Origin of the sequence: Streptomyces diacarni (assembly GCF_003323715.1) — a bacterium.
Taxonomy (GTDB): domain Bacteria; phylum Actinomycetota; class Actinomycetes; order Streptomycetales; family Streptomycetaceae; genus Streptomyces; species Streptomyces diacarni.
Map to the genome: position 1 here is coordinate 114945 of NZ_QOIN01000024.1, position 45504 is coordinate 160448.

Consider the following 45504-nt stretch of genomic DNA (forward strand, 5'->3'; position numbering starts at 1 on the left):
GTGCCCGACTACCCCACCAACCGGAGCGATTTGGAGGTCATCACCCTCAAGGACGGGGACCGCATCGTCGGCGGCGCGGAACTGCACACCGGCGAGGAGGACCTGGTCTTCATCACCGACAACGCCCACCTGCTGCGTTACCAGGCGAGCCAGGTCCGCCCCCAGGGCCGCCCCGCGGGCGGCATGGCGGGCGTCAAGCTGGCCGACGGCGCACAGGTGCTGTTCTTCGGCGCCATCGACCCCGCCTCCGAGGGTGCCGTCTTCACGGCCGCGGGAGCGGAGGGCACCCTCGACGACTCGCTGAGCACGGCCAAGCTCACCCCGTTCGACCAGTACCCGCGCAAGGGGCGGGCCACAGGCGGCGTGCGCTGTCAGCGTTTCCTCAAGGGCGAGGACCGGCTACGACTGGCCTGGGCGGGCTCCACGCCGGCGAGGGCCGCGACGAAGACCGGTGCCCCGGTGGAGCTGCCCGAGCCCGACCCGCGCCGGGACGGCTCGGGACTCCCGCTGACGAAGCAGGTCGCGGCGGTGGCCGGGCCCGTGTAACGGTGCACGTGGGGTGAGGACGCGGCTCGCCGGGCGGGTGCAACGGTGCACGTGGGGTGGGGCCGCGGGTGACCGGGCCGGTGTGCGGTCCGGAATGGCAGTCCGGCTGCTGTTCCGGGCGCCCCGTGCGCGGCGTACGGGGCGTACCGAGTTACGGGGTGCGGATCCCGTACCCCTCCGGCTCCTCCGCGGTCTCGTCGAACTCAGCGGGCTCAGCCGCTTCGGGGGCGTGCACGTCCGCGTCGTCCTCCTCCGAGCGGGCGCGATCCACGTAGCGGAGCACGCCCCACAGGGCGCGCTCGTTGAGGGGTTCGCGTCCCGCGGCACAGTCGCGGAGCCCCGCGCGGAGCGCCTCCGCGTCCACGCCCGCTCCGATCATCACCAGTTCCGTGCGCCGTTCGGCGTCGCGCGGCAGCCGCCGGGGCGCGAAGCGGAGGAACCCGCCGACGGCGTGCAGCTCGTACAGGTTGTCCGGGTCGGCGGAGCCGAAGTCGACATATCCCTTGATCCGGTAGAGCTTCTCCGGCCTGCTGTCCAGGAATTCCAGGAAACGGCGCGGGTCCATGGGTTCCCCAGCCGTGAACTCCACGGCTTCGTAGGCCGCGTGCAGGTGCGCGCCGTGTGTCCCGTGCATCCCGTGCGCGCCTTGCGCGCCGCAGCTCTCCTCGCCCCCTCCCTCATCCTCGCCGTACAGCAGGGAGTCGAACGAGAGCTGCTCGACGGGTGGCCGGGGCCGGTGCACGCGGTCGAACAGCAGCTGCGGGTCGACACGCCCGAAGGAGGCGGGGACGACGGGCCTCCCCGGGGCGAGCCGTTCGAGTTCCGTGCGCAGCGCCTCGTACCGCTCCTCGGGCACACGGTCGGCCTTGTTCAGGACGAGCAGGTCGGCAGCGGCGACATGCCGCTCCAACTCGGGATGGCGGGCGCGTACCGCCTCGAACTCGGCGGCGTCCACCACCTCGACGAGCCCACCGTAGACGGTCTGCGGGCTTCCTCCGGCCAGCAGCATCCGGATCAGCGTCTCGGGCTCGGCCAGCCCGCTCGCCTCGATCACGACGACGTCCATACCGACCGCGGGGCGTGCGAGCCTCTCCAGCGCCTCGTCCATGTCGCTCGTGTCCACGGCGCAGCACAGACAGCCGTCGCCGAGGGAGACCATGGAATCGACCTGCCCCGAGACCGCCATCGCGTCGATCTCGATACTGCCGAAGTCGTTGACGAGCGCGCCGATGCGCGTGCCCCGGGCGCTGCGCAGCACATGGTTGAGCAGGGTCGTCTTCCCCGAGCCGAGGAATCCGGCCAGCACCACGACCGGAATCCGGCCGCCCACCGCGCCCCGGTCCGTGGACGTGCGGACGTCCCCCGCATCCCGCTCCTGGCTGTCCTCCGTGCTGCCCACTCCGCCTGCTCCCCTCCTGTCGTCGCAGCTGAAACGGGTGCCGATGGTAGCCGAGCGGCACGGCGGACCGACCCCCTACAGGCGGGCCGTAGGCGGGCGGGGCCGTGCCCCGCGGGTGGGCAGCCGTGCCGGGCGCGACGGCGGAGGGCAGGTTAGGGTCGCCTGTGTGAGCACGTGTGCGACGGCTTCCAGAACGCTGGCCGAACCCCTGGCGGGTACGGCGGCCACAGCCCGTACCTGGCTGCTGGTGGAACAGCCGGGGCCCTGGGGCAGGAAGGCACTGACGCAGAGCCGCCTCGATCCGGGCCTCGGCCAGGCGCTCGACACCGCCGCGAGCGCCCATGGCGCCCGTGTCGCCCTGATCCGGCGTCCGGAGCGGCACGCCGACCACTCCCCCGCCGCCGGTCATCGGGTCTACCTGGCCCGCACCGTGCCCGGCGACGCCTGGGTGCGCACGGCGCGACTGCCCGGCGACGGAGGCCTGGAAGCGCTGCGCGCGCTGGACTTCGCGGCCTTCGACGATCCGGCAGCCGCTGCGCGCGGCGCCGCGACGGCGCCGTGGTGGGAGCCGTGGTGGGAGCCGTACGAGGGCGACCCTCTCGCACTCGTGTGCACCAACGGCAAACGGGACCGCTGCTGCGCCCTGCTCGGCAGGCCCCTGGCAGCCGAGCTCGCCGCGTCCGGCGGTGCGAACGTCTGGGAGATCACCCACCTCGGCGGCCACCGGTTCGCGCCGACACTCCTGGTGCTCCCGCACGGTTACGCGTACGGGCGTCTTGACGCCGCCGGCGTCAAGAGCGTGCTCGACGCGGTGCGAGACGGCCGCATGTCGCTGGAGGGCTGCCGAGGCCGCTCGGCGTGGGACCGGCCGGGACAGGCTGCGGATCTCGCGGTGCGGGAGCGGATCGGCGAGCTGCGGGCGGAAGCGATGTCCGTCCTCGCCGTACGGACCGGCTCGGACGGCTCACACCGGATCGTGACGGTCGCCCACGTGGACGGCCGACGCTGGCGGGTCGTCCTCCGGGAACGCACCGGGGGCCCCGCCGTGCCGGCGAGCTGCGGGGCGGAGCCCGCCGGCACGGTACGCCTGGACGTCGAGGCGCTCGACGAGGTCGAAAGGGGCGCGGGGATCGAAGAGAGCGACGCACTGGAGGGGACCGACGGGACTGCGGCAGACTCCCGCTGAGCGCGCGAGTACCGCCCCACCGAAGCGTGTCGCGTACGGGCGCGCCGTCCCCGCCCGATCGCGTCCTCGTTGCCCACCTCCCCGCCCCCGTCGCCTGCACTCATCTTCCGCCCTTGGCGCCTGCACCCGTCTCGTGCGCGTGCACGGCTGCGGGGCCATACGTCCCCACTCACGCCGCGAGGTCGCCCGTGTCCCTTCCCGGCACGTCCTCCAGCCACTCTCCTGGCACGCCCTCCAGCCACCCTTCCGGGATGTTCTCCAGGCACTGTCCTGACACGTCTTCCAGCCGCCGTCCGTTCCTTCTCCGGTCTGCCGGCCGCCGCTCGGTGCGGCGCCCCTCCGCCGGGCGACGGCACTTCCGTGTCGGCCTGCCCGGGTGGCCGCGGCGCGTGTCCTCCCAGGTGCTGCTCATGCAACTGGCGGTCGTCACAGGGGTGACCGCCCTGGCGACGGGGCTGTTCCTCGCACCGTTCAGCGCACAACTCGACGACCAGGCGTCCCGGCGTGCGCTGGCCATCGCCCAGGCGACCGCCGCCGAACCGGATCTGCCCGCGTTGCTGACCGAGGGCGGCGGCCCCTCGCGCGACGGCCCCGTCCAGCGGCTGGCGGAGAGGGTGCGCCGCGCCACCGGCGCCAGCTACATCGTGGTGCTGGACACCCGGGGCATCCGCTGGTCGCACGCGGAGCCGGACCGGATCGGCGAGCACGTGTCCACCGATCCCGGACCCGCGCTCGCGGGCCGCGAGGTGCACCACATCGACGAGGGAACGCTGGGCAGGTCGGCCCGCGGAAAGGTGCCGCTGCGCGACGGTCGGGGACAGGTCGTCGGGGCGGTCTCGGTGGGGATCGCCTACGACAGCGTGCGGGACCGCTTTCTCCACGCCGTGCCCGGCCTGCTCGCCTACGCGGGCGGCGCGCTCGGCGTCGGCGCACTGGCCGCGCTCCTTCTCTTCCGCCGCCTGCAAAAGCGCACCCATGCTCTGGAGTTCTCGGACATCAGCGCGCTGCTGGCCGAGCGGGAAGCGATCCTGCACGGCATCCGGGAGGGTGTCGTGGCCCTGGACGGCGCGGGCAGGATCAGGCTCGTCAACGACGAGGCCCAGCGTCTGCTGGACCTGGCGCCCCACCACATCGGTCTGTCGCCGCACCAGGCGCTGGGTACAGGGCGTACGGCCAGGCTGCTGGCGGGCGAGGTGCCGGGCGCCGACCTGCTGACCGTCAGCGGCGGGAGGGTGCTGGTCGCCAACCGGATGCCCACGGACGACGGCGGCGCGGTGGCCACCCTGCGCGACCGGACCGAACTGGAACTGCTCGGCCGGGAACTCGACGGCTCCCACGGGCTGATCGACGCCCTGCGCGCCCAGGACCACGAACACGCCAACCGTCTGCACATCCTGCTCGGACTGCTCCAGTTGGACATGGTGGAGGACGCGGTCGCGTATCTGAGCGAAACCGTCGGAGTGCACCGGGCGACGGCCGAGGAGATAGCAGGGCACGTACGCGATCCGATGCTCGCCGCACTGCTGGTCGGCAAGGCCACGGTGGCGGCGGAGCGCGGGGCCGCCCTGCGCATCGCGGCGGGCACGCTGCTGCCCGACCGCCTGGTGGATCCGCCGGAGCTGGCGACGGTGCTGGGCAACCTGGTCGACAACGCCCTCGACGCGGTCTCCGGCACGGCAGGCGGAGAGGTGGAGGTGGCGCTCGCCACGACCGCGGAGCCGCACGGAACCGGAGTCACGCTGCGGGTGAGCGACAACGGTCCGGGCATCCCGGCACAGCACCGCGAGACCGTGTTCACGGAGGGCTGGTCCACCAAGGAGCCACCCGCGCACGGTCGGCGCGGGCTCGGCCTCGCCCTGGTGCGACGCCTGGCTGAGCGGCACGGCGGCACCGCCCGGGTCGGCGAGAGCGCGGACGGAGGCGCGGAGTTCACCGTGGCCCTCCCCGAAGCGCTGCATCCCGAAGACCCTCGCGGCGATTCCTCTCACCCTCGCAGCGGAACCCGTCGTCCTCGGCCCGGGCTTCCGCACGGGACCGGGGAGCCACCGGAGGGCAGCGAGGGTCTCAGACAGCGCCCGCGCCCGTGAGCGAGCGCACCTCCGTCTCGGCGTAGCGCCCCTCGTCGGGACGCTCGCGGGAGCGCACCGTGCCGAGCCAGCCGCACAGGAAGCCGACCGGAATCGAGACGACGCCCGGGTTCTCCAGCGGGAAGCAGGCGAAGTCCACGCCGGGAAAGAGGGCGCGTGGGGCGCCGGAGACGACAGGCGAGAGCGCCACGAGCACCATCGAGGACAGCAGGCCCCCGTACACCGCCCACACGAACCTCCGGTAGCGGCCGCGCACTTCATGGAACGCCGCGCTGCGCCCGACCGTCAGGTACGCCTCTCGCGTGCCCGTCCGCACCGGCCCGGTGCGGTCTCCCTGGGGCCGGGCCGGTCCCGGAGGAGGGGCACAACCGAGCCGGGAGCCGCCGGTGGAGAGGGAGTCGTACCAGGGATCGTCGATGCGCATGCCGTCAGAATGAGCGCACCACTGCGCTCCTGTTCGGCCGAGACCGGCTCGTTCACCTCTTCTGGTGAACGAGCCGCTGAGCCGACCCGGAAAGCGGGACGCGAGCGGCCGGGCCAGCGCCCACGCAGCGGGACGCGAGTCGCCGGACCGCCCCCGGCGGCCGAACGCGTCCCGTGTTCGGCTGGCCGAACACACTCCCGTTTACGGCCAGCCGGAAGCACCCCCGTTCACGGCACGTCACGGCAGGCCGGTTTCCGGCTCAGATGTCGATGCGGGAGCGGTCCAACGTGGCGGCGGAGGAGCTGATGAACTCCCGGCGCGGAGCCACCTCGCTGCCCATCAGCAGGGAGAACGCCTCCTCGGCCGCCTCCAGATCGCTGATGTTGATGCGGCGCAGCGTACGGTGCCGCGGGTCCATCGTCGTCTCCGCCAACTGGTCGGCGTCCATCTCGCCCAGCCCCTTGTAGCGCTGGATGGACTCCTTGTAACGCGTTCCCTTGCGCTCGAGTTCCAGCAGCGTCTGGCGCAACTCGTTGTCCGAGTAGGTGTACAGGAACTTCTCCTGGCCCTTCTTCGGATTGATCAGCTCGATCCGGTGCAAAGGCGGCACCGCGGAGAAGACCCGGCCCTCCTCCACCATCGGCCGCATGTAGCGCTGGAAGAGCGTGAGCAGCAGGCAGCGGATGTGGGCACCGTCCACATCGGCGTCGGCAAGGAAGATGACCTTGCCGTACCTGGCCTGGTCGATGTCGAAGGACCGTCCCGACCCGGCTCCTATGACCTGGATGATCGAGCCGCACTCGGCGTTCTTGAGCATGTCGGAGACGGACGACTTCTGCACGTTGAGGATCTTGCCGCGGATCGGCAGCAGCGCCTGGAACTCGGAGTTCCGCGCCACCTTCGCGGTGCCGAGCGCGGAGTCGCCCTCGACGATGAACAACTCGGTGCGGTCGATGTCATCGGCACGGCAGTCGGCCAGCTTGGCGGGCAGCGCCGAGGACTCCAGCGCGGTCTTGCGGCGCTGCGCCTCCTTGTGCTGCCGCGCGGCGATCCGCGTCCGGGCCGCGGCGACGACCTTCTCCAGCACGGAGCGGGCCTGCGCCTTGGCGTCCCGCTTCGAGGAGGTCAGGAAGGCCTTCAGCTCCTTGGCCACCACCTGCGCGACGATGCGCGAGGCCGCGGAGGTCCCCAGCACCTCCTTGGTCTGCCCTTCGAACTGCGGCTCGGCCAGCCGGACGGTCACCACGGCGGTGAGCCCTTCGGTGGCGTCGTCCTTGACGACGTCGTCGTCGGCGACCTTCAGCAGCCTGTTCGTGCGCAGTGCCTCGTTGACGGTCTTGGTCACAGCGCGCTCGAAGCCGGCGACGTGCGTGCCGCCCTTGGGCGTCGCGATGATGTTCACGAACGACTTGACCGTCGTGTCGTACCCGGTCCCCCAGCGCAGCGCGACATCCACGCCGAGCTCCCGCTGGACCTCCGAGGGTGTCATGTGCCCGCGGTCGTCGAGAACCGGCACGGTCTCCTTGAACGTCCCTTGGCCCTGCAACCTGAGCACGTCACAGACCGGCTTGTCGGGAGCGAGGTACTCGCAGAACTCGCTGATCCCGCCGTCGTAGTGGAACGTCTCCTGCGAGACGTCCTCACTCTCCAGACCCCGCTCGTCCCGCACAACCAGCGTCAGCCCGGGCACCAGGAACGCGGTCTGACGGGCACGTGCGTACAGCGTGTCCAAGGAGAGCTTGGCGTCCTTGAGGAAGATCTGCCGGTCGGACCAGTAGCGGATCCTGGTGCCCGTACGCGTCTTGGGAATCTTCTTGCCCTTGAGTACCCCGCTGGAGGGATCGAAGGGTGCCTCGGGTCCCGGCTCGGTGAAGATGCCGGGCACACCGCGACGGAAGCTGATGGTGTGGGTGCGACTGTGCAGGTCGACCTCGACGTCCAGGCGCGAGGAGAGCGCGTTCACCACGGAAGCGCCGACGCCGTGCAGGCCGCCGGAGGCCGCGTAGGAGCCACCACCGAACTTGCCGCCGGCGTGCAGCTTGGTCATCACCACCTCGACACCGGGGAGACCCGTCTTCGGTTCGATGTCGACGGGGATGCCCCGGCCGTTGTCGGTGACCTCGACCGAGCCGTCCTCGTGCAGGATGACCTCGATCCGGTCGCAGTAGCCCCCCAGGGCTTCGTCAACGGAGTTGTCGATGATCTCCCACAGGCAGTGCATCAGGCCGCGACTGTCTGTCGAGCCGATGTACATGCCGGGCCGCTTGCGGACGGCCTCCAAGCCCTCCAGGACGAGCAGATGCCGCGCGGTGTAATTGGAACCGCCCTCACGGTCTGCCCCGGTCAGCAGTGCGGTGGACGGCACGGACATGTCGGCGGTCACGCGGTTCGCTCCTCGCTGAATTCTGCTTGAGACGGCTGGGTTGCCGCGTCAGAGGGTACCGAGGCCCAGGACGGCGCGTGACGCACGACCCAGGCCAGGGATAAGGAGAACAGCCATGCTAGCCCATATTCGATATCCTGTTCGATAACCCGCCTGGGTGACTCACACATCACGTTCCCATCCAGGCATGAACCGTTTAGGCTCCGGGCACGTCCTCCACAACGGAGAAGGGAACAGCCCGGAGTCGGACGACAACCCAACGGCACGACGGAAGCCTGCCAGCGCCACTGGCAGGAGCCGGCCACCACTCACCGTCACAAACTCCACGACAGACCGAACACAACAGACGGAAACCCCAACCCCTGCAATACGGCCCATTCGCCGCCACCCGGCAACAATCCGGCCTCCCGGCCAAAAAAGTCCGGGAATGAAGGCCAGAGCGGGAACGTTTTCGGCCTGGTTGGATGTTGACCCTGGTACGACAGCTCGTCGAGCTAGAGAAGAGGCGACGTGACTACAGTTCTGACCCCCGCGACCCCGCTGACTGCAGCCGACCGCTGTGACCGCTGCAACGCCCAGGCCTATCTGCGCGTTGTCCTGGTGAGTGGCGGAGAGCTGCTGTTCTGCGCCCACCACGGCCGCAAGTACGAGCCGGAGCTCAAGAAGATCGCCGCGGAGATACAGGACGAGACGGAGAAGCTCACCGCGACTCCTGCCACTGCGGGCGAGGACGAACGGTGACCTGCTGAGCTGACGCCTTCGCGTCCGCATCCGACGAGCTACCCCGGCACAGGCCGGTATCGGCGGGCGGCCCTCCCACCAGCGGGAGGACCGTCCGCCCTCGTCGTTTCCCGGCCGGCCTCCGGCCGTCCACGCGGGTACGCGTTCGGCCGAGACCAGGGCACGAGATCATGGCCGATTCCTCCGCTTCGTGGTCGACCGGTGGCCGGTTGTACCCGCGGTCGGTCCGGCTCATCGGACGGCCACCGGGACACTTCGGACGCTGATTTCCTCCCTCAGGGGCAGCGAACCGGCCGGCCCCGGTTGAGTCAGGGACTGCCGGGCAACCCCTGCAAAGCCCTCTGTATGCGGCCTGAGTGCCGCTCAGGAGCCCGTGGATGCGGCCGAGTCCTCCTGGGCCCCGATGACGGACTGCACCGCTGAGATCCGCGTATACACGCCTGGGCGCCCCTGCTGCCCGCAGCCGATGCCCCAGGAAACCAGTCCCACGAGCTTGCCCTGGGCGACCAGCGGGCCGCCGCTGTCCCCCTGGCAGGCGTCCTTGCCTCCCTGCTTGAGACCGGCGCACAGCATGGTGCCGCGGTCGTACGTACCCTCGGCCGACCCCGGATACGCACGCTCACAGTCCGCGTCCGGCAGCACATTGACCCCCGCCGCGTGCAGGGTGTCCGCGTAGTCCCCGCGCCCTGTGGTGTCGCCCCAGCCGTAGACGGTGGCCGCCGTGCCCGCCTGGTACGCGGAATCACCCTTCCGCGCCATCGGGAGGACGGCGTTCCGCGGCAGCGCGGAAGCCAGCCGCAGGACCGCGATGTCCCCCTTGTTGGTCTTGGGGTCGTACTCCGGGTTGACCTTCCAGGACTCGACGGCGATCTCCTTGCCCGTCGTCTGCGTGAGATCCCCTCGCCCTGTGATGACCCGCAGGTCGTCGACCTGCGACGGATCGGCACCCAGCACCTCGCGGCTGACGCAGTGCGCCGCCGTGACAGCCGTACGGGGGCCTACCACCGCACTGCCGCAGAACTGCCCCGAACGCTCCGGCCCGAACCGCGAGCGACTGGAGAGCGCCGCCACCCACGGATGACTCTCGGCACTCACCGGTCTTCCGCCGATCACGGCACGGTCGCCCGGGTCCTGGCCGTGCGCCGCGGCGGGTGAGGCCGCAGGGGCGAGGAGCACCGCTATGAGCGCCACCCCCAGGACGAAAAGACGACTTCCCGGGCTCCCGGGAGTGCGGACAGCGCGTGTTCGCTTACAGCGCATCCCTCGCATGAACCGACCTCCTGCACCGTGCGGAACTACCTGACTACCCAGGGTGTTCCTGTCGCACGCCGCGCGCATCCCGAGACGACCATGACGAGCGCCTGACACTCGTATGCACGTACGGGCACCGGAAAACGGCGCGACCCCACGGCGGAGGCCAGGCCGGGCACACCGCGCCTCGGGGCCGATGGCCACACGGCTGAAAGGCCGGTCGACCACACGGCGGCCGACGCGCACGGCGAAAGGCCGGTCAACCACACGGCGAAGGCCTGATGACCACGCAGCGAAGGCCGGCGGTCACACGCCGAAGGCCGGTGGACGCCGCCGTCAGCGGGCCCACCGGCCTTCGTGTCACCTCTTGTGCCCTTCTCCCGCAGGCCCTCCCCCTCGGGCGACGAACCACCCGGGGAACCACTCGGAAGCACCCCCGGGAACCGCCCGGTTGGAGGCTCGGAAGCTCAGTCGAGGTAGTCGCGCAGCACCTGGGAACGCGAGGGGTGCCGCAGCTTGGACATCGTCTTCGACTCGATCTGCCGGATACGCTCACGCGTCACGCCGTAGACCTTGCCGATCTCGTCGAGCGTCTTGGGCTGGCCATCGGTCAGACCGAAGCGCATGGAGACGACACCCGCCTCACGCTCGCTGAGGGTATCGAGCACCGAGTGCAGCTGCTCCTGCAGAAGCGTGAAGCTGACCGCGTCAGCGGGAACGACCGCCTCGGAGTCCTCGATCAGGTCACCGAACTCGCTGTCGCCGTCCTCGCCCAGCGGGGTGTGCAGCGAGATCGGCTCCCGGCCGTACTTCTGGACCTCGACGACCTTCTCGGGCGTCATGTCCAGCTCCTTGGCCAGCTCCTCCGGCGTGGGCTCGCGACCCAGGTCCTGGAGCATCTGGCGCTGCACACGGGCCAGCTTGTTGATGACCTCGACCATGTGCACCGGGATACGGATGGTGCGGGCCTGGTCGGCCATGGCGCGGGTGATGGCCTGCCTGATCCACCACGTCGCGTAGGTCGAGAACTTGTAGCCCTTCGTGTAGTCGAACTTCTCGACCGCACGGATCAGACCAAGGTTGCCCTCCTGGATGAGATCCAGGAACAGCATGCCGCGGCCGGTGTAGCGCTTGGCCAGGGACACCACGAGGCGGAGGTTGGCCTCCAGCAGGTGGTTCTTGGCCCGGCGGCCGTCCTCGGCGATGATCTCCAGCTCCCGCTGGAGCTTGGGGGCCAGCTTCTCCTCGGTGGCCAGCTTGTCCTCGGCGAACAGGCCCGCCTCGATCCGCTTGGCCAGCTCGACCTCCTGCTCCGCGTTCAGGAGCGGGACCTTGCCGATCTGCTTGAGGTAGTCCTTCACCGGGTCGGCCGTCGCCCCCGCGGCGGCGACCTGCTGCGCCGGGGCGTCGTCCTCGTCCTCGTCGGACAGGACGAAGCCCTCGTTCTCGTTCTTGCCCTCGGCGGAAGGACCGTCCTCGGCGCCGGGCTTGCCCGTCGGCTTGGCCGGGAGGTCCTCGACCATCTCGTCGTCGCCTTCGAGGAGTTCGTCGACGACGGACTTCTTGGCGGCGGTCTTCTTCGGGGCGGCCACCTTCTTGGCGGTCGCCTTCTTCGCCGCCGCCTTCTTGGCGGCGGCCTTCTTCGCGGGCTTCTCCTCGGAGTCCACGGCAGGCTCCTGCCCGGCCACCGCTCCGGCCGCGACGCCCGGCGCGATGGGCGCGGGGGCGGCCGAGGCCGCCGCGGGAGCCGTCCGAGTGGGGGCGGCCTTCTTGGCCGACGTGGTTTTGGCAGCGACCGGCTTGGTAGCCGTGCGCTTGGTCTGGGTCTTCGCTGCGACGCTCTTGCGGGTGCGTTTCGGCGCCTCGGCTGCACTCACCATCAGCGTCACACCCTCCTCATCGAGGATCTGATTGAGGCTGCGCAGAACGTTCTTCCACTGGGTCGGCGGAATCTGGTCAGCCTCAAAGGCCCGGCGCACGTCGTCGCCGGCGATCTGCCCCTCAGCCTTCCCCCGCTCGATGAGCGCCATCACGGACTCGGACTCGGCGATCTCCGCAGGGAGAGTACGGGATGTGCTGGCCGACACGAACAACCTCTCGGAACGATGGAAACGGCGGACCGCCGGCGGGGATGAACCGACGGCGCGGGCGGAGCAGTGGAGAAACAACGGTGCAGACACAAGCTCCGAGTGGAGCGCCCGTATTCCCTCCTCGGCTGTCACCTCTTGAGTCATCGCGTGAGGACGGGAAGCGTTACGCCCAATTCACGTGGCCCGAGTCACATCTAGTACCCACTCACACAGGGACAGAATCGGGCAAATGCGCTGCCCGTGATGCGACCACGACGGCCCCAGAGCCAACCCTCTCGCCACACGGGACGATGCGGTACGGACTGCCACCACGGACGACACCCCCAGCGGAGGCCCGGTTCGCGCCCGGGCGCCCGGGCAGCCGGCCACCCGGCCGCCCGCCCACCGCGCGACGAGACCACGACGAGACCGGGGACCGTACGGCCCTCAGCATGAGCATGGAGACCTTACGGTCGGCAGCACGACACGTCGCGGCGCGTAGGGCGCATCACGCGAGGGCACGGCAACGCCGCTTGGCGGGGCCGTACGGCAGTGCCGTTGGGCGCGGACGGCTCCTCGCGACACGAGGAGGCGCCACACAGGTTTCCGCCACCTGGGGGGCGGTCACAACGCGACCGGACTACGGGGACGAGCGCCGCGTGGTCTCACCGCTCAGGTGAGGAGTGCGCCGCCCCTTCACTCCGACCAGCCTTCTGTCCGCAGCGGCGGAAGCTCAAGCGGGCCATGAGCCGGACCCGCTGTCGCCCCACCGAGCGGCGGCTGAGCGTCGGCTGAGCAGCGGCTGAGCGACACCAAGGGCTGAAACACAGCGGTTCGTCCAGCGCCCGTCGCCGCAACCGAGCCGAAGGCACCGACCCCCACCACCGCCGGAAGGCCCCTCCGGCACCGGAAGGACGCCCCGACGGCAACACGGAGACATGCCAGCCCCGCGACGCGCTAAGGCTCGGCCGGAGTTTCCCCGGACGCGACCGACGGGGGTCGAACGCGACGAACGGGGGCGCCGGCGGTCACGCGCAGCCGGACGACGGACAACCGTAAGGACACCGACGCTTTCCAAGAGGCCGCTCACCCCGGCAGCTGTCCGCCCCTGACACCGCACCGGGCCGACGAGCGCCGACCGGCGAGCGGGCCGGGCATGTGCGGGACCACGAAGTGGTGGATCCGCCGTCGAGGCGAGCCCGACACCACTGGAAGGTCCACGACGATGCCCGCGCCCACAGGCGTAGCCGGTCGGGGTCCCGACACCGTCGCGAAAGCCCCCGGAGGGGCGCCGACGGACGCCCCGGGAACGTCAGTGCTCGCGTGGTGCCGGCACCACGTGGTCTGCGCCGCCGGGTGCAGTCGCGCCGCCCGACTGTGCCGGCTGCCCCGCGCCCGTGGGCACGCTGTGCGTACCCGCCTGCGCGGTCTGACCCGCCTGGCCGGCCTGCGCGGGAGCGGCAGCCCCTTGTGCGCTCTGCCCGGCGGGGACCGACTCGCTGGGTGCGCCCAGCACCTGGCGCATGGCGGTCTCGGCCACCGCGGCCTCTCCCGCGGCGAGCGCCTCGACGACCCGGCGGTGGTGAGCGACCACGTTCTCGGTGGGGTGCTCGCAGCACGCCGAGGGGCCGCCGGAGACCTGCAGTGCCGAGGAGACGATGCCGGAGAGGTGCTCCAGCATCCGGTTGCCCGCCGCCTGCAGGATCAGGCCATGGAACTCGGCGTCCGCCCGGGAGAAGGTGAGACTGTCCCCCTGGGCGTGCGCGTGGTTCATGATCTCGACCATGTCGCCCAGGCGCTGCTGTACGTCGTCGTGGCTCTGTCCGGCGGCGAGACGAGCGGCGAGAGGCTCGATCGTCCAGCGCAGCTCGCACAGCTCGCGCCGCTGGCCTTCCCGCTGCGGCCCGAACGCGCGCCACTCGATGATGTCGGGGTCGAGCAGATTCCAGTCGCTGACCGGCCGGACCCGGGTGCCGACGTTCGGCCGGGCGCTCACGAGCCCCTTGGCCTCCAGAACGCGCAGCGACTCGCGTACGACCGTCCGCGAGACCTCGAATCGCTGGCCGATCTCCTCGGGGACGAGCGGGCGGTCAGCGCCCAGGTCACCCGAGACGATCATCTGCCCGAGCTGCTGCACCAGTTGCCCGTGCAGACCCCTGCCGCGGCTGCCGGATGTACGTCGGTTCACACGGTTCATGTCGGCCTCGGAACCCTCCCACGCCGAGGCGTTCGTTGTGGTACGCGCTGTCCCCGTGGACTCGGCGTATGCGTAGCGGTCCAGCTCGCCCGGGCCGACGAGGCCTGAGTCAACGGGGCGAGCCGCGGTCATCATGGAGTGCGCAAGGGTAGTCACGCATCTTGTGTCGGCCGTGCTCCGGCCGGTCTTGAGGGCTTTCTTGAGGGCTTTGGTGAAAAGCACACGAAAGGGTGATCGCTGACTTCCTTACAATTGACGCCTTATCGGAAAGAACCGACCACATCACCGGTGGTCAGAGCCATCTCTCCCCTCCATCTCACGGATTGGTGCCACCGCGGCGTGAACACCCCGCCGAGCCTGCGGTCATCGGGAAACAAGTAACCAACTGAGGCCGTCGCCACGGTGATCCGCGCGTCGAATCGGACCGTTCACTGCCGCCTCGGTCTCGCTCGCAACGACATGACGCCGTACGCCCCGAACAACACGGTCAGCGACAGGGCAAGCGCACGACCCACTGGTTGCGTCGCGATCTCCCCGGCCACCGAGCCCCACTGATCGACAGCCGACGGCCAAGGAAAGAGCAGCAGCGATCTCAGGCGTTCCGGCATTCCGTCCACCGGCTGGCCGTCGGCACCTACCGCGGCCCGAGCCACCAGGGGCGCCACCAGCGACGGGACGGCCACAACCGCGATCAGACCCGACAGCGTCGAACGGCAGACCCCCGCGGCCAGCAGCCCGGCCCATGCGCACCCCACACACAGCGCCAGAACCGCGAACACCTGCACCCCCAATGAGGGCACCATCTGGCCGACTCCTGCCCCACCGGGCACGGAAAGGTGGGTCAGGCCGGCCAGTTCGAGAGTCCGGTCGGGAAAGTCCAGTACGCCACTGTCGGGACCGAAGAAGAGGGTGAGCACGGCTGCGTTGCACAGAGCTGTCGCCGCGCACAGCCCCACGGTCGCGCCTGCGGTCACGACGAGCTTCGCCACCAGCAATCCGAGTCTCCGCGGTACGGGCACCTGCGCGGGAGCCAGCGCCGGGTACCGGAATTCCTGGCCGAAGGCAGTGGCCCCCAAGAAACCTGCCGCCACTGCGGCGGGCGGCACCATAAACGGTGACCCGGGCGGCCACCCCATCAGCAGTTTCAGCCCTGGAGCGATACCTGTCGCCGCGTCGGCCGTGCTCCCGGCGCCTGTACGGGCAACCGAGACCGCAATGACCAATCCCGCCAACAGTGCCAGCGCGATCACCACCCACGGAGTCCGCACACCGAACTGCCGCCGCAGTTCGTACTGCACCGGCGCTACCGGGCCGGACCGTCGCACCACCGGAGAGACCGGAAATGCCGCAGCCGTGGTCTCGCCACTTGCGGCCGTGAGCTCGCCACTTACGGTGCCGCTCCCGCCCCGCCCGATGGTTTTGGGCACACCGTCGCTCGCGTTGCCGTCCCCGTTTCGCCACATCCGCAGCCGGTCACGAGCAGAGGCCACGATTCTGGCCGCCCAAGGTGCGTCGGCAACCTGTCGGCCCGTTCTCGCCGAGCCGCCCCTCGCCGAGCCGACGGACGCCGAGCCGACGGACGCCGCGTCGATGGACGCCGCGCCGGCGGATGCGGCGCTGACCGTAGCGGAGCGCATGGCGTCGATTGAAGAGGAAGTGGCGTGCGGAGCTACGGCGCTGGTGCAGGTCTCGCTGCCGGCGTGCACCGCAGGCGCGCCATCACCCGGGACGTGTGCGGATACCGGTGTCGAGCGCGCGCCAGGTGGCCTCTCTTCCGTCCGTGTTCCCCTGTTGTCCGAGACCCGCTCGTTCGGTGTCACGCGCACCGGCAACGCCTCGTGCGGGCCGATGTTCCCCGCTCCCCCCGCCGCAGCCTGTTGGCCACCGGATACCCGCTCCCCCTCCGGGTTCACATTCGGCGGATCATTCTCCGCCAGCCGAGCATGGCTTCCCCGGGACGTCGAAGCCGACGCTCTGCCTACCGGGCGCCGCTGTTGCCCACGCCTCTCATCGGGTGCATCCGCCCCGCCGGTTTCGTCCGAGGCCGCCGGGACCAGCGCCTCTTCGTCGGACGCCCTGTCCGGGTCCGTCGGCTCCTGCGCCGCCTCGGCACGTACCTCGCGGGAAGCCGGCCCCTCATGCCCGCCCCGACGGGCAACCGGCTCCGACTCGCCCCCTGGCCCGGCGTCCATGCCGGCGAGGACTTCACCTGTTCCGTCGGCGCCCCTGCCGGAGCTGTCCCGTTCCGCCGGCTCCGCACTCGTGCTTGGTGTCGCCGCACCTGCACGCCCCGGCACGTACGCGTGAGGACCGGGAACGGCGGCGTGCCCGGGAGTTGCGGACTGGACTCCAGCCGCGCCCGCGCCCTCTCCCCACACGGTTTCGTGCGCTCCGTTCCGCCGACCGGGCTCGGCACTCTGCCCTTTTCGGCCATCATCCGCCCCCTCTTCCGCTTGTTTGCCCGCAGCGACCCCCGAGTCTCGGGCGGTTGGACGAAGAGCATCGGATGGTCGGCCATCCGCCCTTTCCAACGCGCTGGGCCGCGAGCCGTCCCCCGTGTCACCGATCTCATCCTTCAGTTGGTGCACGAGAATTCCGTGTCGGTACGCCCACTCCCCCACCGCCGCGCAGTCGCTCCCGTAGACCGACACTCGACTCCCCCCTTCACACACCACCTCAACAGCGCCCCGCCCCTTGCGGGTTCGCTCTCCGCTCCTGGCCTCCTGTGAGAGGACCGCCGCGAACCGTTCCGCGTGCGGCGTCCGCACCGCCACCCGAGGGCGGAGCCGGGTGCGGGCGAAGTCCGCGGCCTTCTGGTCGGCCACCAGCCTGCCTCGATTGATGGACACCACGCGGTCGGCGATCCGTGCGGCTTCTTTCGGGTCTCGCACGGTGACGAGCACCAAGCCTCCGTGCTCCGCGTAACTCCGCAGCAGACCCTGCAGCCAACTCGCCTCGCGGAGTGACAACCCCTGTGTCGGTTGGTCCAGAACCAGCGTGTGCGGGTCGCCCAGCAGCGCCGCCGCCATCCCGAGCCGCCGGTCCATCCCGAGCGAGAAATCCCCCAGCCGCTGGTCGGCAAGGCCGCTGAGACCGACCACTTCCAACACCTCGTCCGCCCGCTCGACCGGTACCCCGGCGACGGCCGCCAGCATCCGCAGGTGCCCTCGAGCGGTGCGTGCAGGATGCCCCGGGACGTCCCCGAGCAAGACGCCGATCTCTCGCGCCGGATGCGGGATCCGCTGCACCGGACGCCCCCGGAAGAGCGCGACCCCCCGCCCCGGGAGGAGTTGCAGCATCAGCCGCAGCGCCTCGCTCTTGCCCGAACCCGTCGGCCCCAGCAGCACAGTGACCTCGCCCGAGCGAGCCTCGAACGTGAGGTCGTCAATCTGCGGCTGGCGCTTGCGCCGGGCCGTGCTGGTGAGTCCGATGGCCTGGATCATCGCTTCTCCCACAGAACGCGTGGTGGACGCATCTCTGCACGATAACGCGACATTTCCGACTTTCCGGGTAACCCGCTCGATCGATCCCGGCCCGGTCAGGCAGTTCGCCGCCGGGAGCCGTCGTTACGCCTCTGGACGCAACATGGGCGGATTGAGAACAGTGGCCTCTCCGGTGCGGAAGAGCTGTGCGGGGCGCCCGCCCTGGCGGGTCGTCGTCCCGCCGGTCGGCATCAGGAAGCCAGGCGTGCCCGTCACTTTCCTGTGGAAGTTCCGCGGATCGAGCGCCACTCCCCACACCGCTTCGTACACCCGGCGCAACTCTCCCACGGTGAACTCGGGCGGACAGAAAGCGGTGGCGAGCGAGGAGTACTCGATCTTGGATCGCGCCCTCTCCACGCCGTCCTGCAGGATCTGTCCGTGATCGAAGGCCAGCGGTGCCTGCTGTTCGGCATCCCGCCCCAGCCCCTCCGACGCGTCGAGAAGAGCGTCCGACGGTGCCCATCGGGCACTGCGCGCATCGCCGCCGGCGACGGGCGAGGGAAGATCGGGCGCGAGCACGAGATACGCCACGCTGACGACCCGCATCCGGGGGTCCCGCTGCGGCGCACCGTACGTGGCGAGCTGCTCGAGGTGAGCTCCCCCTCGATGCCCCTCGGTCGCCTGGGAGTGGAGGAGCCCGGTTTCCTCGGCGAGCTCCCGCGAAGCCGCGACCTCCAAGCCCTCGTCATCCCGCACGAACCCGCCGGGCAACGCCCACCTGCCCTGATAGGGAGGCTCCCCCCGGCGCACGACCAGGGAACACAGCGCGTCCTTGCGCACAGTGAGCACCACGAGGTCGACGGTGACGGCAAAAGGCGGGAAGGTCGATGGATCATAGGGCATGGCGTGATCATAGTCGTCTCCCTGACGATAAACAGGCCGTTCAACAGCACCGACCCCACCTGCTCCCGCTGCTTCGAGGCCGATGAGAGCGACTGTCAGGAGGTGGCATCCGCAGGGCCATCCGGCTCCCCGCCTTCGCCGCCCGCCCGCAGGCCAGGGCGCTCCCCTCGCAGGCAACGGCGCACCTCACCGGGGTCTAGGCCTTCGTTGCACGCCTGATGCAAGAGCCGCGCGAACAGATAATCGGGATCCGTGCGAAGAGCGAGCCCCAGAGCGACACGGGCCGTCGGCACATCCCCGCCCGCCCATGCGACCCAGCCCGCGAGCGTGAGCAGCGGCGCCGAATAGATCCGGTATGGCCCTGTACAGCGGCGGGCCAAGGCACGCCACAGACGCACGGCGGGAGCGGAATCCATTCCCTCCATCCATTCGGCTGCCTGATCCCGCGTATCGCGATCCTGGAGGCCCAGAATCGCCGTCGCACATTCATCGTGTCCGAGCAAGCTGTCATCGTGCGCGTCCTCGCTCGTCCATGTCGCCACAGACGGTGTGCAGCGCTGGAAGCGCTGCATCAGATGCCCGAGCAGTGCCAAAGTCTCGGCGCGCACCCGCTCCCGGTCGTCGTCCTTGAGCATGCGAGGGGTGAGCCGCAGGCTCGCAGCGTCCAGCGTCCGCTTCTGCTCATCGGCGAACGGGGGCCCGAGAGGAATCAGCCGCTGCTCCATCTCGCGAAGGGATCCGTGCATCGGCATACCGGCATAAGCGGCGGCGACGGCCATGACGGAAGTACCCGTACGGGCCAGCGGAATGCCCTCCGGTGGGCAACAGCGCTGGTTGGGACAGCAGTAGGAGTACCACCTCCCTTCCGAGAGGCAGAGAGCCTCGTAGACGGGCATGTCACGCTCGCCACAGGCGAGACGCAGGTCCTGGACGAGCGGACGCAGCCGCTTCATGACATCCCTGCCGCTATGTCCCTCACCCGGCTCCTGGCACAGGAAGACCAAGGCACCGTCGGGCCGAGCTCCTCGCGCCTTCGAGCTGGCCTCAAGGCACTCCGCGACCTGTGGCGCGAGAGCCGCCCGACCGCCTTCCGTGTCCGGAATGCCGATCCGGAGCCGGCCTCCGAAGCGGCCCCGCTCGCCGTGCAAGGCGACGACCACAAGAGAGTCGTCAGGATAGAAACCGAGGAGGTACGGCAGAGCTTCGGCCAGCTCGGCCGGCTCGCGAAGAGAGACGCTGAGCTTGCCGGACGCGGAGGCCGTGGGCTCGTCGCCCTGCTCTGCGTGGTCGTGATGTGTCATGCGTCGACCGTGACGGAGAACCCGGATCCGTGGTCGAAAGTTATCCACAGGTATGGCGATTCATCATCTTTTCATACCAATAGCGAGTTATCCACAGGCCGGTTCTCCGGAGACCTTGCGCATCGGGTTGCATGGACGCATGAGCGATACACAGCTGCGACGAGACGCCGACGCGGTGCTGGCCGATCTCGTCGGCGACAAAGAAGGCACGGCCAAACTGCGCCCGGACCAGTGGCGGGCCATCGAGGCACTGGTGGCCGAGCGTAAGCGCGCACTGGTGGTACAGCGCACTGGCTGGGGCAAGTCAGCCGTGTACTTCGTGGCGACGGCTCTCCTGCGCAAGCAGGGATCGGGACCAACGGTGATCGTCTCTCCCCTGCTGGCCCTGATGCGCAACCAGGTGGAGGCAGCCGCACGAGCCGGTATCCGCGCCCGCACCATCAACTCGTCGAATCCCGAGGAGTGGCAGGCGATCGAGGCGGAAGTGGGTCTCGGAGAGGTCGACGTACTGCTGGTCAGCCCCGAGCGTCTCAACAACCCCGATTTCCGGGACAACGTGCTTCCGAGCCTGACCGCTTCCACCGGACTCCTGGTCGTGGACGAAGCCCACTGCATCTCCGACTGGGGCCACGACTTCCGTCCCGACTACCGCAGGCTGCGCACCATGCTCGCCGAGTTGCCATCCGGCGTTCCGGTGCTCGCGACGACCGCCACGGCCAACGCACGCGTCACAGCTGATGTGGCCGAGCAGCTCGGCACGGGCGGCGCGGGTGACGACGAAGGCATGTCCACCGGCTCCGCACCCGCACTGGTGCTTCGCGGACCGCTCGACCGGGAGAGCCTCAGCCTCAGCGTGCTGCGCTTGCCGGACGCTTCGCATCGGCTCGCCTGGCTGGGAGAGCACCTTGGCTCCTTGCCGGGTTCGGGCATCATCTACACCCTGACGGTGGCCGCCGCCGAGGAGGTCACGGCATTCCTGCGCCAGTGCGGACACGAGGTCGCCTCCTACACGGGCAGGACGGAGAACGCCGATCGCGAAGCCGCTGAGGCAGACCTCCTGGCCAACCGTGTGAAGGCCTTGGTCGCGACATCGGCCCTGGGCATGGGCTTCGACAAACCCGACCTCGGCTTTGTCGTCCATCTCGGTTCGCCTTCCTCCCCCATCGCCTACTACCAGCAGGTGGGCCGCGCCGGCCGCGGTGTGGAACACGCGGAGGTCCTCCTGCTGCCAGGGCAGGAGGACGAAGCGATCTGGCGGTACTTCGCCTCGCTCGCCTTTCCCGCCGAGGAACAGGTGCGGCGCACGCTCGACGTGCTCGCTGCATCGGGCGGCCCGATGTCCTTGCCCGCTCTGGAGCCCCGCGTCGAGCTCCGCAGGTCACGGCTGGAGATGATGCTGAAGGTTCTCGATGTCGACGGTGCCGTCCGGCGAGTCAAAGGTGGTTGGGTAGCCACTGGGGCACCGTGGCGGTACGAGACCGACCGGTACCAGTGGGTGGAGCGCCAGCGGCTGGCCGAGCAGCGCGCCATGCGCGGCTATGCCGAGACCACCGACTGCCGCATGGAGTTCTTGCGCAGGGAGCTGGACGACGACAAGGCAGCACCCTGCGGCAGATGCGACAACTGCGCCGGCGCCCGGTTCAGCGCGACGGTCGGTGAGGCCTCGGTCGTGGCCGCCAAGGGTGAGCTGCGGAGGCCGGGGGTACGAATCGAGCCACGTCGGATGTGGCCGACCGGCATGCCGTCGGTCGGCATGGATCTCAAGGGCCGCATCCCCGCACAGCAGCAAGCGGCACCCGGGCGGGCGCTCGGGCGGCTCTCGGACATCGGCTGGGGAAACAGACTGCGTCCGCTGCTGGCCGAGCAGGCAGGGGACGGCCCCGTACCCGACGACGTGTTGCAGGGCGCGGTGACGGTGCTTGCGGACTGGGCGAAGGCACCAGGTGGCTGGGCGACAGAGGGACCGGAAGCGTTGGCGCGTCCAGCGGGGGTCGTCGCCATCGAGTCCCGAACTCGACCGCGGCTTGTGCGGTCGTTCGCGGAACGGATCGCCGACATCGGCCGCATGCCACTTCTGGGAGCGGTGGCCTGCGCTGACGAGTTCGGCCTGCTCAACGGCCCCCGGAGCAACGGAGCCCAGCGCCTGCGTGCGGTGCATGACACGCTCACGATGCCGCCGGAGCTGGCCGCGTCCATGGCTGCCGTGGACGGCCCGGTGCTTCTGATCGACGACTACACCGACACCGGCTGGACTATCACCGTGGCAGCCCGAATGCTCCGGGAGGCCGGCGCGAAGGAGGTGCTGCCACTGGTTTTGGCGGCGCAGTGAAGAAGAGTGGCCCTCCCTCCTCTCGCGGAACCAACCCCCGACCCGCACCCAGGGGGGAGCCGAGTGACAGGCGGACGCGACCACCGGCTCGTCGAAGACAGCACCGTCCTCACTCGTTCGAGGAAGGGAGACACGGGAGGGGAGACAGGAGGCTCAGCGGGAATAAGGGGAGAGACAGCCGCAGGAGGCCCGGTGGTGCGCTCCGTGTTCGCCGCCGCCCCGCCCAGCGCTACAGAGGGGAACAGCACGAGCGGAGGAGAGAGGGTGACCTTCGGTTCTGTTTCAGAGCCCGTTGCGGGACCCGGTCGCGGCTTGGCACCACATGCCCGCCGTGTGGTGCGGCTCGCGGAGTGGGTGGCCGCCGCCACCCCGCTGCCGCAAGATCCGCAGGCTGTGGTGGACGGGTTGTGCACACTTCACCTGCCGCGCCCGCCGACCACCGTGCTGGGGGTGCTCGGGTATGACGAACGGCTCGTCGCCAGCGCGTCGTTCAGCCTGGAGCGCTCGCGGCCGGACGGATGGGAGTACCGCAACGCACTGCTGGATCCGCTCCGCCGGATCACCCCGCACGACCTCCGCCGACGGGTCCCCTCCCGCACGGCAGTGCTGCTGTGCGCTCGGTTCGGAGAGTCCGGGTGGACGACGGTGGACGGTGCCTGGATGTGGGGACTGCGTGACGCCTGCACGCTCCATGGCTTGCGCTGCGGCGCCTACATCACGCTGACGTCGTCCGGGTGGCGGATCCTCGGAGCGCACCGCAGCGGCCGATCGCCCAGCGCCACGACAGTGTCGGGACTTCTCGGCGACTGTTCCGGCGCAGCCTGAAGCCGGTCGGCGGAGCCCGCGGTCCGCAGCTCCGCTTCGCAGGTCCGGCATCCCCGTGGCCGTGAGCACCCAGCAGGTGAAGGCAGAAGGCCCGTGGCCGGGAGCAGCACGGCTCACGGGGTCAGAGCAAGGCGCGCAGACGCTCGGGATCACCGCAGACGATGAGCTTTTCCGTGGCCTTCTCCAGTGCGGCGGGCAGCGCGGCGGCAGCCTCCGGGTCGGTGCCTCCGTTGACGGCCAGCAGCACGACCGCGCGCTGGCTGGTGCGGGACAGGGAGGAGGTGTGCGCGCAGAAAACGTCTTCGCCAGCGGCGAGTTGGCGCCAGTACGCGTCCTCACCGAAGGAGAGCTCGTGCTCGGCCCACGGGTGCTGAGCACCGGTGGTCAGCAGCAAAATCTCTGCGGGCGCACGGCCCTCGTCGAGGAGCTTGTCGACGGTTTCGTCGGCGACCTCCACGGCGGTGGCATCGCTCGCGGCGACCAGTTGGATCTGCGCCGTGCCGGACGCTGACGGTGCGTTCGGAGCGGGCTTGGCGGGCGCGGAGCTCTGGCGGGGGACACCGGGGCGGCCGGGGGTACTGGGGCCCTTGCTGTCCGATCGCGGCGGCGCGGGGCGCGGAGTGGAACGCGGACCTGGAATGGGGTTCGCGGTGCGTGATGCCTGTGGTGTTCGGGACGCTCCCGCGGAAGTGCGGGTGTCCGGGACGCTCTCGTAAATCTGTGACTCCTCGGGAGTGAGAGGCATGGGATGTTGTCTATCAAATGCAAGAAACAGCAGTGTCAGCGGGTTCGGCATGCCGGGCTATTCCCGGATCGGGACCGGACTTCGCGACGGAGCCGCCCTGCGGCGGGGTTCAAAAGAGACCGATCTGTTCCACTGGCTCGATCCGGTTGCGCTTGAGGTGCTTCCAACGGGTCAGGGCGTCCATGTAGGCCCAGGACAGTCGATGGTGGGGAGTGGGCCCGCTCTCTTCCAGGGCCGCCTTGTGCACGGGCGAGGGATAGCCCGCGTTGTCCTGGAAGGCGAACTCCTCGTGTTCGGGCGCGAGTTCGGTCATGAGCGCGTCTCGGCGCACCTTGGCGATGACCGAGGCGGCGGCGACAGCGACACACGACTGATCGCCCTTGATGACGGTGCGGACCCGCCAGGGTGCCCCGAGGTAGTCGTGCTTGCCGTCGAGGATCACGGCGTGGGGCCGTTCGGGCAGGCCGTCCAGTGCGCGGATGGCGGCGAGCCGGAGAGCAGCGGTCATACCGTGGGCGTCGATCTCCTCCGGGGTGGAGTGACCGAGGGAGTAGGCGGTGACCCAGTTGGTCAGTTCCGCGGCCAGCTCGCTGCGGCGGGGCTCGGGGATGAGTTTGGAGTCGGTCAGGCCGGCTGGAGGGCGACGAAGGCCTGTGATCGCGGCACAGACCGTGACGGGTCCGGCCCACGCTCCGCGACCGACCTCGTCCACTCCAGCAACGATCTTGGCACCCGTGGTGGCGCGGATCGAGCGCTCGACGCGATGGGTTGGGGACTCGTACGGCATGGCAATACCAAGCGTATCCGCTGGGGGCGCGGCCAGTTCACGGGACTCCCGTTTTGATGCCGCGAGTAAGGCGGAAAGGAAGCCTCGCTCGCGGAAAGGGACGCATTGGTGACTCAGAGTCCACGAAATGGGGTGGTGGGGTCCGCCGGCGCGGGTTACCGGGAGTCTCACTCCAGGTTTTCCACGAGCCAGGGTGGAAAGCCCTCGGTTCGCGCGTCCCACTCCTCGGGAGGGGCGGCGGGGCCACCGGCCGCCACGACGCCGCCGACGATGGCGCAGGTGGTGTCCACGTCCCCTCCGGCTCCGGCGGTGGTCCACACGGCGGCGCGGAAGTCGCCCAGGTGCCGGGCAGCGGCCCACAGGGTGAAAGGCACGGTGTCCTGTGTGCTGGTGCGTCGGCCACAGCCGAGGACGGCTGCCACCGTGCCGACGTCGGAGTAGTCGAGCAGGTCGATGGCGCGGCGCAGCCCCGCGTGTACGGCGCTCCGGGGCACGTGCTTCAGGACTTCGAGCAGAAGAGTCTCGGCCATGAGAGGTGCCGTCGAGCCCGCGCCGGTTGCCCGTTGTCCACGGGTGGCGGGCGGGTCCTGGTGAGCCGTCGGCTCGTCGGACGCCCGTCCTTCGGCGGGGGTCCGACCCGCACCTTGGGCCTGTCCCTCAGCGGTAGGCCCGGGGCCCTCGCCCTGGACCGGTCGCGGAACGGAGGTGGACAGGCCCTCACCCTGGACCGGTCGCGAAGCGGAGGCGGGCGGTTCGTCGCCGTGGACCGGCCGCAAGGCGGAGGAGGCGGCAGGGGCGGCCGTGGCGGAACGGTCGTGGGCGTCGGCGGCGACGAGAGCCGCGGCAGCCGCGACGGCTCGGGTGCCGGCGACGGCCTCCGGGTGCCGGTGGGTGACCTCAGCGGAGCGTGCGGCTTCGTCGGCCGCCCGGTCCGGGTCGTCGGCGAACCAGGCGCCCAGCGGGGCCACCCGCATGGCACCGCCGTTGCCCCAGGAGCCCTGCCCGTCGAAGAGGGAGGAGGCCAGCTCACGCCAGTCTCCACCCTCCTGGCGGATGAGGCGCAGCATTCTGTTCACCGCGGGGCCGTAGCCGCGGTCGAAGTCGTGGTGTGTCGCGAAGGAGGCGGCCAGCGCGTCCTGGTCGGCACTTCCGTGCCTGGCGAGTACAGCCACCAGGGAGGCCGCCATCTCGGTGTCGTCGGTCCACTGCCACCGCCCTGGCGGCAGCTCGCGACGTCGGAGGAAGGGGAGGTTGTCCGGTATGAAGAACTGGGAGCCCAGGGCGTCGCCGACGGCCAGGCCACGCAGGCTGGCCAGGGCGCGGGAGATCCGCTCGGCAGCTACGGGATCGGGGATTCGATCACTCATGTCTTGCCGATGCTAGCCGGAACTTCCGTACGGGCGAGGCGTTTGCCAGCGTTCGAAGGGCCGGTCGAGGTGGTAGCGGCCTTCCGGACCGAGGAGGAGGGTGCGCATCTCACCGTTGCGGGGATTGGAGAGGCATTCGAACTCCTCGACGGTCCAGTGGAACCAGCGCATGCAGAACAGTCGCATGGTGAGCCCGTGGGTGACGAGGAGAACGTTGGGCGGATTGTCGTGGGCTTCGAAGCTGCGCCACAGGCTCTCGAGGAAGGCACCGACACGGTCGTAGACGTCGGCACCGGATTCGCCCTGGGCGAAGCGGTAGAAGAAGTGCCCGTAGGCATCGCGGTACTTCTTCTGCTGCCGCACGTCCTGCCGGTCCTGCCAGTTGCCCCAGTCCTGTTCGCGCAGCCGTGGCTCTTCGCGGACGCGCACCTGGGCCGGCCCCATGCCGAGTGCGGCGAGGGTTTCGCGAGTGCGACGGTAGGGCGACACGTAGGCGGAGACGCGTTCGCCGTCGAACAACTCGCGCAGTTGCTTGCCGGCCTCATCGGCCTGCCGCGCACCGCGCTCGGTCAGTGGCAGTGCGTGGTCGGGTACGCGCTCGTAGATGCTGTCGTCGGAGTTTCCCTCCGACTCTCCGTGGCGGAGGAGGACGATACGACGTGGACGCGCCATGGGCTCCACCCTAGGCCAGTCGGCTCCAGGTCAGACGGCCGGACGTCCGCACGCTCAAACGGTCCAGGAGGGCTCCAGGTCGATGACGTCACCGGCCACGTGGGTGACGTCGGCACCGGTCTGGGCCCGCAGCGCCAGGCGTTCCACCCGCTCGACCCGGTATTTTCCGTACTCGGCGGTGGAGTCCCACATGGAAAGCACCAGGAACTCGTCCTCTGTGTTCGCTTGCGCGAACACGCCGCGCAGCATGCCGGGAGAGCCCGCCATGGCCGGGTTCCACACCTTCTCCTGCATCAGCGTGTAGTGCTCGATCCTCTCGGGTCGCACCCGGCAGTGGGCCACGCGCAGCAGGTCGGCGTCGGTGAACACGGGACGGAAGCCGGTTTTGACGTCGAACCGGTACTCGAAGAGCCTGACCTGCATCTCCTTGTAGGTACCGACCTGCGAGGCGTGCAGGCGGTCGTGGGATCGCGCCATGAAGGAGTCGTAGAAGGCCCGGCTCTCCCAGAATCCGAAGAGGTGGACGACACCGTTCTTGGCCCGGCTCCACCCGCCGCCCTGCCCACGGAAGCCCGGCTCTCCGAGCAGTCCCGCCCATTTCCGCTGTGCCCGTGCGAAGCCCGGGCGGTCGACGACGGTGCAGCGCATCCACTTGACCAGCACCGCGCCATCGTACGGCCATCTCAGCGACCCCCGGCCCCGGCGGCAGCTCCCCGGCGGCGACCTCGCACTGGCGTACTACGGGCCGTGCCCGGTGGCACGGATCGGACCGCTGCCACGGCCCTCCCCGGCAGCGGCCTCGACACGCGCGGAGGCGGAGGACGGCGCTATCAACCGTCCCCCGCCTCACTCTCACGCGGGTGTTACCTCCCCGCTTCCACGCGGGTCACGCGGGTCTCCCTCGGGGCTCAGCTGCAGCCGCTGGTCGAGCCGCAGCCCTCGCACAGGTAGCAGCTGCCCGCCCGGCGCATCTTGGTGCCGCAGGAGAAGCACAGCGGAGCGTCCGCGTTCAGGCCGAGCTGCATCTCGAGCAGCTCCGTGGAGTTGTGGGCCTCCCTCGGTGCCGGGGCGGGTGCCTCCGGCTCGGCCACCGTGCGCTGCACGTCCTTGCTGTCGGGAGCCTCCTCGTGCGAGGCGGCCTGCGCCCCCTGCTCGGCCGTCGGGGCCGACTGGGCCAGGGCGTCCGCGTCGAACTGCTCTTCGTTCGCCTCGTAGGAACCCGTCTCCAGGTGCCGCTGGCGCTCGGCGGCCGAGTGGATGCCGAGTGCCGATCGGGTCTCGAAGGGCAGGAAGTCCAGGGCCAGGCGGCGGAAGATGTAGTCGACGATCGACTGTGCCATCCGCACATCGGAGTCGTCCGTCATGCCGGCCGGCTCGAAGCGCATGTTGGTGAACTTCGAGACGTAGGTCTCCAGCGGAACGCCGTACTGGAGGCCCACGGAGACGGCGATGGAGAAGGCGTCCATCATGCCCGCGAGGGTCGAGCCCTGCTTGGACATCTTGAGGAAGACCTCGCCCAGGCCGTCGTCCGGGTAGGAGTTGGCCGTCATGTAGCCCTCGGCGCCGCCCACCGTGAAGGAGGTGGTGATGCCGGGGCGGCCCTTGGGCAGCCGGCGGCGGATCGGGCGGTACTCGACGACCTTCTCCGGCTCGGGGGCCTCGGCCTTCTTCTCCTCCTTGGCCTTGGCCGACAGCGGCTGGCCGACCTTGCTGTTCTCGACGTAGACGGCCAGCGCCTTGGTGCCGAGCTTCCAGCCCTGGAGATAGATCTCCTCGACGTCCTCGACCGTGCTGCTCGCGGGCATGTTCACGGTCTTGGAGATGGCGCCCGAGAGGAACGGCTGGGCTGCGGCCATCATGCGGACGTGACCCATCGGCGAGATGGAGCGCTCGCCCATGGCGCAGTCGAAGACCTCGTAGTGCTCGGGGCGCAGGCTCGGTGCGTCCACGACGTTGCCGTGCTCGGCGATGTGCTCGACGATCGCCTCGATCTGCTCGGGCTGGTAGCCGAAGCGCTTGAGGGCCTTGGGGACCGTGTTGTTCACGATCTGCATCGAGCCGCCGCCGACGAGCTTCTTGAACTTGACCAGGGCCAGGTCGGGCTCGACGCCGGTGGTGTCGCAGTCCATCATCAGGCCGATGGTGCCGGTCGGGGCCAGTACGGAGGCCTGCGCGTTGCGGAAACCGTTCTTCTTACCGAGCCGCAGCACGTCCTGCCACGCCTCGGTGGCCGCCGCCCACACGGGAGTGTCGAGGTCGTCCACGCGTGTGGCGACGTCGTTGGCGTCGCTGTGCTGCTTCATCACGCGGTTGTGCGCATCGGCGTTGCGCGCGTAGCCGTCGTACGCGCCGACGACCGCCGCGATCTCGGCGGAGCGCTTGTAGGAAGTGCCGGTCATCAGGGAGGTGATGGAACCGGCCAGCGCGCGGCCGCCGTCGCTGTCGTAGGCGTGTCCGGTGGCCATCAGCAGGGCGCCGAGGTTGGCGTAGCCGATGCCGAGCTGGCGGAAGGCGCGGGTGGTCTCGCCGATCTTCTCGGTGGGGAAGTCGGCGAAGCAGATGGAGATGTCCATCGCCGTGATGACCAGCTCGGTGACCTTGGCGAACCGCTCCGCGTCGAACGACTGGTTGCCCTTGTCGTCGTCGCGCAGGAACTTCATGAGGTTGAGCGAGGCGAGGTTGCACGAGGAGTTGTCCAGGTGCATGTACTCGCTGCACGGGTTGGAGGCGGTGATCCGGCCCGTCTCCGGCGAGGTGTGCCAGTGGTTGATGGTGTCGTCGTACTGGATGCCGGGGTCGGCGCAGACGTGAGCGGCTTCCGCCATCTTGCGGAAGAGCTGCTTGGCGTCCACCTCCTCGACGGGCTCGCCGGTCATCCGGCCGCGCAGCTCGAACTTCGAGCCGGACTCGACGGCCTTCATGAAGGCGTCGTTGACGCGCACCGAGTTGTTGGCGTTCTGGTACTGGACGGAGGTGATGTCGTCCCCGCCCAGATCCATGTCGAAGCCCGCGTCGCGCAGGGCGCGGATCTTCTCCTCCTCCTTCACCTTGGTGTCGATGAAGGCTTCGACGTCGGGGTGGTCGACGTCGAGGACGACCATCTTGGCGGCCCGGCGGGTGGCGCCGCCCGACTTGATGGTGCCGGCGGAGGCGTCGGCGCCCCGCATGAAGGAGACGGGTCCCGAGGCGTTGCCGCCGGAGGAGAGGAGCTCCTTGGAGGAGCGGATGCGGGAGAGGTTCAGGCCGGCGCCGGAGCCGCCCTTGAAGATCATCCCCTCTTCCTTGTACCAGTCCAGGATCGACTCCATGGAGTCGTCCACCGACAGAATGAAACAGGCGCTGACCTGCTGCGGCTGCTTGGTGCCGACGTTGAACCACACCGGGGAGTTGAAGGCGAAGATCTGGTGCAGCACGGCGTAGGCCAGCTCGTGCTCGAAGATCTCCGCGTCCGCGGGAGAGGCGAAGTAGCCGTTGTCCTCACCGGCGGCGCGGTAGGTCTTCACCACCCGGTCGATCAGCTGCCTGAGGCTGTTCTCCCGCTGCGGGGTGCCCACGGCGCCCCGGAAGTACTTGCTGGTGACGATGTTGACCGCGTTCACCGACCAGAAGTCGGGGAACTCGACGCCGCGCTGCTCGAAGTTGATCGAGCCGTCGCGCCAGTTGGTCATGACGACGTCGCGGCGCTCCCAGGTGACCTCGTCATAGGGGTGCACGCCGGGGGTCGTGTGGACGCGCTCGATGCGCAGTCCCTTGTTCGCCTTGCTGCCCTTCGCGCGGGAGCCGCGTGCTGGGCCGCTCGTCGTCTCTGTCATTCCGCCTCCCTGTATGGGGCATAACGCCCCAACATGCCCCGGTTCTTCCCCGAGAACTGTGCCTGTCTGGTGACCCGGACACAGTGCGTGCCCAGGCCAGGTCTCTGTGATGTGCCGGGTTCCCCCGGCCTGTCGCCGGTCTCTCCTCCGGCTTTGCCGGCCCCGCGCGCGGGCGGTGCCGGGGCCGCTCAGTCGGCGGCGGCTGACGCGGGGGCGCCGTCGGCCCCGCGGGCCCTGGCTCCGTCCCCGCCGGGCTCGTCACCCGTCATTTCGCCGGTGCCGTCGGCTTCACCGGCCCCATGGGCCCGCTCGCCGTCGCCGACCGGGAGGCCGGCGTTCGCCCGGGTCCCGGGGACGGGAGCGGACGGATGCGCCTCGCGCAGGTCGGCTATGGCCGCCTCGAAGTCCTCCAGCGACTCGAAGGCCTTGTAGACGGAGGCGAAGCGCAGGTAGGCGACCAGGTCCAGGTCCTGCAGGGGGCCGAGTATGGCCAGTCCGACATCGTGCGTGGACAGCTCCGCGCTTCCGGTGGCCCGGACGGCCTCCTCCACCTTCTGCCCCAACTGGGCGAGGGCGTCCTCGGTGACTGGGCGGCCCTGGCAGGCCTTACGAACGCCGGCGATCACCTTGTCCCTGCTGAACGGCTCGGTGACACCGCTCCGCTTGATCACCGTGAGTGATGCATTCTCCACGGTGGTGAAGCGGCGGGAGCAGTGGGGACACTGGCGACGCCGCCTGATGGCCGCGCCGTCATCGGCCGTACGGCTGTCGACCACGCGACTGTCCGGATGCCGGCAGAAGGGGCAGCGCATCGTTTCCACCCTTCCAGGACTCTCGTGAGCCCTCACCGTGCATGACAGAACACGCCTGGGCACCCCCGTCACAGGGGCCCCTCGACGGGCCACCAGCATAGGCCAAGTCTCCCGGCGTGAGCACCCGGGGACCACTACTTGTGGTGGCGTGCGCTCATCAAACCACTAGATCTGGTAGCCACTCGCAGAAGGAGGCCAACACGCGTGTCGCCCTTGGCGCGGGCCACGAGCCTACGCGAGGCGGGGCGGCGGGCGGGTCCCGGGGCACGCCTGCAAGACTGTGCGGAACGCCGACGGCACCTCGCGACACGATGGCGGAGCGCGACGCGCGGCGCCGGAACACGGGAGGGCGGCGTCGGCCGGGAGAAGGTCCGCCGGAGCACCCGGGCGCGTTCCGGACGGTCGGATTGACAGGAAATAGTCACAGAGAGCAACTGGCAGCGACAGAACCACAGCGGTTGGTGCCGCACCGCCGGAGGCGACGCTCGGACAACCGTACGAGCCGCCGCCCCACATAGAGGTGCGGAGGACTCCGGAAAGACGGGAGCGAAAGGCGCGCGCGGTTTCCGGAAGGTTCTGCGAAACCCGAGGGTACGAGCGACGCGCGACTTATACACCTCTGCCGCCGAAGGAGTCCGGAGAACCGCGGATTTTCACTCGAACGTGTGTTTGGCGCAACCTTTCGAAACCAACTACCGTTGTCCGGCTAGGGAGAACTTCTCGAGAGGGGCCGACGTGACCACGACCGCTGACAGCGCCACCATCACCTCCCAGAACCGCTCAGCTCAAGCAATGGACGAAATGCAGCCGGTGAACGAGTCCGCGAACGCGGAGGGCCAGGAAGAACAACCTGCCAAGCGCTCGCTTCCCGGCCGACCTCCAGGCATTCGAGCCGACAGTTCGGGACTCACCGACCGGCAGCGCCGGGTGATCGAGGTGATCCGTGACTCGGTCCAGCGACGCGGTTATCCGCCGTCCATGCGGGAGATCGGCCAGGCAGTCGGGCTCTCCAGCACCTCCTCGGTGGCACACCAGCTGATGGCCCTGGAGCGCAAGGGCTTCCTGCGCCGCGACCCGCACCGGCCCCGCGCCTACGAGGTGCGCGGCTCGGACACGCCCAGCGCGGCACAGGCCGCCACCGACACCGCGGGCAAGCCGTCGGCCTCCTACGTTCCGCTGGTCGGACGCATCGCCGCGGGCGGGCCCATTCTCGCCGAGGAGTCGGTCGAGGACGTCTTTCCGCTGCCGCGCCAACTCGTCGGTGACGGTGAGCTGTTCGTCCTGAAGGTCATCGGGGACTCGATGATCGAGGCCGCCATCTGCGACGGCGACTGGGTCACCGTCCGGCGCCAGCCAGTCGCCGAGAACGGCGACATCGTCGCGGCGATGCTCGACGGCGAGGCGACCGTCAAACGCTTCAAGCGCGAGGACGGGCACGTCTGGCTGCTGCCGCACAACTCCTCGTACCAGCCGATCCCGGGTGACGACGCGACCATCCTCGGCAAGGTCGTCGCCGTGCTTCGGAGGGTCTGAGCCCCGCCGCGGCGGGCCCGTCCGGGCCTCGGGCGGCAACGCAAGAGCGGCAGCACGACAAGGAACGGCCCTCGGGCCGCAGGCTCACGGGCCGCAGGCCTTCTCCGCGTGAGGGGCCGGCGGCCCGCCGTCGTCGGCCCCGGTGCTGCCGGAGCCGGCTGCGGTCACCCTCGCTTCGCTCCCTCGTCGATGGCGGCGAGGGAGCGGCGGACCTGGTTGCGGTCCGTCGTGTACCAGAAGTCGGGCATGGAGGCGCGGAGGAACCCCCCGTAGCGGGCGCGCTCCAGGCGCGGGTCGAGAACCGCGACGACGCCCCGGTCCCCCGTCGCCCGGACGAGCCGGCCCGCGCCCTGGGCCATGAGCAGCGCCGCGTGCGTGGCGGCGACCGCCATGAAGCCGTTGCCCCCCGCCTCCTCTACCGCTTTCTGGCGGGCGCTCATCAGCGGGTCGTCGGGGCGCGGGAACGGCACCCGGTCCATGACCACCAGCTGGCAGTTCGGCCCCGGTACGTCGACGCCCTGCCACAACGACAGGGTGCCGAAAAGACAGGTCTCGGCGTCCTCCGCGAACCGCCGGATGAGCTCTCCCAGCGTCTCCTCGCCCTGGAGCAGGATCGGCAGACCGAGCCGTCCGCGCAGCTCCTCGGCGGCTGATCTGGCGGCGCGCATGGAGGAGAACAGGCCGAGCGTACGGCCGCCCGCCGCCTCGACCAGCTCCGTCAGCTCGTCCAGCATGTCGGTGCGCTGGGGCTCACGGCCGGGGTTGGCCAGGTGCTTGGCGACGTAGAGGATGCCCTGCTTGCGGTAGTCGAAGGGGGAGCCGACGTCCAGGCCCTTCCACGGGGGTGTCTCGGCGGCCGCGTCGCCCTCCTCGTCCCCTAGCCCCTCAGGGGCCAGGCCGAGGGAGGCACCGACCCCGTTGAAGTCCCCACCCAGCTTGAGCGTGGCGGAGGTGAGAACGACCGAACGGTCGGCGAACAGCTTCTCGCGCAGCAGGCCGGACACCGACAGCGGGGCCACCCGGAGGGAGGCTCCGAAGCGCTCATGCCGCTCGTACCAGATGACATCGAACTCCGAGCCCTCCAGAATCCGTTCGGCGACGTCGTGGACGTTCTCGACGGAGGCCTTGGCCTGCTTGCGGACCGCGTCCTCATCCTGGACGGACTTGTCCCGCGTGTTGCCCAGCGCGCTCAGGCACGTGCGACCGGCGTCACGCAGCGCCATCAGCGCGTACTGGAGGTCCTCGGGAACCTTCTCCAGACGCCCGGGAAGCGCGAGCTCCATGAGCCGCTCGAAGGTCTCGGCCGCCGTCTGGAGCTGGTCGGCCGCCTTCTCGTCCACCAGCTTGGCGACGCGGCGCATCGCACGGTTGACCGCGCCTGGCGTGAGCTCGCCGGTGGCCACCCCGGTGACCCGGGAGACCAGCTCGTGCGCCTCGTCGACGATCAGCACCTCGTGGCCGGGGAGCACGGGGGCCCCCTCGATGGCGTCGATGGCCAGCAGCGCGTGGTTGGTGACGATCACCTCGGCGAGCTTGGCGCGCTCGCGGGCCGCCTCCGCGAAGCACTCGGCGCCGTAGGCGCACTTGCTCGCGCCCAGGCACTCACGGGAGGACACCGACACCTGGGCCCACGCGCGGTCGGACACACCCGGCTTGAGGTCGTCCCGGTCGCCCGTCTCCGTCTCGTCCGACCAGTCGCGCAGCCGCAGCAGGTCCTGGCCCAGCTTGGAGGTGGGCGTCGCGCTCTCGAACGGGTCGAAGAGGCCGTCCTCCTCTTCCTGCGGGACTCCCTCGTGCATGCGGTGCAGGCACAGGTAGTTCGAACGACCCTTGAGCATGGCGAACTCGGGGCGACGGCGCAGCTGCGGGTGCAGCGCCTCGACGGTGCGCGGCAGATCACGCTCGACGAGCTGCCGCTGGAGCGCGAGCGTCGCGGTGGCGACCACGACGCGCTCTCCGTGCGCGAGCGCGGGCACCAGGTAGCCGAGGGATTTGCCGGTGCCGGTGCCCGCCTGCACGAGGAGGTGGCGGCCGGCGTCGACAGCCTCGGCGACGGCCTCGGCCATAGCGGCCTGACCTGGGCGTTCGGTGCCCTTGACGGCGTCGACGGCGGCCTGGAGGAGTTCGGTGACGGCGGGCTTGCTCATAGACCCGACACCTTACGCGGCGCCACCGACACTCCGCTCGGCGCCGACGCCCACGCACGGTGTCCCCGCGCTCGCCTCGGCGCCTTCCCGGGCGCGTCGAGACACCGTCCGTCCTCCCGGGCGATCGAACCTCCGCCCTCGGTCACGATCACGGCACCTCCCTCGGCCACGATCGGGACGCCGCCCACGGTCACGATCGGGACGCCACCCTCGGTTGTGATCCCCGGCACTGCCCCGGGGCACGCGGCGCCGCCATGGCGCCCGCGCTCAGTGCAGGGGGTTGCGCACCGTCCCGTACACCGCGGCGTGCGGTCGTTCGGATCGGTCGCGGTAGCCGTCCGTGTGCAGTCGGTTGCGGTTGAGGCAGAGCCGCTCGATGCGCGGGGTCAGCAGGTCGAAGGTTTCGAAGCGGGACTTGAGCTTCGGAAAGCGCTCCTGATAGCGATCGATTTCCGCCCGGACGAGTGACCAGAACGTCTCTTCGGAGACACCGAGTTGGGCTTCGCACAGCGGGGCGAGGAAACGGAAGACGCCGACGAAGAGCGCGGAGTGGATGAACTGGGTGAGGAATGTCGGCGGCTCGCTCAACAGGACCTCGCGTACCTGAGTCGGCATGGAGTCGAACTCCGGTACCGGCTCGGCGCTCACGTTGACGTCGTCGACGAAATCCTTGATCGCCAGTCGTACGGGTACGTCCCGTTCGTCGAAGACGACGATCGCGTTCTCTCCGTGCGGTGAGAAGACGGTCCCGTAGCGGTAGAGAAAGTGCAGCAGTGGCGGCAGCAGTGCGGCGAACAGGTGCGTGAGCCACACCCGGGGCTCCAGGCCGGAGCGGCGGACCAGTTCGGCGGTGAGGGCGCGGCCGCGCGCGTCGGCATGGATCAGGGAGGCGAGGGTTCTGGCGCGCTCCCCCGGCGCGAGGCTGGGGATGAGCGGCTCGCGCCAGATGCAGCCCAGCAGTTCGCGGTACTGGTACGGCGCCTGGGCCAGCGCGTCGTACACGGGGTGCGCGACCGCCACGGAGGCGACCTCGCCCAGCAGGATGACCCGGCACTCGTCGGCGAGGAAGGGGTCGCGCTCGCACAGTCCCTGCACCCAGCCGGTGACGGACGGCGCGGCGAGGGTGCGCTCGGTGGGCAGGCCGCGCCACACCAGTGTGTTGAGGATGGCGAGCGGCAGTTTGACGGTGTGCCGGTCCGGTCTGGTCGTGTTGAGGAACGTGCGGATTGACTGCTGGGGCAGACGCAGGTCGCCATCGGTGGGGAGCGGAACGATCTGCTGCGCGGCCAGCTGCGGGGCGTACAGCGGGGCGAGGGTTTCGTCCCACTGCCACGGGTGAACGGGCATGCACAGGTAGTCCTCCGGTGCCAGAGCGCGGGAGCGCAGACACTGGTGGAAGGCGGCGATGGTCTCGCCGCTCAACTCGCGTGCGTACAGCCGGTGTGCGTCGGCCAGCCGGGGGACGCCCCGGTACGCGGCGAGGCTCCGGTGCACCGCGATCCACGGGAGGGGCCGGGCGGTGCGGGCCTCAGGTGCCCAGCGGCCGGTGTCGTGGGCGGAGAATCCGATCCGCCCCTTGTTGGCGACCAGCCAGGGGTGTCCTGTCATGTGGCCTTCCAGCTCGGCGTAGCCGAGGTCGGCCAGTTCCGCGACGGACAGTTCGGAGGCCAGCAGTCCGGCGTCGGCGGTGAGCGTGGCGGTCAGTTCGCGGATGTAGTGGCTGGTTGTCTCGCCGGTCAGTCCGAGCAGTTCGCGAGCGCGGGCGACGAATCCCAGCGGGTCCAGCTCGGGGTCCAGCGAGGCGGGATCGACGCTCCAGTGACCGTAGGCGCCCCGGCCGGCACGGAAGCGGACGGTCAGATCGTCGTCCACCGCGAGGGTGTAGGAGCCGGGCGGCGCGTCGGTCGCGGGCTGCGGCTGGAGGATCTCCTCGTAGGAGAACTCGGCGAGCATCTTGGCGAGGAGCCGTCGAGAGGCACGGCGGAAATGGTCGGGGCCTGCGTCGAGCCCCTCGGGGACGGCTAGCGGGGTCACGTCCGAGGACGAGGGGACAGCGGATTTTCGGGACACGGGAGTTGCTCCTTGGGGGAAGCGAGGACGAGTAGAGCGGGAACAGATGAGCGAGGTGGTGCGGGAGGGGGGTGGGGGCGCGAAGACGCCGGCGCGGACGCGGTCGGGTCACTCGCAGAGGGCCGCTGACGGACGCGGGGGCGGCGTGAGGGGCTCGGGCGACTCAGTCCGCTCGGGGGAGGACGGACAGCGCTGCGGAAGGCTCTGTGGTGGACGCACAGCGCCGTCTCCGAGAGCGGGAGGGGGCTTCCGGAGCCGCGCGCGCCGCCTCAGAGCACGTGACGCAGCGCGCGGTCCCGCACCATCAAAGCGGCGCGCTTGGTGGGGAGCTGCACTTCGTCGCTGTACCGGAAGCCCGCACCGAGGAAGGCCGCGATGGAGGGGGCGTTGCGCACGTCGGGTTCGGCGAGTACGCGTGCACAGCGGGGACGCTGCGCCAGTACCAGGTCGGCCACCGTACGCAGCAGCACGGTGCCCAGTCCCCTCCCCCGGTGCGCCACTCCTCCGATGAGCAGGTGCAGCCCGGTGTCGTGGGGGCGGGTGCGGCAGTGCCGGGCGAGCGGGTCGAGGTCCGCGCGGTAGAGCTCCCAGTAGCTCATCGGGGTGCCGTCGAGGACGCCCAGACAGGGAACGCTGCGGCCGTCACCCTTCAGCTGCGGGCGCAGGTGCGCCTCGGTGACGTGTTCGGGCCCCGCCAGCTCCCAGAAGGCCGCCACAGCCGGATCGTTCATCCAGGCACAGACCAGCGGGAGATCACGCGGGAGCCGGACGGGGACGAGTTGGAACCGTCCTGCCCCGGTGACGGCCGCGGGCCAGCGAGCGGGCGCATCGAGCAGGTCGTCCCGCGACGCGGCACTGGATCCGCGCCCCGACGTCGCGGCGCGTGGCATGACCTGAGCGGGGTCGCGCACGCCCACACCACCGCCGGTGTGCACATCAGCGTGGGGATGCGCGCCACTGCGGGAGTGCGCCCCCTCGTATGCGCCTGCGTCACCGTAGCCATGCGGGCGCCCGGAGCCATACGGGCGCCCGGAGCCATACGCGCCGCCGGAGGCATGCGCGCCGCCGGAGGCATGCGCGCCGCCGTGTGGCTGCGCGCCGCCGAGCGCGAGTTCGCGGTCGTAGGCATCGCGCTGGGCGATCAGTTCGGGCCACCCTTGGGGGAGTTCGAGGTCGAGGGTGTCCTCGGCGTCGTGGTCGCTCAGGCCGACAGGGTCCTCGTCGCTGCTGGGAGAGCCGGTCTCCGCCACGCCGACGGTGTCCGCGCCCGGGTCACCGCCGGCACAGGAGGTACCGGCGAGAGGTGCGGAGCCCGGCTGGGGGTGCGGCATGGCAACGTCTCCTCTTCTGCGAGGGCCACAGGCCAAGGGGTCATGGGACGAGTGGGTTGTCGAGGGCGACGTACACGGACTGGGAGTCGACAGGGCCGACCAGCTCGTCGAGACCGTGCAGCCGGGTGAGCAGGTTGGCCTTGCAGCGCAGCACGGGAGACTCCAGCAGCAGCGCCGGCAGCCCGGAGGCGGGCTCGTCCCGTGCGACGTGCCCCAGGAAGCGACGGAATGCCGCGAACAGCACGTGCTCGTCGGCCAGCTGCTGGGATCCGAACGCCCCGATGAGACCGAAGACGTTGTTGATGCCCAGGTAGTAGGCGAAGCGTTCGTCGGTGACGTCGTCGGCCACGAACGTGTCACTGGCCACCCCGAGCTCCGCGCCCGGCAGGCGGCGGGTGAGCGCGTCGCGGTGGGACACACGGAAGTAGTAGCCCTGGTTGTCACGGTAACGTCCGCCTCGCGGCCACCCGTGCGTGTCCAGCAGGACCAACGTGTTCTGCTGGTGCGCCTCCAGGGCGATTCCCGCGTGCGCGTCCAGCCAGAGGACGGGTCGTACGACGGTGTCGAGGTAGCGCAGGAACCACTCGGTGGCCACCGCGCCCGGAGACCTTCCGGTGCGCCGCGCGAGCGCGGTCACCAGTGCGCCGAGCCGCGACCGAGGCGTGCCCTGCGTTCCGTGAGGACTCGGGACGGGCGCGGTCAGTCCCGCGAGACAGACGGCGTCCTCGCCCGTCTTGAAGGGGTTGTGCCGGATGACGGTGTCGAAACCGGGCAGCCGTCCCTCACCCGGGATGTCCACCCCCAGCCAGGCGGGGTCCCGCACGACGTCGAAGCCGGGGTGGGCCGCGCGCCAGGCCGCGCCGATGTCACCGCGGAGAAGCCGGTGCACCTCGATTCCGCGCAGCAGTTCCTTGCGGAGGTTGTCGCGGCGCGAGTTGGTGATGCGCACCCCGAGGGACAGCTTGAGCATCGCCGGGCTGTCCTGCCGGAAGACCGTACGCACGGAGGAGGTGGGGTGCCAGTGTTCGCCGCTGTGCCCGAGGTCGTGCAGGAGGCCCGCCTCCGAAAGTGCCCGGACAGCGGCGTCACGTCGCACCTCACCGGCCTGCCAGGGGTGCAGCGGCAGGGGAACGCAGTCCGCGGGGAGCCGTTCGGCCAGCTCCTGCCCGCCCAGACGCCGCGCGAGGTCAGGGGCGGGGACGGGCTTTCCCCGGTCCGTCCAGGCGGAGTCGCAGGAGAGCAGGGAGCGGTGGACGGCCATCCAGTGCAGCGGGAAGCTGCCGCGCAGCTCTGGTGAGTACATCCGCTCTTCGGTCTCGGACAGACCCTCGCGGCTCTTGGGGGTGGGGTGCAGTGGATGTCCGAAGAGGAGGGCTTGTTCACCGTCGAGGAACGGTCCTGCCCCGGGTGGTGGTGCGGGATGCGTCCTGCGGTCGGCCAGGAACCGTGCGGTGCGCTGGACGGAGTCGGCTACCCGGCCGACGAGGGCGGCTCCCTCCAGCACGGGTGCGTCGTCCCTTGAGGCAGAAGTGCCCACCGGCGCGCGTTCCGGTGCAACGGCACCTCCCGACGGGAGGGTGCCGTCCGCCGTGGTGGGTCCCTGCCGCCCGAGGGAGTTTTCCTCCACAGGGACGTTTTTGTGCCCCTGTGCGACATGCGCTGCGCTCCGCCCATGAGTTTCTGTCCGGCAGGGCGCTTCCCCGTCTCGGGCCTCCGTTCCGCCCGTCCCATGGGCCGCCTCGCGTCCCAGCAGCGCCGCGAGGCAGACAGTGTCCACGGGAGCGGCGTCCCCGGGGGCGCCCTCCAGGTGCGGAGGGTCGAACCGGTGCCAGCCCGCAAGTGACCAGTGGCGTACCGGCACGAGGAGCGCGGTGCCGCTGGCTGGCAGCGGGACGCGCAGAACACCGTGCCGGGGACGGGCGAGGCCCGTCTCGCGTACCCAGCAGCGCAGCAGGTTCTCCGCCGCCGCCGCGTCGGCGGCTTCGCCCGGGTCGCGGCGTTGCAGGGGGTCGGGGGCGGCCGTGGCAGGCGTGGCAGGGCCGGGCGGGGGAACATCCGGCGAGACCGGCGTCGCAGGTTGTTGCTCGGGGGGCTCGGAGAGGTCGGAAGATGTGGAGGGTGCGGAGGGTGCGGTATTTCTGTGGATCAGGTCCTCGTGGTGGCCGGTACGACGCTCCTGTGGGGGCACCATGGGCTCGATCAGGCGGGTCGGCCACATACCGGCCACGTCCTTCGGGCCGTCGGCTCCGGAGCGCGCGTTCACGGGATCTCCTCAGCTGGTGTCGACTGGGCGCGCTGGGCAGCGCGCCACTGTCCCCCTACGGGACAACGAAGCGAACGGCGCCCGATCACGGGCGGGTTGAAGATCTCTTTCCGGATGGGCGCGTGCCGTGAAGCAGCGGCTGACGCGGCAGGCCGGAGCACGCGCCGGGGAACCGCGCACCCTGGTGTGCCCGTCCCGAACAACACCGGGCATAGTGGGGGCGCCCCACCCGGCTAGGTTCATGACAAGTCAACAGGCACGACGATCCACTTCAGGGGGAGTTTCAGCCATGCCATCGATAGCCAGGCCCGCACGGCGCCGTCCGGCGCTGGCCGCGGCAGCGGTCGCCGCTGTGCTGGCGGTCACCGCGACGGCTTGCGGCCCGGAGGAGGACAAGGCGGACGACAAGCCGAGTGCCACCGCCTCCGAGAAGAAGCCCAGCGGGGACCTCAAGAAGGACCTCGGGCTCCCGGACGACCTTCCCAAGGACCTGCCGACCTCCCTGGACGACCTGAAGAAGTGGCAGAACGGCGCCTGGAAGAACTGGGACAGGGACCGCTGGCTGAAGGAGGCCCAGGACTTCTTCAACCCGATCATCGACGACCTGTGGGACCCGGACCGCATGAAGGACGCGGACGGGAACGACCGCAAGGTCGACGACTCCGACATCGATGAAGGTCAGAGCGGCGGCAAGGACGGCACCGGCGAGGACGAGGGGGTCACCGACCCGACGCCGGACTCCGTCAAGGCGGCCGCGGTCAAGACGCCCTACACGCAGGACGACCTGCCCGTCGGCAAGGTCTTCATGGACACCCCCAAGGGCGCGATGGTCTGCTCGGGCGCCGTCGTCAAGGACCCGCGCAACCCGGGCAAGTCCAACCTCGTGGCGACCGCGGGGCACTGCGTCCACGGCGGCGCGGGCAAGGGCTGGTACCGCAACGTCGTCTTCGTGCCCGACTACAACCCGGGTGGCCTCTCGAACGAGCAGCTTTCGAGCGCCTCCAAGAGCGACGTCGCGCCGAAGGGCATCTGGTGGGCCAAGCGCGCCCGCACGACCGACCACTGGATCAAGACCGGTGCGGAGCGCGGCGGCAAGGGCGCCCAGCAGGACTTCGCCGTGCTGAGCGTCCAGCCGGAGGACAAGACGGACAGCACCTCGCTCGAGGAGAAGGCCGGCGGCGCGCTCAAGGCGTCCTTCAGCACGCCGCGCGTGAAGTCCCTCAAGAGCCTGACGGCCGTGGGCTACCCGGCGGCCCCGCCGTTCGACGGCGCGAAGATGTACCGCTGTGCCGACAAGCCCAGCCGCCTCACCATCGACCCGGCGCAGCCGACGATGTACCGCATCGGCTGCACGATGACGGCCGGCTCGTCCGGCGGCCCGTGGCTGGACTCCTCGGGCACCCGGCTGCTGTCGGTGACGTCGATCGGCCCGATCACCGCCGACTGGCTGGCGGGCGCACGTCTCGGCAAGGAAGCCAAGGGCGTCTTCGACGCGATCAGCCAGGAAGGCTGACGGACGGGTGGGCCGGCCCGCTGCGCCGGCCCACCCCCGCGGAAAGACCGACAGCGGAGTACGCGGACTCCACGCGATCCGCGGACTCGGCGGGTTCCGCGCACCTCGCGCATTTCTCGCACCACACCTCAGGGGGACCTCGAAAACATGTCACGCATACGCAGAAAAGGAAACGGGCGTCCGGTCCTGGCCGCCGCGGCGCTCGCCGCGACACTGGCTCTGACCGCCACGGCCTGCGGCTCGGGCGACGACGACGCCAAGAAGACGGACGCCAAGCCCGCCGCCTCCGACTCGGCACAGGACGCGGACGGTTCCGGCGGCGGGAAGGAGAAGATCGGCATCCCTGACAAGCTGCCGAAGGACCTTCCCACGTCGCTCAAGGACCTCGACTCGTGGCGCGACGGAGCCTGGAAGAACTGGGACAAGGACCAGTGGGTGCGTGGCGCCAAGGACTTCATCAACCCCTACCTCAAGGGACACTGGGACCTGGGCCGGATGAAGAAGGCCGAGGACAACGAGAAGAAGGTCCCCGAGAACATCGAGAGCACGTCCGGGGCTGCCAACACCGCGGAGCCGCGTCCGGTCAAGGCGGAGGCCGTCAAGACTCCGTACACCCGTAACGCCGCTCCGGCGGGCAAGGTCTTCATGGACACCCCGGAAGGACCGATGGTCTGTTCCGGCACGGTCGTGAAGGACCCGCGCCACCCGGGCAAGTCCAACCTCGTGGCGACCGCGGGCCACTGCGTCCACTCGGGCCGCAGCGGTGGCTGGCTGCGCAACATCACCTTCATCCCGGCCTTCAACGACCGGGGCCTGGACATGCCGTCGGTCAACAACGCCCCGCCGCAGGAGGTGGCGCCGTACGGCGAGTGGTGGGTCAAGTGGGCGCAGACCACCAACTACTGGATCCAAAAGGGTGCCAAGTCCGGTGGCGGCGGCTCTCAGCAGGACTTCGCCGTGCTCAGCGTCCAGCCGGTGAACAAGAGCGGCAAGTCGCTGGAGGAGACCGTCGGCAACGCCGTGAAGGCCAACTTCGACGCGCCCTCGCCCTCGCGCATCCGGGGCGTCAGCAACTACGGCTACCCGGCCGCACCACCGTTCGACGGCGCGAAGATGTACTCCTGCACGGACAAGCCGGGCGCGCTGACGATCGACCCGTCCGAGCCCGCGCTGTACCGCATCGGCTGCACCATGACGGGTGGTTCCTCGGGTGGCGCCTGGCTGATCAAGGGAGCGGGCGGCAAGCCCGAGCTGATCTCGGTCAACTCCATCGGCCCGCACCCGGCCACCTGGCTCGCAGGTCCGCGCCTGGGCAAGACGGCTGAGGCCGTCTTCGACGCGGCCAGCCAGAAGGGCTGAGCGGCACACCCCACGCACGCGCACATGAGGCTGCCCCCTCCCGCTTCGGAGGGGGCAGCCTCATGTGCTTCCCGGTTCCGTTCCGTCCGTCCCGTTCACCGTGGCGAGCGGGTCAGGAGCCGGGGCCGGCGAGTGGCCGTGGCCACTCGCCGGTCACTACCCGGCCGCCGTCATCTGGAAGGCGCGCAGCTCGGCCGCGAGCTCCTCGTGTACCCGGGCCTTGAGCAGCGTGCCGTTCTCGGTGTGCTCCTCGGAGAGGACCTCACCCTGGGTGTGCACGCGGGAGACCAGCTTGCCCTCGGTGTAGGGCAGCAGCACCTCCAGCTCGACGGACGGACGCGGCAGCTCGTCGTCGATCAGCTCCCGCAGCTCGTCGACGCCCTGCCCGGTACGGGCCGAGACGACCAGAGCGTGCTTCTCGGTGCGGAGGAGCCGCTGCAGGACGAGCGGATCGGCGGCGTCGGCCTTGTTGATCACCACGATCTCGGGCACGTCCTCCGCGCCGACATCCCTGACGACCTCGCGCACGGCCGCCAGCTGCTCCTCCGGCACCGGATGCGAGCCGTCGACCACGTGCAGGATCAGGTCCGAGTCGCCGACCTCCTCCATGGTGGAGCGGAACGCCTCCACCAAGTGGTGCGGGAGGTGACGTACGAAGCCGACCGTGTCAGCCAGCGTGTACGCCCGCCCGCTGGGGGTCTCGGCCTTGCGGATGGTCGGATCCAGAGTGGCGAACAGCGCGTTCTCCACCAGGACGCCGGCCCCCGTCAGCCGGTTGAGCAGAGAGGACTTGCCCGCGTTGGTGTAGCCGGCGATGGCGACCGACGGCACCTTGTTGCGCCTGCGGTCCTGCCGCTGCACATCGCGGCCGGTCTTCATGTCCGCGATCTCCCGGCGCATCTTGGCCATCTTCTCGCGGATGCGGCGCCGGTCCGTCTCGATCTTGGTCTCACCCGGACCACGGGTGGCCATACCGCCGCCCGCCGAGCCCGAGCCACCGCCACCCATCTGCCGGGAGAGCGACTGGCCCCAGCCGCGCAGCCTGGGAAGCATGTACTGCATCTGGGCCAGCGCGACCTGTGCCTTGCCCTCACGGGACTTGGCGTGCTGGGCGAAGATGTCGAGGATCAGCGCCGTCCGGTCGACGACCTTGACCTTGACCACGTCTTCGAGGTGAATGAGCTGCCCCGGGGTGAGTTCACCGTCGCACACCACCGTGTCGGCACCGGTCTCCAGGACGATGTCCCGCAGTTCCTCGGCCTTGCCGGAACCGATGTAGGTGGCCGCGTCGGGCTTGTCCCGCCGCTGGATCACACCGTCCAACACGAGGGCGCCCGCCGTTTCGGCCAGGGCTGCCAGCTCCGCGAGGGAGTTGTCCGCGTCCTGCGCCGTACCGGAGGTCCAGACGCCGACAAGCACCACGCGCTCCAGCCGGAGCTGCCGGTACTCGACCTCTGTGACGTCCTCCAGTTCGGTGGAGAGACCGGCCACTCGCCGCAGCGCCGCCCGCTCGGAGCGGTCGAACTGATCACCGTCACGGTTTTCGTCGAGCGTGTGACTCAGAGCGACGTCCTCTTCCATCAGGGCGTCGGCTCGGCGGTTCGTCCTGGAGATGCGCTGGCCGTTCTGTGGAAGGGAAGAGGAGAGGGTCAAGTGGATCCTTAGGGTCGAGAGACATTTCCGTATCCGTCACAACGCCCCGGAGCCGGGGAAGATTCCCCGGACGGCCCCGCTCTTGTGCCGGGGCCGCGCCGTGCCGCCGCGCCGTGCGGTCACCAGATGGTCGCACGGCGCAGCGACGGCGGCACCCGTATTTGACGCTCCTCGGCGGACGCTCTCCCTCGGCGTCCTTCCGTAGGGCTGTGCACCATCGGGGGCGGTGTGGCGCTGTCCTGCGCCTCTCTCCTTCCCCCCGTTACCGTTTTCGCGGTCCTGCAATGGGACTCCCGGCCTCCGGGTCCGGCATGGCTTGTCCCCCCTGTCGAACAGATGATCCGGGGGGTGGTGCCACCGGCCCTGGAGGCACCGTG

General features: G+C 70.1%; 29 protein-coding genes and 1 pseudogene (1 of these 30 cut by a window edge). 9 read left to right on the plus strand and 21 right to left on the minus strand.

The window, feature by feature from the left end; all coding sequences use genetic code 11:
• Positions 1-546, plus strand: partial view of a DNA gyrase/topoisomerase IV subunit A gene (locus tag DTL70_RS01635; RefSeq protein WP_114020008.1) — the final stretch only. Its footprint begins 1914 nt before the window's first position; 546 of the gene's 2460 nt are visible here — the last part of the coding sequence; its start codon lies off the left edge, out of view; it ends in the stop codon at positions 544-546.
• Positions 547-697: 151 nt separating this feature from the next.
• On the opposite strand, the gene DTL70_RS01640 is transcribed toward DTL70_RS01635, so the two are convergent.
• Positions 698-1876, minus strand: a complete 1179-nt coding sequence (locus DTL70_RS01640) for a CobW family GTP-binding protein (RefSeq protein ID WP_114020038.1) — start codon at positions 1874-1876, stop codon at positions 698-700.
• A 235-nt stretch (positions 1877-2111) separates the two neighbouring features.
• Here DTL70_RS01640 and DTL70_RS01645 point away from each other — a divergent pair, with 235 nt between their 5' ends.
• Both DTL70_RS01645 and DTL70_RS01650 read left to right on the plus strand, forming a co-directional pair.
• Positions 2112-3131: a ferredoxin family protein gene (locus DTL70_RS01645; RefSeq protein WP_114020009.1), complete on the plus strand. Its 1020-nt coding sequence runs from the start codon at positions 2112-2114 to the stop codon at positions 3129-3131.
• A 410-nt stretch (positions 3132-3541) separates the two neighbouring features.
• Complete coding sequence (locus DTL70_RS01650) at positions 3542-5218, plus strand: ATP-binding protein (RefSeq protein ID WP_245978909.1); 1677 nt, start codon at positions 3542-3544, stop codon at positions 5216-5218.
• Here DTL70_RS01650 and DTL70_RS01655 read toward each other — a convergent pair.
• Positions 5196-5459 (minus strand): annotated as a pseudogene (locus tag DTL70_RS01655) (cation acetate symporter); the annotation flags it as partial. The gene DTL70_RS01650 and the pseudogene DTL70_RS01655 overlap by 23 nt on opposite strands.
• A 442-nt stretch (positions 5460-5901) precedes the next feature.
• Positions 5902-8025: a DNA gyrase/topoisomerase IV subunit B gene (locus DTL70_RS01660; protein WP_114020011.1), complete on the minus strand. Its 2124-nt coding sequence runs from the start codon at positions 8023-8025 to the stop codon at positions 5902-5904.
• A gap of 510 nt (positions 8026-8535) precedes the next feature.
• On the opposite strand from DTL70_RS01660, the gene DTL70_RS01665 reads away from it, so the two are divergent.
• Positions 8536-8766 (plus strand): DUF7455 domain-containing protein, encoded by a 231-nt coding sequence (locus DTL70_RS01665; RefSeq protein ID WP_114019423.1) that lies wholly within the window; start codon positions 8536-8538, stop codon positions 8764-8766.
• A gap of 363 nt (positions 8767-9129) precedes the next feature.
• Here the strand turns inward: DTL70_RS01665 and DTL70_RS01670 are convergent, their stop codons facing one another.
• The 6 genes from DTL70_RS01670 to DTL70_RS01695 all read right to left on the minus strand — a co-directional run bounded on the left by DTL70_RS01670 (position 9130) and on the right by DTL70_RS01695 (position 19909).
• Positions 9130-10035, minus strand: a complete 906-nt coding sequence (locus tag DTL70_RS01670) for a S1 family peptidase (protein ID WP_425470297.1) — start codon at positions 10033-10035, stop codon at positions 9130-9132.
• 449 nt (positions 10036-10484) lie between these two features.
• Positions 10485-12104 (minus strand): RNA polymerase sigma factor, encoded by a 1620-nt coding sequence (locus tag DTL70_RS01675; protein WP_181860731.1) that lies wholly within the window; start codon positions 12102-12104, stop codon positions 10485-10487.
• A gap of 1294 nt (positions 12105-13398) precedes the next feature.
• A complete protein-coding gene (locus tag DTL70_RS01680) occupies positions 13399-14505 on the minus strand; it encodes a FadR/GntR family transcriptional regulator (protein ID WP_114020014.1) in 1107 nt (368 codons plus the stop codon).
• 206 nt (positions 14506-14711) lie between these two features.
• Positions 14712-17726 carry an ATP-binding cassette domain-containing protein gene (locus tag DTL70_RS35040; RefSeq protein WP_114020015.1) on the minus strand — a complete coding sequence of 1005 codons (3015 nt, stop codon included), beginning with the start codon at positions 17724-17726 and terminating at the stop codon, positions 14712-14714.
• 123 nt (positions 17727-17849) lie between these two features.
• On the minus strand, positions 17850-18608 hold the full coding sequence (locus DTL70_RS01690; protein WP_114020016.1) for an NUDIX hydrolase: 759 nt from the start codon (positions 18606-18608) through the stop codon (positions 17850-17852).
• Between the two features lie 95 nt (positions 18609-18703).
• On the minus strand, positions 18704-19909 hold the full coding sequence (locus DTL70_RS01695) for a DUF4192 domain-containing protein (protein ID WP_114020017.1): 1206 nt from the start codon (positions 19907-19909) through the stop codon (positions 18704-18706).
• A gap of 139 nt (positions 19910-20048) precedes the next feature.
• Here DTL70_RS01695 and DTL70_RS01700 point away from each other — a divergent pair, with 139 nt between their 5' ends.
• Positions 20049-22238, plus strand: a complete 2190-nt coding sequence (locus DTL70_RS01700; RefSeq protein ID WP_114020018.1) for a RecQ family ATP-dependent DNA helicase — start codon at positions 20049-20051, stop codon at positions 22236-22238.
• 312 nt (positions 22239-22550) lie between these two features.
• Positions 22551-23063 (plus strand): hypothetical protein, encoded by a 513-nt coding sequence (locus DTL70_RS01705; protein ID WP_147266715.1) that lies wholly within the window; start codon positions 22551-22553, stop codon positions 23061-23063.
• Positions 23064-23184: 121 nt separating this feature from the next.
• Here DTL70_RS01705 and DTL70_RS34900 read toward each other — a convergent pair whose 3' ends face one another.
• The 7 genes from DTL70_RS34900 to nrdR form a co-directional block, all read right to left on the minus strand.
• Positions 23185-23520 (minus strand): hypothetical protein, encoded by a 336-nt coding sequence (locus DTL70_RS34900; RefSeq protein ID WP_342776435.1) that lies wholly within the window; start codon positions 23518-23520, stop codon positions 23185-23187.
• A 397-nt stretch (positions 23521-23917) separates the two neighbouring features.
• Positions 23918-24595 (minus strand): ribonuclease HII, encoded by a 678-nt coding sequence (locus tag DTL70_RS01715; RefSeq protein WP_114020021.1) that lies wholly within the window; start codon positions 24593-24595, stop codon positions 23918-23920.
• Between the two features lie 167 nt (positions 24596-24762).
• A complete protein-coding gene (locus DTL70_RS01720) occupies positions 24763-25962 on the minus strand; it encodes an ADP-ribosylglycohydrolase family protein (RefSeq protein ID WP_114020022.1) in 1200 nt (399 codons plus the stop codon).
• A 12-nt stretch (positions 25963-25974) separates the two neighbouring features.
• Positions 25975-26634, minus strand: a complete 660-nt coding sequence (locus tag DTL70_RS01725; protein WP_114020023.1) for a histidine phosphatase family protein — start codon at positions 26632-26634, stop codon at positions 25975-25977.
• Between the two features lie 54 nt (positions 26635-26688).
• Positions 26689-27297, minus strand: coding sequence for a YdbC family protein (locus DTL70_RS01730; RefSeq protein WP_114020024.1), 609 nt, complete (start codon positions 27295-27297; stop codon positions 26689-26691).
• Positions 27298-27542: 245 nt separating this feature from the next.
• Positions 27543-30446 carry a vitamin B12-dependent ribonucleotide reductase gene (locus DTL70_RS01735; RefSeq protein ID WP_114020025.1) on the minus strand — a complete coding sequence of 968 codons (2904 nt, stop codon included), beginning with the start codon at positions 30444-30446 and terminating at the stop codon, positions 27543-27545.
• Between the two features lie 188 nt (positions 30447-30634).
• Entirely contained in the window at positions 30635-31258 is a 624-nt protein-coding gene (gene nrdR, locus DTL70_RS01740; protein ID WP_114020026.1) for a transcriptional regulator NrdR, read from the minus strand.
• A 735-nt stretch (positions 31259-31993) separates the two neighbouring features.
• Between nrdR and lexA the strand changes: the two genes are divergently transcribed.
• Positions 31994-32791 carry a transcriptional repressor LexA gene (lexA, locus tag DTL70_RS01745; RefSeq protein WP_114019438.1) on the plus strand — a complete coding sequence of 266 codons (798 nt, stop codon included), beginning with the start codon at positions 31994-31996 and terminating at the stop codon, positions 32789-32791.
• 164 nt (positions 32792-32955) lie between these two features.
• On the opposite strand, the gene DTL70_RS01750 is transcribed toward lexA, so the two are convergent.
• From DTL70_RS01750 to DTL70_RS01770, 4 genes are all read right to left on the minus strand, one after another.
• Positions 32956-34938 (minus strand): ATP-dependent DNA helicase, encoded by a 1983-nt coding sequence (locus tag DTL70_RS01750; protein ID WP_114020027.1) that lies wholly within the window; start codon positions 34936-34938, stop codon positions 32956-32958.
• 267 nt (positions 34939-35205) lie between these two features.
• A complete protein-coding gene (locus DTL70_RS01760; RefSeq protein WP_425470298.1) occupies positions 35206-37008 on the minus strand; it encodes an IucA/IucC family protein in 1803 nt (600 codons plus the stop codon).
• A gap of 269 nt (positions 37009-37277) precedes the next feature.
• Entirely contained in the window at positions 37278-37898 is a 621-nt protein-coding gene (locus tag DTL70_RS35045) for a GNAT family N-acetyltransferase (RefSeq protein WP_114020039.1), read from the minus strand.
• A gap of 481 nt (positions 37899-38379) precedes the next feature.
• A complete protein-coding gene (locus DTL70_RS01770) occupies positions 38380-40557 on the minus strand; it encodes an IucA/IucC family protein (RefSeq protein WP_245978912.1) in 2178 nt (725 codons plus the stop codon).
• 334 nt (positions 40558-40891) lie between these two features.
• Here DTL70_RS01770 and DTL70_RS01775 point away from each other — a divergent pair, with 334 nt between their 5' ends.
• Positions 40892-42115: a trypsin-like serine peptidase gene (locus DTL70_RS01775; protein ID WP_114020030.1), complete on the plus strand. Its 1224-nt coding sequence runs from the start codon at positions 40892-40894 to the stop codon at positions 42113-42115.
• 147 nt (positions 42116-42262) lie between these two features.
• Positions 42263-43474 carry a trypsin-like serine peptidase gene (locus DTL70_RS01780; protein ID WP_114020031.1) on the plus strand — a complete coding sequence of 404 codons (1212 nt, stop codon included), beginning with the start codon at positions 42263-42265 and terminating at the stop codon, positions 43472-43474.
• Positions 43475-43630: 156 nt separating this feature from the next.
• Here DTL70_RS01780 and hflX read toward each other — a convergent pair whose 3' ends face one another.
• Positions 43631-45127, minus strand: coding sequence for a GTPase HflX (hflX, locus tag DTL70_RS01785; protein WP_114020032.1), 1497 nt, complete (start codon positions 45125-45127; stop codon positions 43631-43633).
• Positions 45128-45504 lie beyond the last annotated feature (377 nt).

Excerpts from the sequence above, each read along its gene's own strand:
- DTL70_RS01650 (WP_245978909.1), top strand. The coding sequence starts at position 3,542 with ATGCAACTGGCGGTCGTCACAGGGGTGACCGCCCTGGCGACGGGGCTG.
- DTL70_RS01670 (WP_425470297.1), bottom strand. The coding sequence starts at position 10,035 with ATGCGAGGGATGCGCTGTAAGCGAACACGCGCTGTCCGCACTCCCGGG.
- DTL70_RS35040 (WP_114020015.1), bottom strand. The coding sequence starts at position 17,726 with ATGATCCAGGCCATCGGACTCACCAGCACGGCCCGGCGCAAGCGCCAG.
- DTL70_RS01690 (WP_114020016.1), bottom strand. The coding sequence starts at position 18,608 with ATGCCCTATGATCCATCGACCTTCCCGCCTTTTGCCGTCACCGTCGAC.
- DTL70_RS01695 (WP_114020017.1), bottom strand. The coding sequence starts at position 19,909 with ATGACACATCACGACCACGCAGAGCAGGGCGACGAGCCCACGGCCTCC.
- DTL70_RS01700 (WP_114020018.1), top strand. The coding sequence starts at position 20,049 with ATGAGCGATACACAGCTGCGACGAGACGCCGACGCGGTGCTGGCCGAT.
- DTL70_RS01715 (WP_114020021.1), bottom strand. The coding sequence starts at position 24,595 with ATGCCGTACGAGTCCCCAACCCATCGCGTCGAGCGCTCGATCCGCGCC.
- DTL70_RS01720 (WP_114020022.1), bottom strand. The coding sequence starts at position 25,962 with ATGAGTGATCGAATCCCCGATCCCGTAGCTGCCGAGCGGATCTCCCGC.
- DTL70_RS01725 (WP_114020023.1), bottom strand. The coding sequence starts at position 26,634 with ATGGCGCGTCCACGTCGTATCGTCCTCCTCCGCCACGGAGAGTCGGAG.
- DTL70_RS01735 (WP_114020025.1), bottom strand. The coding sequence starts at position 30,446 with ATGACAGAGACGACGAGCGGCCCAGCACGCGGCTCCCGCGCGAAGGGC.
- nrdR (WP_114020026.1), bottom strand. The coding sequence starts at position 31,258 with ATGCGCTGCCCCTTCTGCCGGCATCCGGACAGTCGCGTGGTCGACAGC.
- DTL70_RS01750 (WP_114020027.1), bottom strand. The coding sequence starts at position 34,938 with ATGAGCAAGCCCGCCGTCACCGAACTCCTCCAGGCCGCCGTCGACGCC.
- DTL70_RS35045 (WP_114020039.1), bottom strand. The coding sequence starts at position 37,898 with ATGCCACGCGCCGCGACGTCGGGGCGCGGATCCAGTGCCGCGTCGCGG.
- DTL70_RS01770 (WP_245978912.1), bottom strand. The coding sequence starts at position 40,557 with ATGTGGCCGACCCGCCTGATCGAGCCCATGGTGCCCCCACAGGAGCGT.
- DTL70_RS01775 (WP_114020030.1), top strand. The coding sequence starts at position 40,892 with ATGCCATCGATAGCCAGGCCCGCACGGCGCCGTCCGGCGCTGGCCGCG.
- DTL70_RS01780 (WP_114020031.1), top strand. The coding sequence starts at position 42,263 with ATGTCACGCATACGCAGAAAAGGAAACGGGCGTCCGGTCCTGGCCGCC.